Annotated in this window: 55 protein-coding genes (1 of these 55 running past the window's edge); 33 read left to right on the top strand and 22 right to left on the bottom strand. The window is 63.4% G+C overall.

Annotation, left to right across the window (positions count from 1 at the left end):
• Together CIT31_RS04870 and CIT31_RS04865 are read left to right on the top strand one after the other, a co-directional pair.
• Positions 1-795, top strand: the 3' portion of a protein-coding gene (locus CIT31_RS04870) for a threonine/serine dehydratase family protein (protein ID WP_065006550.1). Its footprint begins 183 nt before the window's first position; 795 of the gene's 978 nt are visible here — the last part of the coding sequence; its start codon lies off the left edge, out of view; the stop codon is at positions 793-795.
• Between the two features lie 87 nt (positions 796-882).
• Positions 883-1,551, top strand: a complete 669-nt coding sequence (locus CIT31_RS04865) for a glutathione S-transferase family protein (protein WP_095517645.1) — start codon at positions 883-885, stop codon at positions 1,549-1,551.
• An 89-nt stretch (positions 1,552-1,640) separates the two neighbouring features.
• Here CIT31_RS04865 and CIT31_RS04860 read toward each other — a convergent pair whose 3' ends face one another.
• From CIT31_RS04860 to CIT31_RS04845, 4 genes are read right to left on the bottom strand one after another with little or no spacing between them, the layout of a single operon-like run.
• Positions 1,641-2,777 (bottom strand): ABC transporter permease, encoded by a 1,137-nt coding sequence (locus CIT31_RS04860; protein ID WP_095517738.1) that lies wholly within the window; start codon positions 2,775-2,777, stop codon positions 1,641-1,643.
• Positions 2,778-2,785: 8 nt separating this feature from the next.
• Entirely contained in the window at positions 2,786-3,706 is a 921-nt protein-coding gene (locus CIT31_RS04855; RefSeq protein ID WP_065006443.1) for an ABC transporter ATP-binding protein, read from the bottom strand.
• Complete coding sequence (locus CIT31_RS04850; RefSeq protein ID WP_095517644.1) at positions 3,703-4,656, bottom strand: HlyD family secretion protein; 954 nt, start codon at positions 4,654-4,656, stop codon at positions 3,703-3,705. Before CIT31_RS04850 ends, CIT31_RS04855 begins: the two co-directional genes overlap by 4 nt.
• Positions 4,653-5,351 carry a CerR family C-terminal domain-containing protein gene (locus CIT31_RS04845; protein ID WP_095517643.1) on the bottom strand — a complete coding sequence of 233 codons (699 nt, stop codon included), beginning with the start codon at positions 5,349-5,351 and terminating at the stop codon, positions 4,653-4,655. Before CIT31_RS04845 ends, CIT31_RS04850 begins: the two co-directional genes overlap by 4 nt.
• A 91-nt stretch (positions 5,352-5,442) precedes the next feature.
• Between CIT31_RS04845 and CIT31_RS04840 the strand changes: the two genes are divergently transcribed.
• Together CIT31_RS04840 and CIT31_RS04835 are read left to right on the top strand one after the other, a co-directional pair.
• Entirely contained in the window at positions 5,443-5,916 is a 474-nt protein-coding gene (locus CIT31_RS04840) for a CYTH domain-containing protein (RefSeq protein WP_095517642.1), read from the top strand.
• Positions 5,913-6,854, top strand: coding sequence for a CHAD domain-containing protein (locus tag CIT31_RS04835; RefSeq protein WP_095517641.1), 942 nt, complete (start codon positions 5,913-5,915; stop codon positions 6,852-6,854). Before CIT31_RS04840 ends, CIT31_RS04835 begins: the two co-directional genes overlap by 4 nt.
• Positions 6,855-7,186: 332 nt before the next feature.
• Here CIT31_RS04835 and CIT31_RS04830 read toward each other — a convergent pair whose 3' ends face one another.
• The 5 genes from CIT31_RS04830 to CIT31_RS04810 all read right to left on the bottom strand — a co-directional run bounded on the left by CIT31_RS04830 (position 7,187) and on the right by CIT31_RS04810 (position 12,752).
• Positions 7,187-9,205 (bottom strand): ABC transporter ATP-binding protein/permease, encoded by a 2,019-nt coding sequence (locus tag CIT31_RS04830; RefSeq protein ID WP_095517640.1) that lies wholly within the window; start codon positions 9,203-9,205, stop codon positions 7,187-7,189.
• Between the two features lie 206 nt (positions 9,206-9,411).
• Positions 9,412-11,115: a SulP family inorganic anion transporter gene (locus tag CIT31_RS04825; RefSeq protein ID WP_095517639.1), complete on the bottom strand. Its 1,704-nt coding sequence runs from the start codon at positions 11,113-11,115 to the stop codon at positions 9,412-9,414.
• Between the two features lie 119 nt (positions 11,116-11,234).
• Positions 11,235-11,504 carry a helix-turn-helix domain-containing protein gene (locus CIT31_RS04820; protein ID WP_095517638.1) on the bottom strand — a complete coding sequence of 90 codons (270 nt, stop codon included), beginning with the start codon at positions 11,502-11,504 and terminating at the stop codon, positions 11,235-11,237.
• 195 nt (positions 11,505-11,699) lie between these two features.
• Positions 11,700-12,401, bottom strand: coding sequence for a phosphatase PAP2 family protein (locus CIT31_RS04815; protein ID WP_095517637.1), 702 nt, complete (start codon positions 12,399-12,401; stop codon positions 11,700-11,702).
• Positions 12,402-12,413: 12 nt separating this feature from the next.
• Positions 12,414-12,752 (bottom strand): hypothetical protein, encoded by a 339-nt coding sequence (locus CIT31_RS04810; protein WP_095517737.1) that lies wholly within the window; start codon positions 12,750-12,752, stop codon positions 12,414-12,416.
• Positions 12,753-12,955: 203 nt separating this feature from the next.
• Between CIT31_RS04810 and CIT31_RS04805 the strand changes: the two genes are divergently transcribed.
• Positions 12,956-14,947: a PhoX family protein gene (locus CIT31_RS04805; protein ID WP_095517636.1), complete on the top strand. Its 1,992-nt coding sequence runs from the start codon at positions 12,956-12,958 to the stop codon at positions 14,945-14,947.
• Positions 14,948-15,141: 194 nt separating this feature from the next.
• Positions 15,142-15,369 carry a hypothetical protein gene (locus CIT31_RS04800; RefSeq protein WP_101918680.1) on the top strand — a complete coding sequence of 76 codons (228 nt, stop codon included), beginning with the start codon at positions 15,142-15,144 and terminating at the stop codon, positions 15,367-15,369.
• Here the strand turns inward: CIT31_RS04800 and CIT31_RS04795 are convergent.
• Together CIT31_RS04795 and CIT31_RS04790 are read right to left on the bottom strand one after the other, a co-directional pair.
• Positions 15,341-16,102 carry an ABC transporter permease gene (locus CIT31_RS04795; protein ID WP_065006435.1) on the bottom strand — a complete coding sequence of 254 codons (762 nt, stop codon included), beginning with the start codon at positions 16,100-16,102 and terminating at the stop codon, positions 15,341-15,343. The genes CIT31_RS04800 and CIT31_RS04795 overlap by 29 nt on opposite strands.
• Positions 16,099-17,025, bottom strand: coding sequence for an ABC transporter ATP-binding protein (locus tag CIT31_RS04790; RefSeq protein WP_029347888.1), 927 nt, complete (start codon positions 17,023-17,025; stop codon positions 16,099-16,101). The genes CIT31_RS04795 and CIT31_RS04790 overlap by 4 nt, the downstream gene beginning before the upstream one ends.
• Before the next feature lie 232 nt (positions 17,026-17,257).
• Between CIT31_RS04790 and CIT31_RS04785 the strand changes: the two genes are divergently transcribed.
• The 6 genes from CIT31_RS04785 to CIT31_RS04760 all read left to right on the top strand — a co-directional run bounded on the left by CIT31_RS04785 (position 17,258) and on the right by CIT31_RS04760 (position 22,791).
• Complete coding sequence (locus CIT31_RS04785; RefSeq protein WP_095517635.1) at positions 17,258-18,616, top strand: cytochrome ubiquinol oxidase subunit I; 1,359 nt, start codon at positions 17,258-17,260, stop codon at positions 18,614-18,616.
• An 11-nt stretch (positions 18,617-18,627) separates the two neighbouring features.
• Positions 18,628-19,632: a cytochrome d ubiquinol oxidase subunit II gene (locus tag CIT31_RS04780; protein ID WP_095517634.1), complete on the top strand. Its 1,005-nt coding sequence runs from the start codon at positions 18,628-18,630 to the stop codon at positions 19,630-19,632.
• Between the two features lie 180 nt (positions 19,633-19,812).
• Entirely contained in the window at positions 19,813-20,604 is a 792-nt protein-coding gene (locus CIT31_RS04775) for a transporter substrate-binding domain-containing protein (RefSeq protein ID WP_425350561.1), read from the top strand.
• A 142-nt stretch (positions 20,605-20,746) separates the two neighbouring features.
• The gene (locus CIT31_RS04770) at positions 20,747-21,418 is read left to right on the top strand and encodes an amino acid ABC transporter permease (RefSeq protein ID WP_095517633.1); all 672 of its coding nucleotides are present in this window, start codon (positions 20,747-20,749) and stop codon (positions 21,416-21,418) included.
• 10 nt (positions 21,419-21,428) lie between these two features.
• The gene (locus CIT31_RS04765) at positions 21,429-22,088 is read left to right on the top strand and encodes an amino acid ABC transporter permease (protein WP_095517632.1); all 660 of its coding nucleotides are present in this window, start codon (positions 21,429-21,431) and stop codon (positions 22,086-22,088) included.
• Positions 22,066-22,791, top strand: coding sequence for an amino acid ABC transporter ATP-binding protein (locus tag CIT31_RS04760; RefSeq protein ID WP_095517631.1), 726 nt, complete (start codon positions 22,066-22,068; stop codon positions 22,789-22,791). Before CIT31_RS04765 ends, CIT31_RS04760 begins: the two co-directional genes overlap by 23 nt.
• 46 nt (positions 22,792-22,837) lie before the next feature.
• Here CIT31_RS04760 and msrA read toward each other — a convergent pair whose 3' ends face one another.
• A complete protein-coding gene (msrA, locus tag CIT31_RS04755; protein ID WP_095517630.1) occupies positions 22,838-23,578 on the bottom strand; it encodes a peptide-methionine (S)-S-oxide reductase MsrA in 741 nt (246 codons plus the stop codon).
• A 106-nt stretch (positions 23,579-23,684) separates the two neighbouring features.
• Entirely contained in the window at positions 23,685-23,957 is a 273-nt protein-coding gene (locus tag CIT31_RS04750) for a hypothetical protein (protein WP_095517629.1), read from the bottom strand.
• Between CIT31_RS04750 and CIT31_RS04745 the strand changes: the two genes are divergently transcribed.
• Complete coding sequence (locus CIT31_RS04745; protein WP_095517628.1) at positions 23,956-24,168, top strand: hypothetical protein; 213 nt, start codon at positions 23,956-23,958, stop codon at positions 24,166-24,168. The two genes, CIT31_RS04750 and CIT31_RS04745, sit on opposite strands and share 2 nt — an antisense overlap.
• Before the next feature lie 44 nt (positions 24,169-24,212).
• Here the strand turns inward: CIT31_RS04745 and CIT31_RS04740 are convergent, their stop codons facing one another.
• On the bottom strand, positions 24,213-25,301 hold the full coding sequence (locus tag CIT31_RS04740; RefSeq protein WP_425350560.1) for a TadE/TadG family type IV pilus assembly protein: 1,089 nt from the start codon (positions 25,299-25,301) through the stop codon (positions 24,213-24,215).
• Between the two features lie 143 nt (positions 25,302-25,444).
• Between CIT31_RS04740 and lepA the strand changes: the two genes are divergently transcribed.
• The 8 genes from lepA to CIT31_RS04700 all read left to right on the top strand — a co-directional run bounded on the left by lepA (position 25,445) and on the right by CIT31_RS04700 (position 35,707).
• Positions 25,445-27,250, top strand: coding sequence for a translation elongation factor 4 (gene lepA / locus CIT31_RS04735; protein ID WP_095517626.1), 1,806 nt, complete (start codon positions 25,445-25,447; stop codon positions 27,248-27,250).
• A gap of 349 nt (positions 27,251-27,599) precedes the next feature.
• Complete coding sequence (locus tag CIT31_RS34085) at positions 27,600-28,088, top strand: hypothetical protein (protein ID WP_165778344.1); 489 nt, start codon at positions 27,600-27,602, stop codon at positions 28,086-28,088.
• 10 nt (positions 28,089-28,098) lie between these two features.
• A complete protein-coding gene (locus CIT31_RS04725; RefSeq protein ID WP_095517625.1) occupies positions 28,099-28,611 on the top strand; it encodes a hypothetical protein in 513 nt (170 codons plus the stop codon).
• Between the two features lie 281 nt (positions 28,612-28,892).
• Positions 28,893-29,516, top strand: a complete 624-nt coding sequence (locus CIT31_RS04720) for a CDGSH iron-sulfur domain-containing protein (RefSeq protein WP_095517624.1) — start codon at positions 28,893-28,895, stop codon at positions 29,514-29,516.
• 210 nt (positions 29,517-29,726) lie between these two features.
• Positions 29,727-30,101, top strand: a complete 375-nt coding sequence (locus CIT31_RS04715; protein ID WP_095517623.1) for an endonuclease domain-containing protein — start codon at positions 29,727-29,729, stop codon at positions 30,099-30,101.
• Positions 30,102-30,295: 194 nt separating this feature from the next.
• Positions 30,296-32,323, top strand: coding sequence for a hydantoinase/oxoprolinase family protein (locus CIT31_RS04710; RefSeq protein ID WP_095517622.1), 2,028 nt, complete (start codon positions 30,296-30,298; stop codon positions 32,321-32,323).
• Between the two features lie 362 nt (positions 32,324-32,685).
• Positions 32,686-34,860 (top strand): malate synthase G, encoded by a 2,175-nt coding sequence (locus tag CIT31_RS04705; RefSeq protein WP_095517621.1) that lies wholly within the window; start codon positions 32,686-32,688, stop codon positions 34,858-34,860.
• Between the two features lie 304 nt (positions 34,861-35,164).
• Positions 35,165-35,707, top strand: coding sequence for a hypothetical protein (locus CIT31_RS04700; protein ID WP_095517734.1), 543 nt, complete (start codon positions 35,165-35,167; stop codon positions 35,705-35,707).
• Positions 35,708-36,071: 364 nt separating this feature from the next.
• Here CIT31_RS04700 and CIT31_RS04695 read toward each other — a convergent pair whose 3' ends face one another.
• The gene (locus tag CIT31_RS04695) at positions 36,072-37,604 is read right to left on the bottom strand and encodes a YifB family Mg chelatase-like AAA ATPase (RefSeq protein WP_095517620.1); all 1,533 of its coding nucleotides are present in this window, start codon (positions 37,602-37,604) and stop codon (positions 36,072-36,074) included.
• A gap of 178 nt (positions 37,605-37,782) precedes the next feature.
• Complete coding sequence (gene gshB / locus CIT31_RS04690) at positions 37,783-38,724, bottom strand: glutathione synthase (protein ID WP_095517619.1); 942 nt, start codon at positions 38,722-38,724, stop codon at positions 37,783-37,785.
• Between the two features lie 396 nt (positions 38,725-39,120).
• Between gshB and CIT31_RS04685 the strand changes: the two genes are divergently transcribed.
• The 12 genes from CIT31_RS04685 (at position 39,121) to CIT31_RS04630 (ending at position 50,075) form a co-directional block, all read left to right on the top strand.
• Positions 39,121-39,888: an SDR family NAD(P)-dependent oxidoreductase gene (locus tag CIT31_RS04685; protein ID WP_095517733.1), complete on the top strand. Its 768-nt coding sequence runs from the start codon at positions 39,121-39,123 to the stop codon at positions 39,886-39,888.
• The gene (locus CIT31_RS04680) at positions 39,885-40,841 is read left to right on the top strand and encodes a 2-dehydro-3-deoxygalactonokinase (RefSeq protein WP_245316103.1); all 957 of its coding nucleotides are present in this window, start codon (positions 39,885-39,887) and stop codon (positions 40,839-40,841) included. Before CIT31_RS04685 ends, CIT31_RS04680 begins: the two co-directional genes overlap by 4 nt.
• The gene (locus tag CIT31_RS04675) at positions 40,838-41,479 is read left to right on the top strand and encodes a 2-dehydro-3-deoxy-6-phosphogalactonate aldolase (protein ID WP_029347857.1); all 642 of its coding nucleotides are present in this window, start codon (positions 40,838-40,840) and stop codon (positions 41,477-41,479) included. The genes CIT31_RS04680 and CIT31_RS04675 overlap by 4 nt, the downstream gene beginning before the upstream one ends.
• Positions 41,476-42,357, top strand: a complete 882-nt coding sequence (locus CIT31_RS04670; RefSeq protein WP_095517617.1) for an SMP-30/gluconolactonase/LRE family protein — start codon at positions 41,476-41,478, stop codon at positions 42,355-42,357. The genes CIT31_RS04675 and CIT31_RS04670 overlap by 4 nt, the downstream gene beginning before the upstream one ends.
• A gap of 177 nt (positions 42,358-42,534) precedes the next feature.
• Positions 42,535-43,605, top strand: a complete 1,071-nt coding sequence (locus CIT31_RS04665) for a D-alanine--D-alanine ligase family protein (RefSeq protein WP_095517616.1) — start codon at positions 42,535-42,537, stop codon at positions 43,603-43,605.
• 113 nt (positions 43,606-43,718) lie between these two features.
• Positions 43,719-44,387 carry a helix-turn-helix domain-containing protein gene (locus CIT31_RS04660; protein ID WP_095517615.1) on the top strand — a complete coding sequence of 223 codons (669 nt, stop codon included), beginning with the start codon at positions 43,719-43,721 and terminating at the stop codon, positions 44,385-44,387.
• 30 nt (positions 44,388-44,417) lie between these two features.
• Positions 44,418-45,488: an extracellular solute-binding protein gene (locus CIT31_RS04655; RefSeq protein WP_095517614.1), complete on the top strand. Its 1,071-nt coding sequence runs from the start codon at positions 44,418-44,420 to the stop codon at positions 45,486-45,488.
• Positions 45,489-45,504: 16 nt separating this feature from the next.
• A complete protein-coding gene (locus CIT31_RS04650; protein ID WP_095517613.1) occupies positions 45,505-46,389 on the top strand; it encodes an ABC transporter permease in 885 nt (294 codons plus the stop codon).
• On the top strand, positions 46,389-47,174 hold the full coding sequence (locus CIT31_RS04645; RefSeq protein ID WP_095517612.1) for an ABC transporter permease: 786 nt from the start codon (positions 46,389-46,391) through the stop codon (positions 47,172-47,174). Before CIT31_RS04650 ends, CIT31_RS04645 begins: the two co-directional genes overlap by 1 nt.
• 1 nt (position 47,175) lies before the next feature.
• Positions 47,176-48,285, top strand: a complete 1,110-nt coding sequence (locus CIT31_RS04640; protein WP_095517611.1) for an ABC transporter ATP-binding protein — start codon at positions 47,176-47,178, stop codon at positions 48,283-48,285.
• 24 nt (positions 48,286-48,309) lie between these two features.
• Positions 48,310-49,695 (top strand): NAD(P)/FAD-dependent oxidoreductase, encoded by a 1,386-nt coding sequence (locus tag CIT31_RS04635; RefSeq protein WP_095517610.1) that lies wholly within the window; start codon positions 48,310-48,312, stop codon positions 49,693-49,695.
• A gap of 26 nt (positions 49,696-49,721) precedes the next feature.
• Positions 49,722-50,075 (top strand): cupin domain-containing protein, encoded by a 354-nt coding sequence (locus CIT31_RS04630; RefSeq protein WP_095517609.1) that lies wholly within the window; start codon positions 49,722-49,724, stop codon positions 50,073-50,075.
• A gap of 61 nt (positions 50,076-50,136) precedes the next feature.
• Here CIT31_RS04630 and CIT31_RS04625 read toward each other — a convergent pair whose 3' ends face one another.
• From CIT31_RS04625 to dnaK, 6 genes are all read right to left on the bottom strand, one after another.
• Complete coding sequence (locus tag CIT31_RS04625; RefSeq protein WP_029347841.1) at positions 50,137-50,424, bottom strand: DUF1330 domain-containing protein; 288 nt, start codon at positions 50,422-50,424, stop codon at positions 50,137-50,139.
• A gap of 17 nt (positions 50,425-50,441) precedes the next feature.
• Positions 50,442-51,125 carry an orotidine-5'-phosphate decarboxylase gene (gene pyrF / locus CIT31_RS04620; RefSeq protein ID WP_095517732.1) on the bottom strand — a complete coding sequence of 228 codons (684 nt, stop codon included), beginning with the start codon at positions 51,123-51,125 and terminating at the stop codon, positions 50,442-50,444.
• A gap of 20 nt (positions 51,126-51,145) precedes the next feature.
• Complete coding sequence (locus tag CIT31_RS04615) at positions 51,146-51,742, bottom strand: NADPH-dependent FMN reductase (RefSeq protein WP_029347838.1); 597 nt, start codon at positions 51,740-51,742, stop codon at positions 51,146-51,148.
• 59 nt (positions 51,743-51,801) lie between these two features.
• Positions 51,802-52,407: a phospholipid N-methyltransferase PmtA gene (gene pmtA / locus CIT31_RS04610; RefSeq protein WP_095517608.1), complete on the bottom strand. Its 606-nt coding sequence runs from the start codon at positions 52,405-52,407 to the stop codon at positions 51,802-51,804.
• Positions 52,408-52,549: 142 nt separating this feature from the next.
• Complete coding sequence (gene dnaJ, locus CIT31_RS04605; RefSeq protein WP_095517607.1) at positions 52,550-53,680, bottom strand: molecular chaperone DnaJ; 1,131 nt, start codon at positions 53,678-53,680, stop codon at positions 52,550-52,552.
• A gap of 210 nt (positions 53,681-53,890) precedes the next feature.
• Complete coding sequence (gene dnaK, locus CIT31_RS04600; protein WP_065006542.1) at positions 53,891-55,807, bottom strand: molecular chaperone DnaK; 1,917 nt, start codon at positions 55,805-55,807, stop codon at positions 53,891-53,893.
• Positions 55,808-56,070 lie beyond the last annotated feature (263 nt).

Raw genomic sequence — 56,070 nt, 5'->3', positions numbered from 1 at the left:
CTGTCGTCGCTGAGCGACGAGGAGCGCAGCCGTGGCGTCGTGGCCTTTTCGTCGGGCAATCACGCGCAAGGCGTCGCCGCGTCGGCGGCGATGTTCGGCGTCAAGGCGGTCATCGCCATGCCCACCGATGCGCCGGCGATGAAGGTCGGCAATGTCAGGAAAATGGGTGCGGTAGTGGTGCCGTTCGATCGTTTCCGCGATGACCGCATGACGGTGGTTCGCCCGTACGTGGAGAGGGGCATGGTCCTGGTCCCGCCATTCGACGATCCCGCCATCATCGCCGGCCAGGGCACGATCGGCCTCGAACTGATGGCGCAGGTGAAAGCGCTCGGCGTGAGCCTCGACGCCATTGTCATTCCCTGCGGCGGCGGCGGCCTGAGCAGCGGCATCTCGATTGCGGTCAAGGACGCATCGCCGGCCACCGCCATCTGGGCGGTGGAGCCCGAGCATTTCGACGACACCTGTCGCTCACTGGCCAAAGGTGCCCGGGTTTCGATCGAACCCGGCCACACTTCGATCTGCGACGCGCTCCTCACCACCGAGCCGGGCGCGATCACCTTCGAGATCAACCGCAGGAATCTCGCCGGCGGCATTGCCGTTTCCGACAGTGCCGCGGCACAGGCCATGCGCGACGCCATGGCCCATCTCAAGCTGGTGGTCGAGCCCGGCGGCAGCGTCGGGCTGGCCGCGTTGTCATCGGGCGAGATCGAGCTATCAGGCAAATGCGTCGCCGTGGTGCTGTCCGGCGGCAATGTCGATTTCAGCACCTATGCTGAGATCATGGCGGCGGCATAGGGTGGCAAGCGGTTCCGGCTTCGCTCCGATGCCAAGCGTCATAGCGCTCCTGCGCGTCCAGTCGAACCATTCAAGGACTGACATGCAATGAAGCTGTACTTCAGCCGCAATCCCAATCCCCGCCTTGCGGTCGCGGTAGCGCGCTATCTCAATGCGAAGGTCGAGTTTGAATTCGCCTCCCCCTTCGCTCCGGGGCAGGCTGAGCCATTTCGGCCGCTGAATCCAAATCTTTCATTGCCCATACTTGTGGGCTCGGGAAAGAGCCTCTGGGAGGCCGATGCCATAGCCTGCCGGCTTTCACGCGACGCGCATTCGGATCTCTGGCGCACCGGCGACGATGAACCCGAGATGATCCGATGGCTCAGTTGGGGTAAGGAGAACTTCGCGAGAGCTTGCGACGTCGTGCATTTCGAACGCGGGACCAAACAGCGGTTTGGGCTCGGCCCGATTGATCAGCACCGGGTTGAAGAGGGGCTGAGAGACTTCCGCACGGCCGCTGCAACACTTGAGGCCGAGCTTTCCGAGCGAGAATGGCTGGTCGAAAAGTCGGTTTCCTATGCCGACTTTCGAATGGCGACGTTTCTGCCCTTTAACGATGTCGCCAGATTGCCGCTCGACGATTATCCTTCTGTCAGCCGCTGGTATCGTCAGTTTGAAGAAACCGACGCCTGGCGCAATCCTTTCCAAGGACTGGACGCGCCTGAATTGCCGCCGGTCCCGGTTAGGCCAGACCCGCATAAATCTCGACCCGAATGATCATGCATCCAAGTGAGCTGAGCTGCTGTTCGCGTTGGAACTCCGCACTCCACCCATCTCGGCCATTTGCGTAGGCTGCTTGAGCTGGACTAGTCCAGAGTGCGGCGGAACCGCACCAGCGCCACGCCGGCAAATAGCGCCACGAACACGACGAGCCAGCCGATTTCGGTTGCGACCGCCGGCAGGTCGGCGCCTTTCAGCATCACCGCGCGGATGATGCGAAGGAAATGCGTCAGCGGCAGAATCTCGCCGAAGATCTGCGCCCAGCCAGGCATGCCGCGATAGGGGAACATGAAGCCCGACAACAGGATCGAGGGCAGGAAGAAGAAGAAGGTGAGCTGGAGTGCCTGCATCTGCGTGCGCGCCATCGTTGAGATGGTGTAGCCGAGCAGCACCAGCGCCAGCACGAAGACCAGAACCGCCGATAGCAGCAGTGACAACGACCCGGTGAAGGGAACGCCAAACAGCAGCTTGGCCGCCGCCAGCACCACCACCACTTGAACGGCGCCGACCACCAGATAGGGCAGCACCTTGCCCAGCATGATCTCGAGCGGGCTGGAGGGCATCGCCAGAAGATTCTCCATCGTGCCGCGCTCGGTCTCGCGTGTCAGCGCGATCGAGGTCATCATCACCATCGTCATCTGCAGGATGACGCCGAGCAGGCCGGGCACGATGTTGTATTGCGAAATGCCTTCCGGATTGTAGCGTCGGTGGACAACGACCTCGAGCTGGCCTCGGGCGGTCTCGGCGGCCGTTTCCTGCATGCCGCGCGCCCGGAGCAGCGCGTGGTTGGCCACGGTGCCGAGCGTCGAGATGGCGCCGCTGGCGACCGCCGGGTCGGTCGCATCAGCCTCGATCAGGATTTGCGGCTGGTCGCCGCGCTCGACGCGCCGGGCAAAATCGGTGGGAATGGTGACGACGAAGGCGACGTCGCCACGCGCCATCAGGAATTCGGCCTCGGCGGCACTTTGCACGACATGGTCGAACCTGTAATAGCCGGTGGTCTGCAGCGCCGAGACCATGGCCCGCGTGTAGGGATCGCTGCTCATCGCCACCAAGGCTGCCGGCAGGCTCTTCGGATCGTTGTTGATGGCGTAGCCGAACAGCACGAGCTGCATCAGCGGCACGCCCAGCATCATGGCGAAGGTGATGCGGTCGCGCCGCATCTGGATGAACTCCTTGATCAGCAGCGCGCCGAGCCTGGCGAAGGAAAAGACGCTGTTTATCCCGCTTCTCATCCCATGTTGTCCTTCGAGTCGGACATGAACTGGATGAACACATCCTCAAGGCTGGTTTCGCCCGGCGAAACCGTGACGCCTTTGTGATGTTTCTCGACATCGGCAAGTGCTGCCTTAAGCGCTTTCCTGTCGGAGCCGACGACATGCAGCGTCGCGCCGAACGGCGCCACCTGGTCGACGCCGGAGCGGCCGCTGAGTGCGGCAGCAACCCGATCGAGCTGCGGGCCCTGCACGACGAAGGTCGTCAGGCCGGCATTCCTGACCACCTCGTCGACCGTGCCGGTGGCCAGCATCTTGCCGTAGGAGATATAGCTGATGCGGTGGCAGCGCTCGGCCTCGTCCATGTAATGCGTGGAGACCAGAACGGTCAGTCCGCCGCTGGCCAGCCTATGGATCTCGTCCCAGAATTCGCGCCGCGCCTTCGGGTCGACGCCCGCCGTCGGCTCATCGAGCAACAGCAATCTGGGCTTGTGCATGATGCATGCGGCCAGTGCCAGCCGCTGCTTCCAGCCACCGGACAGCGTACCGGCCAACTGGTCCTTGCGCGAGGTGAGGCCAAGATCTTCCAGCGTCCTGCCGACATGCTCGTTAAGCGGCTTCAACCCATAGAGCCGCGCCACGAATTCAAGGTTCTCGGCGATGGTCAGATCCTCGTAGAACGAGAATTTCTGCGTCATATAGCCGACTTCACGCTTGATTCTCAGACTGTCGCTGCGGATGTCGAAGCCGAGCACCGTGCCTTCGCCCTCGTCCGGCGTCAGCAGGCCGCACATGATGCGGATGGTCGTCGTCTTGCCCGAGCCGTTCGGGCCGAGGAAGCCGACGATCTCGCCTTCGGCCACCGTCATCGTCACATGGTCTACGACGGTCTTGTCACCAAAACGCTTGACCAGGCCATGGACATCGATGGCGTTCATTTGCCGATATCCGCCAGATCGACATCGACGATCTGCCCCGGTTGCAGCGCGCTGGAGTCGCCCTCCGGCCGCGCCTCGACCAGATAGACCAGCTTCTGCCGGGTCTCGAGCGAGTAGATCACCGGTGGGGTGAACTCCGGGTCCGGCGACACATAGCTGATGCGCGCCTTCACGTCCGGCCCGCAGCCGTCGCAATGAACATTAAGCAGCGTGCCGACTTTCACCGACGAGAACGCACTTTCCGGCACATAGACGCTGAGCTTCACAGCGCCGTCCGGCAGCATCGAAATGACCGGCGCGGTCGGGCCGGCCGTGTCGCCCGGATTGCGGATCACATCGTTGACGCGGCCGGGCGACGGCGCCGCCAGCACGCGCTTCGACAGCCGCCATCGCGCTTGCTCCAGCGCTGATTGCGCTTGGCTGACCTGATTCTCGGCCGCCTTGATCGTTTCGGGCCGTGCCGGCAGGCCGCCGACGGCGAGATTGGCTTCCGCCTGGCCGACCTGCGCATTGGCTGTCTCCAGAGTGGCCGAGGCGGTGTCAAAATCGGCCTGCGTGCCGGTGCCGCGTTTGAACAGGTCGCTGGCGCGGGTGTATCTGCGTTTGGCGTCGGCGGCCTGCGCCTTGGCCATGTCGACCTGCGCCTTGAGCACCTCAATCTCTTCCGGCCGTTTGCCGACCTGCAGGTCGGCAAGTTGCGCCTGCGCCTGGGCAAGGGCCGCCTCGGCTTGCACGACGGCTATTCTTGCATCGGCGCTTTCCAGCGTCACCATCGGCGTGCCCGGCACGACGCGGTCGCCGCGCTTGACCGAAATCGTCTCCACCTGCGCCACCTCGATCGGCGCGAGCAGCACATAGTCGCCCTCGACATAGCCGACGGCGAGTGGTGCCGCTGGTGCGCAGGCGCTGAAAAGCAGAGCGGCGAGCGGCAGAGAGCAGAGGAAACTCATGACCTACGATCCTTCCGGGCGGCCAATATGGCCCCAAGGTTATCCGTCACCGTCGCCGCAATCTTGACAGCCTCGGCGTCGCCGATCGCGCGCCAGCCCATGCGGCGCATCACCGCCTCGCGACCGATGCGGAAATAGACGACTTGGCCGATCAGCGTGAACACGGTGAGTCGGGTAGCCTCGCTTTCGGCCGGCTCGCCCGTCGCCTGCTCCCAGACCAGGCAGAGCCGGCGATGCGTCGGCTCGAACACGCCGTCATAGATGCGGTCGAGTGCAGCCGTCGGATGCGAAAGTTCACGCAGGACGAACTGCACGATCTCACCGGCCTCCGGCCTAGCCACGACGAAGGCCACCATCCGCTCCAAAGCGGTGAACAGTTGTGCCCGCGCCGCTTCGGGGTCGCCCGCCTCTGAATCGCTCGGCGCCTGCAGGTTGCCGATCGCCTGGCCGGCAATGGTCTGGATGGTGTCGACGATATAATCGGCCGCTGCCGCGCGAAGCCCTTCCTTGCCGCCGAAATGATAGGCGATCGAGCCGATATTGGCCTTGGCTTCAGCCGCGATCTCTCGCGTCGAGGTCCCGTCGAAGCCTTGTCGTCCGAACAGCTTCAGCGCCGCGCGGACAAGTGCCGCGCGCGTCATGTCGGCGGGAGACGTCTCGCGACGTGGAATTTTGGCGTTCGTTAGTTTGGCCATGATCAGCAATTTAATCAATCGAATGATTAAGGTCAACCCTAAGCCGTGTCCACCTTGCCATCTCCAGCCGCAGGCGCTTTAGTGCGAAACCATGGTCAAGGAAATCGAGCGCAAGTTCCTGGTCTCCGGCAATGAGTGGCGGGATTTGGTCGAAGGGGACATCCGCATTCGCCAGTTCTATCTCGCCGCCACACCGGACCGCTCGGTGCGCGTGCGCGTCAGCAACGGCGCCTCGGCAAAGCTGACGCTCAAATTCGGCAGCAAGGTCCGCGAACGCGACGAATTCGAATATCCGATCCCTCTGGCGGAGGCGGAAGAGATGCAGGCCTTCGCGATCGGACATGTCATCGAGAAGACACGCCACCATGTTAGGCATCGCGGCCATCTCTATGAAGTCGATGTCTTCGGCGGGATGCTTGCGGGGCTGGTGGTTGCCGAGCTTGAGACGCCCGAGGACGTGCCGGACGAACTGCTGCCAGACTGGCTCGGCCGCGAAGTTACCGGCGAGCAGAGGTTTTATAACGCGTCGCTCGCCCTCGGGGGGATTCCGGAGATCGCCGCATGAGTTATCGCATCGATCCGCGCCTGCCGTTGACCGGGGAGGTCAGGCGCATCCTCGCCGAGGAGATCGGCAAGGCGCTGGTCCACCTGGACGCGGCGCATGACAGGCCGGAGCAGGCGCTGCACAAATGCCGCAAGCGGCTGAAGAACGCGCGTGCCTTGCTGCGCCTGGTCCGTTCCGGCGACGAAACGTTCTGCCTGACCGAGAACCAGTGCTACCGACAGGTGGCAGCCCTGCTTGCCGGTCCGCGCGAGGCGACCGCGCTGGTTGAAACCATCGACCGGCTGGCAGCAAGCTTTCCCGAACAGAGCGCCGGCGGCGGTCTCGATGCGGTGCGCGAGACGCTCGTCGCGCGTCAGCACGAATTGCATGGCGGTGTCGGCCTCGACGCTGCAATAACTGCCGCGATTGCCGCTTGCGAGGAGGGCATCAGCCGGATCGATATGCTGGCCTTGCCCGACCAGCCCGAACAGGCCGCCGATGTGCTTGCCGAAGGCGCCCGCATCACTCTGCGTCGCGCCAGAAAGGCGCTGGACAAGGCAAGCTCCCGCGGCGGGGCCGACGATTTCCACGATCTGCGCAAGGCAGCAAAGACCCACGGCATGCATCTCTCGTTGCTCGGAAGGCTGTGGCCGATGCCGATCAAGGCCCGGCGCAAGGCGGTCGACGAACTCGGCGAAACACTGGGCGAACTGCATGATGTGTTCGTCCTGCGTACGCTTCTCGATGCCGCCGACCGGCCGCTCGGCTCTCCTCAAGAAACGCGGCTCCTGAGCAAGCTGTTGAAGCGCTCGGAGAAAAGCCTGAAAAAGACCTGTCTCGCCGCCGCCGCCGATCTGTTCGGCGACAGCCCCAGGCGCTCGACAAGGAAACTCGCGCGCAAGGCGCGCGACGATCTGGCCGCTGCGTCGCAGGAGGACGCTGCCGCGCCCGGCGGCTGATTGGCGCTATTGCATTTAGCGAATAGCCTCTCACCCGGATTGCCAACCGAATTGCGAAGGGCAATTCGGGACAGTCAGACCGACCTGCCGCCCTTTTCCGCATAGTCAAGCCGACGCTGGAATACGGGTTCGACCACTGGGCCGTGACTGTGGGGCGGCAAGGCCGCCGAATAGCGGGGTTTTGCCTGGCCGCTGGCGCCGGCTTACGGACGCCCGCTCGATGCCTGATTGCTTAAGTGGTGCGTACGACGCGACGGCTTCCCTCCCACAGCGTATACTTGACCCGTCCCCCGGGGAGACCGGGTGGATTTCAGTTTTGGCATGGCGCCGCCTTACTCCAACTCATGCGGCTTTTCGATCGGAGCGCCGGTGCCCCACAAGGCGCGCGCGAGCAAGTTCCGTCTGCCCTTGCGCGAAACAAGGTCGATGTCGCTGACAAGAATCGCGCCGCCCTCGCGCCGCTCCAGGGTGATCTTGCGGCTGTGGTAGGCTTCCAGCTCGGCGCGGTGCGCCACGCTGATGATGGTGACATCAGGCAATTCGTGGATCACCGTCTCCATCATCTTGTCCTGGCTCTTCTCGTCGAGCGCCGACGTCGCTTCGTCCAGCACGATGATATCGGGACTGTGCAAGAGCAGACGTGCGAAGGCGAGCCGCTGCTTTTCGCCGCCCGACAAGATCTGGTCCCAGGGCGCGTCTTCCTCGATCTTGCCCTTCAGATAATCGAGGCCCACCTTCTCGAGGGCGACGTTGATCTCGGCAATCGTCCAGTTGTCGGCGGGGGCGGGATAGGCGACCGCGCGGCGAAGCGTCCCTATCGGGACATAGGGGCGTTGGGGCAACATGAACAGCCGGCTGTCGGCATGGAAATCGACGCTGCCGCCGCCCCACGGCCACAGACCCGCGACGGCCCGCACCAGCGTGCTCTTGCCTGTGCCGGATTCGCCTGAAACCAGTACCCGCTCGCCCGGCTCGATCTCGACCTCGGTCTCCTTGACCACGCCGGTGCCGTCGTCGAGCGACACGGAGAGATTGTTCAGGCTGAGCATCGCACCGTCTTCGGTTTCGCCGTGCTGGATGCGGCCCAGGGTGTCGCTCTGTTCCGCGCGCTCGAGCCCGTCGAGCGACATCATCAGCGAGGCTATGCGCCGCGCGGAGGCGTTCCAACCGGCAAGACGGGGGTAGTTGTCGACCAGCCATCCGAACGCGCCCTGCACGATGGCGAAGGCGGAGGCAGCCTGCATGACCTGCCCGAGGGTCATGCTGCCTTCGAGAAATTTTGGCGCGCAAAGCAAGATCGGCACGACCGGCGCAAACAGGCTCGACCCCTGCGACACCAGCGCCGTGCGCATGTGCTGGCCTGTAAGCAGCGCCCATTGCCCGAGCACATAGGCGAACGTTTTGTCGATGCCGCTGCGCTCCTCCTCCTCGCCGCCGAGCAATGCGATGCTCTCGCCGTTTTCCCGCACGCGCGTCAGCGTGTAGCGGAACTCGGCTTCCGCCTGATTTTTCTCCTCGGAGAGATGGACGAAATGGCGGCCAATGACCACCATCGAGGTGGAGGTGATGGCGGCATAGATCACCGCGGTGACGACGAGAAAGCCGGGAATGGTGACGCTCGAACCTCCGATCGGCAGGGTCAGCGCGCCGCCGATCGTCCACAGCACCACGATGAAGGTCGAGGCCGACAGAAACGCGTTGAGGACACCGGCGATGAAATCGACGGGCGATTCGGTAGCAATCCGCAGATCCTCCGAGATGCGGGCTTCGGGGTTCGTGTGGTCGCCGGCGACGAGGTTCAGCTGATAATACCGGCCGTTGGCGAGCCAGCGCGCTATGACTGATGTGGTGAGCCACGAACGCCAGCGGCGCTGGATCGTCATGCGAAGATAGACCTGTGCTACGACAAGGCTTCCGCTTCCGAGTACGAGCGGCACGAACACGGCGCTCAGGAAATAAATGGTGCGGGCGTTGCGTTGCTCGATGGCGTCGAAAATCGCGCGGTTCCAGACATTGATCCCATACTGGAAACCGACATTGACGCATATCAGGATCAACAGCCCGATCGTGAGCGGCCAGGCGAAACTGTCGCCTCGCCGGCTCCAGTAACCGCGCGCGCTGATCCAGAAACGCCTTAGCAGATATTTCTTGCGCGCCCGCTCGGCCTCTTCGGGGGTCAGCTGTGGATCGGGTTCGACGGCTTCCGGCGGCGGCGCGGCTTCGCCGACGACCTCGGACGCGGCTTCGGCAGTCGATGCCTTCTCTTCGCTCGATTTCTCCTGACGCGGTGTCTGGGCCTCGCGCGATCTGGCGCCGTCGACCGATCTCGGTTTGGATTTCGCCTCGGACATACGGCCGACAACGGCCCAAAAATCAAAAGGTTTCATGATGCCCGCTCGATCCAGCAGCCAGCAGCGCCAAGGCTCTCCCGGTGTTCCAATACTCGCAACAGTCGCGCCTATGGTCGTTCTCGAATGACAGCCTTTGACCTGTCGAGTGTCGGCCATGGATCAAAGTGACATTCAGCAATGGGATACCGGCCGGCAAATCCTGGTTGCTAATCCGTCTCTGGTTTGCCCTTCAGTTGCGCCCGCGCATCCCTGATCGAGGCGGCGTATGTCACCAGCGGCCGCTTGACGCCGTGGTTGATCAGCATGCGACGTGTCTGCGGCGAAGCGCCTGATATGATGAAGCGCACGCCGGCGCGCCTGGCCTTGTGCGCGGCGCCCTCGATGACATTGGCCGCCGTCGAATCGAAGAACGGCACCGCCGAGCAGTCGAGGATGAAGTTCCGGCGCTGGTCGGCGATGCGGTCGAGCACCGCACCGACAGTCGAGGCGGCGCCGAAGAAGAAGGCGCCCGAAATCCTGTAAACGACGGTGTCGGCATCGCTGGCCTCGCTGGCATCGTAGGCGCTGGCCTGGTCGGCGACATCCTCCTGCACAAGTGACGGATCGGCCTCGACGGCGATGCTCTTGGCCATGCGGTCGATGAACAGGATCGAGCCCAGGGTGAAACCGACGACGATGCCTTCGGTGAGGTCACGGAAGATGACGATCAGGAAGGTCGCCAGCAGCACCAGCGCGTCGCCACGCGAAGCCCGCAGCAATGTGAGGAAGGCCTGCTTTTCGAACATGTTCCAGCACACCACCGCCAGCACGCCGGCCAGTGCCGCCAGCGGGATGTAGCTGGCCAGCGGTGCCGCCACCAGTATCAGAGAAAGCAGGATGGCCGAGTGGATCATGCCCGAAACCGATCCATGCGCGCCGGCCCGCACATTGGTCGCCGTGCGGGCGATGGTGCCGGTGGTGCAGATGCCGCCGAACAGGGCGGACGCGATGTTGGCAAAGCCCTGCGCCACGAGTTCGCAATTGGAGCGGTGCCGCCTTCCTGTCATGCCGTCGGCGACAACGGCCGACAACAGCGATTCGATCGCGCCGAGCAGCGCAAAGGCTATGGCGTCCGGCAGGACGTCGATCACCCTGGCGAAGCTGATTGGCGGAAAGGCCGGCATTTGCAGGCTGCGCGGGATGCCGCCGAAGCGCGTGCCGATCGTTTCGGCAGGCAGGGAAAACAGCGCTACGACAAGCGAAGCCAGACCTATGGCGATCAGCATGGCTGGCCATTTCGGCCGCCACCGCTTCATCAGGGCAATGGCGAGGATGGTCAGTACGGCCACGAAGGTGGCGGCGAGATTGATCGTGCCGGCCGCCTCGCCGATCGCCATCAGCTTCGGCACCAGCGGTCCAGGTTCCTTGCCGGCAAGCTTCAGCCCGAACAGCTCGACGATCTGGCCGGAGAAGATGATGATGGCGATGCCGGCGGTGAAGCCGACGGTCACCGGATAGGGAATGAACTTGATGTAGGTGCCAAGCCTGAGATAGCCGATGGCGAGCAGGAAGATGCCGGCCATCATCGTCGCCAGCAGCAACCCGTCGACACCGACCCGCGCCACCGTTGCCGCCACCAGCACGATGAAGGCGCCGGCCGGCCCGCCGATCTGGAAGCGGCTGCCGCCGAGCGCCGAGACGAGGAAGCCGCCGATGATGGAGGTGTAGAGCCCGCGCTCCGGCGTCACGCCCGACGCGATTGCGATCGCCATCGACAGCGGCAGCGCCACGATGGCCACGGTCAGTCCGGCGATGGCATCGGCCTTGAAATGCTCTGATGTGTAGCCCTCGCGGAGCACCGTCACCAGTTTCGGCGTGAACAGTTCGGAAAATGTTGGCCGCGCCGGTTGATGAATTGCCCGCCGATCCATGGACTGCCTTCCGCTCCTGATGCAGGTCGCTCAAAGTGGGGCAACGACATGCATAACAACCAAGGCGGCGAGATCGTCGGCAGGACTGTCGGCGGTCGCCGTCGCGACTTTTTATCGACTCAGCCTGGCGGGTTCTTCGGCACGATCGGCTTGAGGCGCACGCCCCTGCCGCCGCGCTCGCTGGCCTGGTTCTCGCCGATCAGTTCCACGCCAGCCTCATCGAGGGCCTGGATGACCTTCATCAGCGTGTCGACTACGCCCCTGACCACGCCGTCGCTCGCTTCCATGCGCTGGATGGTTGGAAGCGAAACCCCGGCGCGCTCGGCGAGCGCCTTCTGATCGATGCCGGCCAGCGCCCTTGCGGCGCGCATTTGCGCGGCAGTGATCATTGGCTAAAACCCCGTCTGAGTCTGCAGGTCCATATATAATACCATCATTGTGATGGTTCAAGCATCATGATGCACATGTCAGACATGCACACCAGACCGTTTGCGTCCTGCAAAGCCTGCGCGCCAGCTGGGACAGCAGGCCCCAGCGCCGCAACTTCGAGGAGAATTAGCACAGCGTCGTTCTGAACGGCCGGTTCAGGCGCCGTCGGTCCGCCCACGCCATCGCTGTAGCGCCCATGCGGCCAGCCAGCACAGCATCGCCCAGGCGAAGCCGGCGCACCAGCCGGCCAGCACGTCGGATGGCCAATGAACGCCGAGATAGACGCGGCTGATGCCGACCAGCAGGGTCGTCAGCACCGCCAATGCCAGCACATAGATCTTGGTCGTTCGCCCAGGCAGGAAGCGCGACGCCATGCTGCCCAGCGTCAAATATGTCACTGCCGACAGCATCGCATGGCCGCTCGGAAACGAAAGCGATGCCACGTCGGCGAGATGCGAGACCAGATCGGGGCGCGGCCGGTCGATTCCGAGCTTCAGCGTGCTCGACAGGGCCTGCCCGCCCGCCACTGCGACGAGGACGAGAAACGCTGGTCCCGGCCTGTGGATCAGCAGCAGATAGACGATCACGGCGGCCGTGATCAATAGGAGCACGCTGGCGCTGCCGAGGCTGGTGATGTCGCGCATCGCCCCTTCCAGCCATAGCGGTCCGATCGGATTGTCGGGCTGGCCCGCTTCACGGAAGGCGAGCAGGATTTCCGTATCGAAGGCGTGCGGCGTGGTGTCTCGCGCCACCTCCATCAGTTCCTCAAACCCCCACAGTCCGCAGGCGATGACCAGTCCGGCCAGCAGCACCGGGAATTCGATTCTGTTGAGCAGCTTGCTTGCGGTATTCTTCATCGGCCCTCGCTGTTACGGCCTTTGCAGATAGGGACCGAGCGTGATCAGCGCCACCGCTGCGATGGCGAGCACGATGCCGGTCGCCTGCAACGCATTGACGCGCTCGCCGAAGAACACCAGTGCCACCACGTTCACCGACACCAGCTGGATCACCGCCGACAGGCTGAACGACACCGACATGCCGAATTCACGGATCAGCCTCAGCATGATCAGATTGCCCAGCGAGTAGAGCGCCAGAGTCAGGACGATCTTGCCGAGGCTGGGCGCCAGCCCCCATTGCTTGGCCGCCGTCGCTGCCAGCAGGAAGATCACCGTCGAAATGCCGAGCTGCCCCAGTCCCCAGAAACTCACTTTTTGTCCCTCTCGACGCGGTCCTTCCGCGCCTGCCGCAGATCTTGTTTCCGAAGCGCCGGTCGCGGTCAAGCGAGGCTGATCATGGACACGAAATCGGGGCTGGAATTGGCCGGCAACGTCATCAAACTGTGATCTGCCGGCGATACGCGGTCAGTCAAGCAGCACGCTCAAGCCATCCCAAAGAAGCCAGAGGCAAGCCCATGACAGAACATCGCTCCCCCGACACCCATTTCCGCACCAGCCTGCTCGAGGAAAACGATGGGCCAGGAACCAATCCCACCGACAACCAGACGATGGGCGAGATCATCGCCGCACGTTTCTCGCGCCGTGGTTTCCTGCAGGGATCGCTTGCGGCAACCGCCATCGCCGCCACGGTCAGCCCGCTGGCGCTGATCCTCGCCGACGATGCCCGCGCCGCCGGCGGCTCGGCCTTCAGCTTCGACGAGGTCGAGGCGGGCGTCGATGACAAGCATCATGTCGCCGCCGGCTACGACGCCGACGTGCTGCTGCGCTGGGGCGATCCGCTGTTCGCCGATTCGCCGGACTTTGATCCGGCAAAACAGTCGGCCCAAGCCCAGGAAAGACAATTCGGCTACAACAACGACTATGTCGGCTATATCCCGATCGACGGCTCGGCCGAGCATGGTCTGCTGGTGGTCAACCACGAATACACCAATCCGCATCTGATGTTCCCGGGCCTCGTCACCATCGTCGAGGGCGAGGCCAAGCAGGCGCCGCTGAGCAAGGAACAGGTCGATATCGAGATGGCCGCGCATGGCGGCACCATCGTCGAGATCCGCAAGGTATCAGGCAAATGGCAGGTGGTGCGCGACGGCAAGCTCAACCGCCGCATCACCTCCAACACCGAGATGGCACTGTCCGGCCCCGCCGCCGGCCACGACCGCGTCAAGACCAGTGCCGATCCGACCGGCACGAAGGTCTTCGGCACCGTCAACAACTGCGCCGGCGGCGTCACGCCCTGGGGCACCTACGTCATGGCCGAGGAAAACATACACGGCTATTTCTCGGGCGAGCTGCAGGAAGGCCACAAGGAAGCCGCCAACTACAAGCGCCTGGGGATTCCCGAAGGCGCCTATGAATGGGCTGCGCATTACGACCGCTTCGACATCGGCAAGGAGCCGAACGAGCCGAATCGCTTCGGCTGGATCGTTGAGGTCGACGTCAACGATCCGACCTCGGTGCCGCGGAAGCGCACTGCCATGGGCCGCTTCAAGCATGAGGGCGCTGAATCGATCGTCGCCAAGGATGGCCGCGTCGTCTTCTATCTCGGCGACGACGAACGCTTCGACTATGTCTACAAATTCGTCACGGCCGGCAAGTTCAACGCCGAGGACCGCGCCGCCAACATGGATCTCCTCGACGACGGCACGCTGTATGTCGCCAAATTCGCCGAGGACGGGGCGGTCGAATGGCTGCCCATCGTCTTCGGCCAGGGCCCGCTGACGGCGGAGAACGGCTTTGCCAGCCAGGCCGACGTGCTCATCGAAACGCGCCGTGCCGCCGATCTGCTCGGGGCCACCAAGATGGACCGCCCCGAGGATATCCAGCCGAATCCGACGACTGGCAAAGTCTACGTCATGTTGACCAACAATTCTAAACGCAAGACGGACCAGGTCGATGCCGCCAACCCACGCGCCGAAAACGCTTTCGGCCACATTATCGAGATCGTCGAGGATGGTGGCGATTTCACTGCCACCAAGGGCAAATGGGAAGTGCTGTTGAAATGCGGCGATCCCTCGGTGGCAGAAGTCGGCGCCACCTTCTCGACCGCAACCACCGCCAATGGCTGGTTCGGCATGCCGGACAATTGCGCCATCGATGCGGCCGGCCGGCTCTGGGTCTCGACCGACGGCCAGGGCCCGAAAGCCACCGGCCGCACCGACGGCCTGTGGGCGGTCGACACCGAAGGCGAGGCGCGGGCGACATCAAAGCTGTTCTTCCGCGTGCCGATCGGTGCTGAACTGTGTGGCCCGCTATTCACGCCCGACGACCAGACCGCCTTCGTCGCGGTCCAGCATCCGGCCGATGGCGGCGAAGACTGGGAGGCTTTTGGCCGTCCCTCTTACTACGAGGACCTGTCGACCCGCTGGCCCGACTTCAAGCCTGACATGCCGGTGCGGCCATCGGTCGTCGCCATCACCAAGCAGGGCGGCGGCAAGATCGCGGTCTAGAGATCATCGCGCTCCCTGGTAAATCGTGAAGGCGGGGTTTTGGCTCGACCGAAGCCCCTCCTTTTTTATGCCCCCTTGCCAATTTATTCCCAATTGCCAACGGCTTCCGTTCAATTCTCGCTGCCACCAATGATTCGAAGCCCGCGGGCTTGCGGGTATCCCAATTCCGAAGCGCGGCACGCGGAATCTCGACCATGCCCTCCTTGCGCAATCGTTTCGACCGCCTGCTCGAGGGCGCCGCGCCCAAGGTCACCCGGCAGGAGCTGACCCATGTCGAGCGCCTGGCGCTGGTCCGCCGGCATGGCGATTTCTCGCTCGCCTATTCGACCGCCGTCCAGGGCAATCTTTCAGGCGATGCCGGCCTAGCCCACGGCTCCGCGTGCTGTAAGCCGGTCAGTTCCGCAACCGGTAGCCGGTCCTGAAGATCCACGCGACGATCGCTATGCAGATAAGCAGGAAAACGACGGTCATGCCGAGGCTGATGCCGATCGAGACGTCGGATTTGCCGTAGAAACTCCAGCGAAAACCGCTGACCAGATAGAGGACGGGGTTGAACAGCGTCACCGTGCGCCAGATGCCGGGCAGCATGTCGATCGAATAGAAGCTGCCGCCAAGGAAGGTCAGCGGCGTGATGATCAGCAACGGCACCAGCTGCAGCTGCTCGAAGCTCTTCGCCCAGATGCCGATGATGAACCCGAACAGGCTGAAGGTCACCGACGTCAGCACCAGGAAGGAGAGCATCCAGAACGGATGCTCGATAGTCAGCGGCACGAACAGCGACGCGGTCGCCAGGATGATCAGGCCGAGTATGATCGACTTGGTCGCCGCACCGCCGACATACGCAATGATGATCTCCAGATAGGACACCGGCGCCGACAGCAATTCGTAGATCGAGCCGACGAATTTCGGGAAATAGATGGCGAAGGAGGCGTTGGAGATCGACTGCGTCAGCAGCGACAGCATGATCAGCCCCGGCACGATGAAGGCGCCGTAGCTGATACCGTCGATCTCGGTGATGCGCGAGCCGATGGCCGAGCCGAAGACGACGAAATAGAGCGAGGTCGAGATGACAGGCGAGACGATGCTCTGCAGCACGGTCCGAAAGGCGCGCGCCATCTCCATCTTGTAGATCGCCCAGACTGCTCGCAGGTTCATGCGTCCTTCCTCACCAGATTGACGAAGATCTCCTCGAGCGAGCTGTTTTGCGTGTCGATATCGCGGAACTGGATGCCGGCTGTCTCAAGGTCGCGGAGCAGCGAGGCGACGCCCGGCCGTTCGCTCTGGTTGTCATAGGTGTACGTCAATCGATCACCGTCCGGCGAAAGCTCCAGCGCGTAGCGCGAAAACGTCTCGGGTATGGTGGCGAGCGGACTGCGCAATTCCAGCAACAGCCTTTTGCGGCCGAGCGTGCGCATCAGTTCGGCCTTGTCCTCGACCAGCACGATTTCGCCGCGATTGATGACGCCGACGCGGTCGGCCATCGCCTCGGCCTCCTCGATATAGTGTGTGGTCAGGATGATGGTGACGCCATCCTCGCGCAGCCGGCGCACCATCGCCCACATGTCCTGGCGCAGCTCGACGTCGACCCCGGCTGTCGGCTCGTCGAGGAACAGCACTCTCGGTTCGTGCGACAACGCCTTGGCGATCATCAGCCGCCGCTTCATGCCGCCGGACAGGGTGATCGCCTTGGCGTCCTTCTTGTCCCACAACGACAGGTCGCGCAGCACTTTCTCGACGAAGGCGGGGTTGGCTGGCTTGCCGAATAGGCCGCGGCTGTAACTGACAGTCGCCCATACGGTCTCGAACGCGTCGATGGTCAGTTCCTGCGGCACCAGCCCGATGAGGCTGCGCGCGGCGCGATAATCCCGGCCGATATCGTAGCCGTCCACGGTGACCGTGCCCGACGAGCGGTTGACGATACCGCAGACGATCGAGATCAGCGTCGTCTTGCCGGCGCCGTTCGGCCCGAGCAGCGCAAAGATCTCGCCACGCTCGATGTCGAGGTTGATCTCCTTCAGCGCCTTGAAACCGGTGGCGTAGGTCTTGGTGACCCCGGAAATGGAAATGATCGATGGCATGGCTGAAAAAAACGGCTGCTTGAAAGGAGAACTGTTGGTTCAATCCGCTGAATGTCGGTGCGCGCAGCCGGAAGTCAATGGCACTCCTGACAGTTCTGGACATCGGCATGCGAGAACGCATCCACCGCTGCCGCAGTCCTGCGGCGTCCCGCCTCGCGTGACGCCACGCCGCTTTGACCGTTTAGCGCATCCGGCCTATCTTCTGCGACACAAGCAGCAGCCGGAGCCCACCATGGACCCGCTCATCCTTTCGCGCATTCAATTCGGCGCGAACATCTCGTTCCATATCCTGTTTCCAGCTATCACCATCGCGCTTGGCTGGATGCTGCTGTTCTTCAAGCTTCGCTACAACGCCACAGGCGATACCGCCTGGATGCGCGCCTATTTCACCTGGGTGAAGGTGTTCGCGCTGTCCTTTGCCATGGGCGTAGTTTCGGGCGTCACCATGAGCTTCCAGTTCGGCACCAACTGGCCGGGTTACATGGAGACCGTCGGCAACATAGCCGGCCCGCTGCTCGCCTATGAGATACTCACCGCCTTCTTCCTCGAGGCGGCGTTCCTCGGCATCATGCTGTTCGGCTTCCGCCGCGTCTCCAACGGCACCCACACGCTGGCAACCGTGCTGGTGGCCGGCGGCACCACCCTGTCGGCCTTCTGGATCATCGCGCTTAATTCCTGGATGCAGACGCCGGTCGGCTTTGAGATGCGCAACGGCGTAGCGCACGCAACCGACTGGTGGGCGATCGTCTTCAACCCGTCGATGCCCTACCGGCTCGTCCACATGCTGCTTGCCTCCGGCCTGACGGTTTCGTTCCTGATCGCTGGCCTGTCGGCGCTGCGCTATCTCTATGGCGACCGCTCGGAATCGATGTGGAAGGCCTTGCGCACCGGTGTCTTCACCGCGGCGATCCTGATCCCCATCCAGATCTTCGCCGGCGACCAGCATGGCCTCAACACGCTCGAGCATCAGCCGCAGAAGATCGCCGCCATGGAGGCCAACTGGAACACCGGCCCCAATGTGCCGCTGGTCCTTTTCGCGCTTCCCGACGAGGCGGCAAGGGAGAACAAATTCGAAGTCGCCATCCCCGACGGCGCCAGCCTCATCCTCAGGCACAGCGCCAGTGGCGTCGTGCCGGGGCTGAACGACTTTGCCGGCAATCATCCGCCGGTCTTCCCGGTGTTCTGGGCTTTTCGCATCATGGTCGGCACCGGCGTCCTGATGCTCGTCGTCTCCTGGTCGGCCGCCTTTTTCCTTAAGCGCCGCCACACCCTGCCGAAACCGCTGGCCCTGGTTATGGTGCCGATGGCGCTGTCCGGCTGGCTGGCGACGCTGGCCGGCTGGTACACCACCGAGATCGGCCGCCAGCCCTGGCTGGTCACCGGTGTGCTCAAGACCGTCGATGCGGTCGGCCCGGTCGCCGGCAGCCAGGTCGCGCTCTCGCTTGCGGTCTATCTCATCCTCTACGCGCTGCTTCTGATCGCCTATCTCGGCGTGCTGGTCTATCTGGCGCTGAAGGCGGCGAAGGACGGCGATACCTCGCCGCTGCCGGGCGTTCTCGATGCGGCGCTGTCGCAACCGGCGGCAAAATAGGGAGAACGGTGATGACCCTCGACTGGCCGACATTGCTCCCCCTCATCTTCGCCGGCCTGATGGGCCTTGCCATCCTGATCTACGTTATCCTCGACGGCTTCGATCTCGGCATCGGCATCCTGTTCGCGGCCGCTGAAGACGCCGAGCAGGACACGATGATTGCGGCAATAGGCCCGTTCTGGGACGCCAACGAGACCTGGCTGGTGCTGGCGGTCGGCCTGCTGCTGGTTGCCTTCCCGCTGGCGCACGGCACCATCCTCACCGCGCTCTACATTCCGGTCTTCCTGCTCCTTGTCGGCCTGATCCTGCGCGGCGTTGCCTTCGATTTCCGTGCCAAGGTACCGGCCGGCCGGAAGCATCGCTGGAACCGCATCTTCTTCCTGGGCTCGGTCATCGCCTCGCTGGCGCAGGGCTACATGCTGGGGATTTATGTGCTGGGCCTGGATGTCGGCCTCAGCGGCATGGCCTTCGGCGCTCTGGTGGCGCTCTGCCTTGCCGCCGCCTATGCGGCGATGGGCGCGGCCTGGGTCATCTACAAGACGGAAGGCGAATTGCAGAAGAAGGCGGTGCTATGGCTGCGCCGGGCGCTGGTGCTGACCGCGCTCGGCATGGTCGCCGTCTCGCTGGCCACGCCGCTCGCCAGTCCGCGCATCTTCGACAAATGGTTCGTCTGGCCCGCCATGCTCTATTTGTCGCCGCTGCCGATCCTGTCGGCGGTGCTGTTCGCCTGGCTGTGGCGGCAGACCTTCCACCTGCCTAAAGCAGACGACCGCCACGCGCTGACGCCGTTCTTGACACTGGCCGCCATCTTCACGCTGGGCTTTGCCGGGCTCGCCTGGTCGTTCTATCCCTTCGTCGTGCCCGACAGGCTGACCATCTGGCAGGCGGCGTCCGCGCCTGAAAGCCTCGCCATAATCCTGGCCGGCACGGTGGTCGTGCTGCCGGTCATCATTTTCTATTCGTTTTATGCCTACCGCGTGTTCGGCGGCAAGGCGACGGATCTGACCTACGACTGACAGGCAACCGCCGCACTGCACAATATTTAGGCGGCCTGCCAGTCGAGCGGCATTGGGTCGTGAAGAAAGCCTTCCCCGATCCCATTGAGAAAGCCCGATTCAAGCCGATTTCGATGGTTTGGCATGCCTGTTGCTTTGCCCTGACGACCAAGTGGTTTTGCTCAGTCAAAGGGGAAAATAATGAACCGTCGCAATATGTGCATGCTGGCCTTCGCCGCCGTGGCTGGAATCGCCATGGCTCCGTCTCCGCAGGCGCGGGCTGACGCCTTGAGCGACATTGGGGGGCGGGGCACCATCCGCATCGCGGTGCCACAGGATTTCCCGCCCTTCGGCAGTGTCGGTGCCGACATGACGCCGCAAGGCTACGACATCGATATCGCCAATCTCATTGGCGAAAAGCTCGGCGCCAAGGTCGAGATCGTCCCGGTCACCAGCGCCAACCGCATTCCCTATCTTCAGACCAACAAGGTCGACCTGGTCATTTCCAGCCTCGGCAAGAATCCCGATCGCGAGAAGGTCATCGACTTTTCCGAAGCCTACGCCCCCTTCTACAATGGCGTGTTCGCTCCGGCGGATGTCGCGGTCGCGAAGGCGGAAGACCTCGCCGGCAAGACCGTTGGCGTCACCCGCGGCGCGATCGAAGATCTCGAACTGACCAAGGTCGTGCCCGCGAGCGTCGAGATCAAGCGCTACGAGGATAATAACGGCACTATTTCCGCTTTCCTTTCGGGCCAGGTCGAGGTGATCGCGACCGGGAATGTCGTCGCCGCCGCCATCCTCGAAAAGAACCCGCCCAAGCGGCCGGAGCTCAAATTCCTGATCAAGAATTCGCCTTGCTACATCGGCATGAACAAGGAAGAGCCGGCGTTGATGGCCAAGATCAACGGCATCATCGCCGCTGCCAGGTCCGATGGCGCCCTCAACGCAATTTCGCAAAAATGGCTGAAGGTCGACCTGCCGGCCGACCTGTGATCGCCGCCCGCCGCGTGTGGCTTAGAGCATTTTGCAGCCAAATGGAACCATTTGGCGTCCGCATAAATGCGGCAAAACAAACAGTTAGAGCGAGTTACCGGTTCCAAGAGAACCGGAACCGCTCTAGGTCAGATAGCAAGCCATGACCTATCAGTTCGATTTCGGCTGGCTGATCGGTTCTCTGCCGGTGCTGCTGAAGGGCATCCGGATCACCGTGCAGCTCATCGTGATCGGCGCGGTGTTCGGCGTGGCCTTTGGCATTGCCTGCGCCTGGGTGCGGGCGCTGGGGCCGAAATGGCTAAAACCCGTCGTCGCGACCTATGTCGAGCTGATCCGCAACACGCCCTTCCTCATCCAGCTGTTCTTCATCTTCTTCGGGCTGCCGTCGCTTGGCATCAGGATGTCGGAACTGACCGCCGCCAACCTCGCCATGATCGTCAATCTCGGCGCCTACAGCTGCGAAATCGTCCGCGCCGGCATCCAGGCCACGCCACGCGGCCAGTTCGAAGCCGGCGCGAGCCTCGCCATGACGCCGTTCCAAAGCTTCCGGTATGTGGTTCTGGTCCCGGCGCTGCAGCGCATCTGGCCTGCGCTGTCATCGCAGATCGTCATCGTCATGCTGGGTTCGGCCGTCGTTTCGCAGATTGCCGCCGAGGACCTGACCTTTGCAGCCAACTTTATCCAGTCGCGCAATTTCAGGGCCTTCGAAACCTACATCGTCTCGACCCTGATCTACCTGGCCCTCGCCATCCTGCTGCGCCAGCTGCTGGCCGGCCTAGGCTGGATGCTGTTTCCAAGGAAGGCGTCGCGATGAGACAGGCGCCATGACCGAGTTCAGCTTCTGGGACATCCTGCGCAACCTGCTTCTGGCCGCCCGCTGGACCGTTGTCCTCTCGCTGGTTTCCTTCGTCGGTGGCGGCATCGTCGGTGCGGCCCTGCTTTTCCTGCGCATCGGCGGGCGGCAGTGGCTGCGGCTGCTGTCACGCGGCTACATCCAGCTGTTCCAGGGCACGCCGCTCCTGATGCAGCTTTTTCTCGCTTTTTTCGGCCTTGGCCTGTTCGGCATCGACGTTCCCGCCTGGCTTGCCGCCTGTGTCGCGCTCATCCTGTGGACCGCCGCCTTCCTCGCCGAAATCTGGCGCGGCTGCGTCGAGAGCATCGCCAAGGGTCAATGGGAGGCGTCCGCCAGCCTCGGCATGGGTTATCTCCAGCAGATGCGCTACGTCATCCTGCCGCAGGCGCTGAAAGTGGCGGTGCCGCCGACGGTCGGCTTCTCGGTGCAGGTGGTGAAAGGCACCGCGCTCACCTCTATCATCGGCTTCGTCGAATTGTCGAAGGCCGGTTCGATCGTCACCAACGCGACGTTCCAGCCGTTCACCGTATATGGTCTGGTCGCGCTCATCTACTTCGCTTTGTGCTGGCCGCTGTCGAAATCGAGCCAGCTCCTGGAAAGGAAGCTCAATGTCGCTCATCGCAATCACTGAGGTGAAGAAGCGCTTTGGCGACAACGAGGTGCTGAAGGGGATTTCCATCGACATCGCGCCGGGCGAGGTCGTCGCCATCATCGGCAAGAGCGGTTCGGGCAAGTCGACGCTGCTGCGCTGCATCAACGGGCTGGAGACCATCGACGAAGGCTCGATCGTCGTCGCCGGCGCCCAGTTCCTGCCCGACGAGGTGCATCTCAAGGCGCTGCGCCTGAAGGTCGGCATGATTTTTCAGCAGTTCAATCTGTTCCCGCACCTCACCGCTGGCGGCAACGTCATGCTGTCGCAGATGGTGGTGAAGAAGACGCCGAAAAAGAACGCCGAAGCGGTCGCGCGAAAAATGCTCGACCGCGTCGGTCTCGCCCACAAGTTCGACGCCTTGCCGGACGAATTGTCCGGCGGCCAGCAGCAGCGCGTGGCCATCGCCCGGGCGCTCGCCATGCAGCCCATCGCGCTGCTATGCGACGAGATCACCTCGGCGCTTGACCCCGAACTCGTTGCCGAAGTGCTGGCTGTCGTCAGGGAATTGGCCGCGGAAGGGATGACGCTGGTGATGGTCACCCATGAGATGCGCTTCGCCCGCGACGTCTGCTCGCGCGTCGTGTTCATGCATCAGGGCCGCGTCCACGAGATCGGCGCCCCCGAGGACGTCTTCGCCAATCCCAGGACGCCTGAGCTCAGGCAGTTTCTAGGCGTGCAGTAGGCGGGCATTGCTGGCCCGCTCGCTGCTCTAAGCGCGTCGCAGAAGATCAGCTCTTGTTGGCGGCCAGCACCAGCACCGGTTTTTCGCTGTAAAGGTCTGGGAATAGCGTCTTCAAATTCTCGATTTTGGGCAGGTCGTTGTAGACGATATAGGGGTAGGTCGGGTTCAGCGTCAAAAAGTCCTGGTGATAGTCTTCGGCCGGAAAGAAGGTTTTCCCGGTCTCCAGCGTGGTCACGATCGGCTCCGGAAACACCTTGGCCTTGTCGAGCTGGGCGATGTAGCTCTCGGCGATCTTCTTCTGGGCGTCGCTTTCGGCAAAGATCGTCGAACGGTATTGGGGGCCGCGGTCCGGACCCTGATAGTTCAGCTGCGTCGGGTTGTGCGCGACCGAGAAATAGACTTGCAGCAACTGGCCGTAGGTCACTTCTGACGGCTCGTAGGTGATCTCGACGGCTTCGGCGTGCCCGGTGCGGCCGGTGCCGACCGTCTCGTAGACGGCGGTGTCCTTGTCGCCTCCGGCATAGCCGGACACGGCGCTGGTCACGCCCTTGACGTGCTGGAACACGCCCTGCACACCCCAGAAACAGCCGCCGGCGAAGATCGCCTTGGCGGTGCCGGCGGCGGGTTTTTCGTCCATCGCCGGCGGTGGGATCACCACCGCCTTCTCGGCCGAGATTGCCGGCGTCTGCCACAAGGCGGCGCCGGCCGCCGCAAGCATCAGCGCCGCGAGCGCGCCCCTGGCGAAGTTCGTCAATCGTTTCGCGGCGGGTTTTTCAATGCCGGTCATCTCTGATCTCCCATGCATGAGTTTAAGACTATACGACAGATAGGTCCGTCGCGGTTTCACATTGCCGTGCGGCGCGTGCATCGGCCGCGCCCCGTTCGGACGCGGCCTACTTGGCCGTCCCCATTTCGTTGCAGGTCTTGGTCGCCGGGTCCTTTTTCATCGCGTCGGTTTCCACGGCAGCCTTGTCCATGCAGTCCTTCATCTTTTCGGCCGCCATCGGATCCGCGGGCTTCATCGTTTCGGTCGCTGGTTTCATGGCGTCAGTCGCCATCGCATCGGCCGGCTTCATCGCATCTTCGGCGCGGGCAATGCCGGCGGCAAAAAGCGCCGTCGAGCAAAGCGCGAAGGCAAGTGCCGGCAAGGTCAGGCGGTTGGCCATGGTCGTCTCCCAGGGTTGGTGGCGCGCCGGAATGGCGATCACATCGGTTCTTCGCCGCCGCCTGGGCCTTCGTTACAGCCATCACCGCTTCGTGATCGTTCTTGCCTTCACCCACAAGGGAGAAGGCAAGTGTCACCTCCGCCGCTTCGAACTCGCCACCGTCGCCCGCAACAAAAACGCCGCCCGTGGCGACCGGACGGCGTTGAAATGAGATGTATGCGAATGCGCGTCCTCTCTGGACGCGACCTGTCCAGCCTATTGCGTAAGCACTGTTTGCGAAGGCCGCTGGTTGAAGTCGCATTTGCCTGTCACGGTGTAGAAGAAGTCGGCGTTGGACACCGGAGCCGGTACGGGATTGCCGCCATCTTCCCAGGCCTGCTGGCTGGGTTGGCCGCACGGCACGGCGGTGAAGATGTCCACCAGTTTGCCGTTCGCGACTTCAACGCCGTCGATGTACAACCGGTTCGATGTGTTCGCGTCGTTCGACTTGAGCTTGGTTAATTGGGCCGATGGCACATCCATCTGCAGATACAGCACATCCATCAGGCTGACGTCGATCACCGCGCCGGCGCCGTTCGAGGGGTACATGGTGTTGGTGCAGGTGGTCAGGTATTTTTTGGTGCCGCTCGTCTGGGTGATCGCCCCGGTAGGCAGGTTGTTGAAGTTGAGCACCGTCTTAGTCGTGCATTTTTGTTCCTGGACCTTCGTGCTCGTCGATCCATTCACCGTATACACTGTCGACGTGCCGTAGCCTTTCGGATCACCAAAGTTGTTGTAGACATAGGTGATCTTCATCAACGGGTTGACCGCCGTCTCGCCAAATTTCGTGCCGTAGAGCGTCATCGTCTTGTTCCAATGGCCCGATACCTTGTTGACCTTGAACGTGGTCTGCACCAGCGCCGGCCTCTTGCGCACCGCCGACGCGACGCCGATCTGCACTGTGTCGACGTGGGCGATCTGCATGAAGTTCGTCGGCATGGCAAAGCTGGCCGAAGCATTGATGCTGGCGGTGCCGTCGGCAGCAACGACGAAGCTGTCGAGCTTGGCGGTGCCTTGCCCGCTATTGGCCGTAAACGACTCCTGCAGTTTCACCTGACGGTCCGCCAGTGACGTGCTGGTTGGCAGCGTCGTGATCGACAGGGTCGCGGCATCGAGCGCATTCTGCATCGATCCCTTGGTCGCAACGGCTGAGTTGTAGTCGATTGAAAAGCCCAGAGCGGCACACATCGGAATAAGCATGATGGCGAGTATCGGCGCGAGGGAGCCGCTCTCGGAATTGAGAAAATGATGTCCAGATTGTGGCATTGCTTGGCCCCCAAACGGTGACAGGTCGTTGCCTGTCACGCAGGGCGCGAACTATGCACTAATCCGGTGGATCAAAGCTTAACGGTGTTGCGCCCCCCCGGCAGCGCAAACCTCAGCGATTGCTTTGGCCGCACGCCCGGCCGCTTGCCCGGGCAAGCTGCCCCTGCTAAAGCCGCCCCATCATGACCACGCCGATCAAGAACATCCGCAATTTCTCCATCGTCGCCCATATCGACCATGGCAAATCCACGCTTGCCGACCGGCTGATCCAGCTGACCGGCGGACTGGAACTGCGCGACATGAAGGAGCAGGTGCTCGACTCGATGGATATCGAGCGTGAGCGCGGCATCACAATCAAGGCGCAGACCGTGCGGCTGAAATACCACGCCAACAATGGCGAGGACTATATCCTCAACCTGATCGATACGCCCGGCCATGTCGACTTCGCCTACGAAGTGTCGCGGTCGCTCGCCGCCTGCGAAGGCTCGCTGCTGGTCGTCGATGCCAGCCAGGGCGTCGAGGCGCAGACGCTGGCCAACGTCTACCAGGCCATCGACAACAACCACGAGATCGTCGTGGTGCTGAACAAGGTCGACCTGCCGGCCGCCGAGCCCGAGCGCATCCGCGAGCAGGTCGAGGAGGTGATCGGCATCGATGCCTCCAACGCGGTGCTGATCTCGGCCAAAACCGGGCTCGGCATTCCCGATGTGCTGGAGGCGATCGTCAACGATTTGCCGCCGCCGCGCGAGGGCGACATCGCTGCCCCGCTGAAGGCGATGCTGGTCGACAGCTGGTACGACGCCTATCTCGGCGTCATCGTCCTGGTCCGCGTCATCGACGGCGTGCTGAAGAAGGGCCAGACCATTCGCATGATGGGCACCGGCGCAAAATACCTGGTCGAGCGCACTGGCGTCTTCACCCCGGCCCGCATCAATGTCGACGAGCTCGGCCCCGGCGAGTTCGGCTTCTTCACCGGCTCGATCAAGGAAGTCGCCGACACTCGCGTCGGCGACACCATCACCGAGGACAAGCGCCAGACGGCGCACGCTTTGCCCGGCTTCAAGCCCGCGCAGCCGGTGGTGTTCTGCGGCCTGTTCCCGGTCGACGCCGCCGATTTCGAGGACCTGCGCGCCGCAGTCGGCAAGCTGCGCCTCAACGACGCTTCTTTCTCCTTTGAAATGGAAACAAGTGCGGCCCTCGGTTTCGGCTATCGCTGCGGCTTCCTTGGCCTTTTGCACCTCGAAATCATCCAGGAGCGGCTGGAGCGCGAGTTCAATCTCGACCTCATCGCCACGGCGCCGTCGGTCGTCTACCGGCTGCTGTTGAGCGACGGCACGACCAAGGAATTGCACAACCCCGCCGACATGCCCGATGTGGTCAAGATATCGGCCATCGAGGAGCCGTGGATCCGCGCCACCATCCTGACGCCGGACGAGTATCTCGGCGGCATCCTAAAACTCTGCCAGGACCGGCGCGGCATCCAGGCCGACCTGTCCTATGTCGGCAAGCGCGCCATGCTGACCTACGACCTGCCGCTCAACGAGGTCGTCTTCGACTTCTATGACCGCCTGAAGTCGATCTCCAAGGGCTATGCCTCCTTCGACTATCATTTGACCGACTATCGCGAGGGCGACCTGGTTAAAATGTCGATCCTGGTCAATGAGGAGCCGGTCGACGCGCTGTCCATGCTGGTCCACCGTACGGCGGCGGAAAAGCGCGGCCGGCAGATGTGCGAGAAGCTGAAGGAGCTGATCCCGCACCATTTGTTCAAGATCCCGATCCAGGCTGCGATCGGCGGCAAGGTCATCGCCCGCGAGACGATCTCGGCGCTGCGCAAGGACGTCACCGCCAAATGCTACGGCGGCGACGTCTCACGTAAGCGCAAGCTGCTCGACAAGCAGAAAGAGGGCAAGAAGCGGATGCGCCAATTCGGCAAGGTGGATATCCCGCAGGAGGCGTTTATCCAGGCGCTGAAGATGGGCGATTGAGGGTGCTACCTAACCGACATCACCAGAGCCTTGGAACTCATCCTATGACGCTGACTGGATGGCCTCGGTGTCGCGGGCTCCCCGGGAACATACAATAGCATATTCGCACGTTGGAGCTGCTTGGTCTTCGGGGCCCATTAGACGCTTTCCATGCTGAAAAACACAGTCCCATCGCCGCCCGTGGCAAAGCCGCTGTAGCCATTCTGAATAAAATTTGTGCTGCCGTCGGGCTCCGTCGCTCAAAATTCGCAATGGCGCCATCGGAAGCATTTAACTGCGCAGCGCCCATTGCTTATCCGTTGGAGGACGCCCCGCCCTGCGCTATCCTCTCGGCTTGGGGAGACATGACATGCGCTCCACTCCGGATTTCGCCATCGGCGGCGCTTTTGGCCTTGCTGGCACCTTCGTGGCGAGCGATGCGCTGCGCCAAACACTGTGGACGATCGACGGCGTGGCGCTCGTGGTGGCGACGGCGCTTTTGACGATGAAGTATCAGCGGCTGGGCAATGACTGCGTGGCGGCCGGCTTCCTGACCTTCCTCGCCGGCGAGAGCCTGCTGCTCGCCGGCAATGCGGCGGGGCTTGAGGCTAGCGTCCCCTCCTATGTCGGCGGCATCTCGCTCTGGGCGGCGGCGCTCGTCAGCGCGCCGAACACTTTTGCTCTGTGGATGCGGCTCACCGCTGTCGTGGCCGCTGTGCTGTTCACCGTGTCGGCTTGCATGATCCTCTGGGGCGCGCCTCTGCTGCCGACCTCGTCGCCTTTGCCCGCCGCCGGCTATCCCTTCCTGGTCCTCACCTTCGTCGGCTGGATCTGGACCTTGCTGAAGCCCGAACGGTGAGCGGGAAAAAATGTCTACGCCGCTCGAAATCCGCAACAGCGCGACCGGCAAGATCTTCCCGGCCATCGGGCCGTTCCTGATCGGCGCGATCTTCGCTTTCGGCGCGCTGCAGGGGCTGGCGGCGGGCGCGGCTGGCGGGTGGGTGCTGGTGATCGTGCTTCTGGCGCTCGGTTGCTTGGCGCTCGGCTTCTTCATCGCGCGCGGCGCGTTCGACACATCGGTCAAGGTCGTGCTCGACGACAAGGGTTTTCGCGACCGCCGCGCCGGCGACGTGCTGGTGCCCTGGCGCAACGTGCTGAGCGTGCGGCTCGCCTCCGGCGGCAAGGGTGCGGCGATGCTCAATTTCGAGCTGACCGGGGAATCGCCCGACGAAATCAAATACGCACCGGCCAATGCGCTCGGCCGGATGCTGCCCTTCGGCAAAAACATCGTGCACATGGAAATCTCCTCGCTCGACGTCCAGGGGCAGGACATGATCGCGGCGATCCGGCGGCTGGCGCCGCATGTGGCGATCGACGGTTGACGCGCTTTTATCCCCCTTTGAGGGGAAGATGTCGCCGGAGGCGACAGGGCCTCGCGTGAAGCACCAACCTCCATCTGCAGTAGCAAGCCGAACCCGGTCGGACCAACCCCCTCTGGCCTGCCGGCCATCTCCCCCTCAAGGGGGGAGATTACTCGCTCGGCCGCCTGCACCAATTTCCACGTGGCTATCTCCCCACCCAAAAAGGGGAGATAGGGCGCACCCTTCACGGCTTGACGCCGTCCGCACGGCCGCCCTAGCCTGACACGAACAGGAGACACCGCATGGCAGTGGTCGAGGGCGAAAAAATCAATGTCGGCTTTGCCGGCCGGCGCTGCATCCATTCGCGCAACTGCGTGCTGGGCGATCCGCATGTCTTCGAACCCAACGCGAAGGGCCAGTGGATCCATCCCGAGGCGGCCAGCGTCGAGAAGATCGTGGCGATCGCCGAGAGCTGCCCGTCGGGCGCCATCACCTATATCAGAAAGGATGGCGGGCCGCAGGAACAGCCCCCGGTGGTGAACACCGTGCGGCTCAGGGAAAACGGCCCGCTGGCGCTGCATGCCGAGATCGTGCTGGGCGGCGAGACGTCTTTTCGCGCCACGCTCTGCCGCTGCGGCGCTTCGGAAAACAAGCCGTTCTGCGACGGCAGCCATAGCAAGGCGGGCTTTACCGCCACCGGCGAGCCGGCGCTGAAGGACACGCCGGCGCTGGAGGTGCGGGACGGGCCGCTGACGGTGACGCCGACGAAGAACGGTCCGCTCAAGCTCGAGGGCAATGTCGAAATCGTCACCGGCACCGGTCACACGGTCGACCGCACTCAACGCACCTTCCTCTGCCGCTGCGGCCACTCGGCCAACAAGCCGTTTTGTGATGGCACGCATAAGAAGGTGGGGTTTGTGGGGTAGTCGCCGAGGTTGGCGTTCCTTCGCGCCCCCCTCTGCCCTGCCGGGCATCTCCCCCACGAGGGGAGGAGATTGGCGGTTTCGCCGTTGGCGTTCTCTTTTGCAGCGTTGAAAATTTGCGAAAGCATGCGCGACATTCGATCTCCCCCCTCGTGGGGGAGATGTCCGGCAGGACAGAGGGGGGCGCCGTGGAGCGCTAATTTCACAAGCACAATGCCTCACACGCCACTGCCTCCAAAACATCGCGCAAATGCCAGATCGATGCGCAAGGTCATGACATCAGCTGAATTGAAGCTCTGGAACGAACTTCGCGCGCATCGGCTGATGGGGCTTGGCTTCCGCCGACATTTTCCCATCGCCGGCTATATCGTCGACTTCGCTTGCCCGGAGAAGAAACTGATCGTCGAGGTTGACGGCTCCCAGCATGGGCAACGCGATGCTGTTGCCGGCGACGCGGCAAGGACATTGCGTCTGGAACAGGATGGCTGGACCGTCCTGCGCTTCTGGAATGACGACATTATCCGCGACATCGACAATGTCTGCCAGCATATTGTGATTGTGGCTGGCCTAGGGCGTGCGTCTGAATGACGGCCGGAGCGGATGTGACCACGGCGAGGCCGGCGGGACAGCGCCCCCCTCTGTCCTGCCGGACATCTCCCCCACTTGGGGGGAGATTGGCCGTCACCACGGTCATCGCCTGTTGGCCCACCTCTCCCGCCTTTATCCGCCGGCCCGTATCGGCTAAGGGGCGGGGACGAAATTCGCCGGACCGCTGCCAGAATATGACCGCCAAGACTAAATCCTCCCCCCTGTTCCTCGGCATCGATACCGGTGGCACCTATACCGATGCCGTGCTGTGGTCGGAAGCCGGCGGCCCTAACGGCAAAGTGCTGGCCAAGGCCAAGGCGCTGACCACCCGCCATGATCTGGCGGTCGGCATTTCAGGCGCGGTCGACGCGGTGTTGCAAAAAGCCGGCACCGATCCCGCAGCCATAAAACTGGTGTCGATGTCGACGACGCTGGCCACCAACGCGCTGGTCGAGGGCCAGGGCGGCCGCGTGGCGTTGGTGATGATCGGCTTTTCCGAAGGCGATCTTGCCCGCGACGGGCTGAAGGCGGCACTCGCCAGCGACCCGGTCGTGTTCTGCCCCGGCGGCCATGATGTCCACGGCAATGCGGCAAAGCTCGACCTGTCCGGGCTGGAGGCGGTGCTGCCGGAACTCGGCGCCTCGGTGTCCGGCTTTGCCGTCTGCGCCTATTTCGCCACCCGCAATCCGGCGCATGAGCTCGCCGCTCGCGACCTCATCCGCGAAAAAACCGGCCTGCCGGTCACCGCCAGCCACGAGCTTTCGGCCAAGCTCGGCGGCCCGCGCCGGGCGCTGACGACGCTGCTCAACGCCAGGCTGATCTCGATGATCGACAGGCTGGTCGCGGCGACCGAAGGTTTTCTTGGCCACCGTGGCATCGCGGCGCCGCTGATGGTGGTGCGTGGCGATGGCGCCCTGGTCTCGGCCGCCTTTGCCCGCCAGCGGCCGATCGAGACGATCCTTTCCGGGCCGGCCGCCAGCCTGGTCGGCGCCCGCCACATGACCGGCCTCGACGATGCCGTGGTATCGGACATCGGCGGCACCACCACCGACGTCGCCGTGCTCGACAAGGGCCGTCCCAGGCTCGATCCGGAAGGGGCCACCGTCGGCGGCTTCCGCACCATGGTCGAGGCGGTCGCCATGCGCACTTTTGGGCTTGGCGGCGATTCCGAAGTGGCGCTGGAGGACGGCGTGCTCAGCCCGAAAATCCTGCTCGGGCCGCGCCGCCTGGTGCCGCTAGCGCTGGCCGGCATGGTGCATGGCGAAGCCGTCACCTCAGAATTGGAGCGCCAACTGCGGGCGCCGAACCCCGGCCGCATGGATGGCCGCTTCGCCGTGCGCACCGGCGTGCCGGAGAGGCTCGCCGCCGGCCTCACCGCTCCGGAAGCGAGGCTGTACGAGGCGATCGGCAGCGTGCCGCTCGCCCTCGACAGGCTGCTCACCTCGAACGCCCAGAACGCCACCTTGAACCGGCTGGTGTCGCGCGGCCTGGTCCATATTTCGGGTTTCACGCCGTCGGACGCCGCCCATGTGCTGGGCAAGCAGGCCAACTGGGATGCCGCCACCGCGAGGCTCGGCGCCGAACTGTTCACCCGCAAGCGCGACGGCCGCGGGCAGTTCGTCGCCGCGACGCCAGAGGCGATCTCCGAGCGGGTGCTGCTGACGCTGACGCGCTGGTCGGCGGAATACATCCTCGAAACCGCCTTTGCCGAGGACGGGCTGGACGGCGCCGCGACCGTGGCGCACGCGCTGGTGCAGCGCGCCGTCGACGCGCATCCCGGCATCGCACGGCTCAGCGTCGCGCTCGACCGTCCGGTGATCGGCCTCGGCGCCTCGGCGCCGCTGCACTATGCCGGCCTGGCCGAGCTGGTCGGCAATGGCTGCGTGGTGCCCGAGGATACCGACGTCGCCAACGCGCTCGGCGCCGTAGTCGGCCAGGTCAGGGTTTCGGCGGAAGCGCGGGTCAGCCAGCCCAAGGAGGGGCTGTTTCGCGTCGCGTCAGGCGAAACCGTGCGCGATTTTGTCGACGAGGCGGCGGCGATCGCCGCGGCGGAGACCGATGTGCGGGCGATAGCCGCCGGGCGGGCCAGGGACGCCGGCACCGACAGCGCCGAGATCGAAATCGCCAGCGAATTCCGCGTCTCCACCGTCGAGGGTCAGCGCATGTTCATCGAGGCGCTTGTCGTGGCGGTGGCGTCCGGCAGGCCAAGGATTGCGGTGTAATTCCTTGCGCCTTCGTCATCCTAGGGCGGAGCGAACGCGAAGCGGAGCGCAGACCCTAGGATCCATGCCGTGCCATTAGCCGAAGAATGCGGCGGTTCGGAATGGCGTTCGTATCCGCAACAGAGCAGGGGACACCGCGTTGCCCGCCGCTGCGAAGAAGCACTCGATTCTGGTCCGCCGGAGCACTGCCGCCAGAGAACGGCATGGATCCCAGGGTCTCCGCGACGTCGCTTCGCTCCTGCTCCGCCCTGGGATGACGAAGGGAAATGCCCTACGTTCACCTTAAGCGGAATTGACCCTGCAGACCTAGCATGTCAAAGGCCCGGGGCCGGCAACCCGGCCAAAGCTCTGGAGAACCTCCGATGACCGATCGCGTCGAAATCGCCGGATTGAGGATTGCCCGCGAGCTTTATGATTTCGTCGTGAACGAGGCGCTGCGGGGCACCGGCATTGCAGCCAACGCGTTCTGGACCGGCTTTGCGGCCATCGTGCACGATCTTTCGCCGAAGAACCGGGCGCTGCTCGAAAAGCGCGAAGCCCTGCAGGACCAGATCGACCGCTGGTATCGCGACAATGGCGCGCCCAGCGACATGGAAGCCTATAAGGGGTTCCTGAGGGAGATCGGCTATCTCATGCCGGAAGGGCCGGCCTTCTCCGTCGCGACCGAAAATGTCGACCCGGAGATTTCGGTGGTCGCCGGGCCGCAATTGGTGGTCCCGGTGATGAATGCGCGCTACGCGCTGAATGCCGCCAATGCGCGCTGGGGCTCGCTCTACGATGCGCTCTACGGCACCGATGCCATTCCCGAGACCGGTGGCGCCGAGAAGGGCGGGCGGTTTAATCCCGCACGGGGCGCAAAAGTCATCGCCTGGGCGAAAAGTTTCCTCGACGAGTCGGTGCCGCTGACGACAGGCAAATGGGCTGGGGTGAACGGGCTTTCGGTTGCCAACGGCATGTTGCGGCTGGGCGAGGGCGCCGGCGCCACCACGCTCGCCGACCCCAAACAGTTTGCCGGCTATCGCGGCGACGCGGCCAATCCCGAGGCCGTCCTGCTCACCAGGAATGGCTTGCATATCGAGATATCAATCGACCGCAGCAACCAGATCGGCAAGACTGATCCGGCCGGCATTGCCGACGTCGTGCTGGAATCGGCGCTGACCACCATCCAGGACTGCGAGGATTCGGTCGCCGCGGTCGATGCGCAGGACAAGGTCGTGGTCTACCGCAACTGGCTCGGCCTGATGAAGGGCGACCTTGCCGAGGAGATCACCAAGGTCGGCGAGACCTTTACGCGAAAACTCAATCCCGACCGCTCGTATACCGCGCCTGATGGCGCCACGCTGACCCTGCCCGGCCGCTCGCTGATGCTGGTCAGGAATGTCGGTCATCTCATGACCAATCCGGCGATCTCTGACCGCGACGGCAACGAGGTGCCGGAAGGCATCATGGATGCGGCGATGACGGCGCTGATCGCGCTGCACGATGTCGGGCCGAACGGACGCCGCGCCAATTCCCGCGCGGGCTCGATGTATATCGTAAAGCCCAAGATGCACGGGCCGGAGGAGGTCGCCTTCGCCGTCGAGATCTTTGGCCGCGTCGAAGCCCTGCTCGGCATGGCGGAAAATACCATCAAGATGGGCATCATGGACGAGGAGCGCCGCACCACGGTCAACCTCAAGGAGGCGATCCGCGCCGCCAAAGACCGCGTCGTCTTCATCAACACCGGCTTCCTCGACCGCACCGGCGACGAGATCCACACCTCGATGGAAGCCGGCCCAATGATCCGCAAGGGCGACATGAAGCAGGCCGCCTGGATTGCCGCCTACGAAGCCTGGAACGTCGACACCGGGCTGGAATGCGGGCTGGCCGGCCACGCCCAGATCGGCAAGGGCATGTGGGCGATGCCCGATCTTATGGCGGCGATGCTGGCGGAAAAGATCGCCCACCCCAAGGCCGGCGCCAGCACCGCCTGGGTGCCGTCGCCGACGGCGGCGACGCTGCACGCCACCCACTACCACAAGGTCGATGTCCCTGCCGTCCAAGTGGCGCTGAAAAGTCGGCCCAAGGCAAAGCTCGACGACATCCTGTCGGTGCCGGTCGCGGCGCGGCCGAACTGGTCTCAAGAAGAAATCCAGAAGGAGCTCGACAACAACGCGCAAGGCATTCTGGGCTATGTCGTTCGTTGGATCGACCAAGGCGTCGGCTGCTCGAAAGTGCCTGACATCAATGACGTTGGCCTGATGGAGGATCGCGCCACGCTGCGTATCTCCTCGCAGCATATCGCCAACTGGCTGCACCATGGCGTGTGCACCTCAGACCAGGTGATGGAGACGATGAAGCGCATGGCTGGCGTCGTCGACCGCCAGAACGCAGGCGATCCGCTCTACCGGCCGATGGCGCCCGACTTCGACAGGTCCATCGCCTTCCTCGCCGCCTGCGACCTCGTTTTCAAGGGCCGGGTCCAGCCCAACGGCTACACCGAGCCGGTGCTGCACGCACGACGGCTGGAGCTGAAGGCGAAGGAAAGAGCTGGATAGCAAGCCGCCGTTACAAAGGCGCAGTCTCACAATACCAGGCGCGAAATAGAAGATCGTCCCGTGCTGCATGTTTGAGATGCGCCACTGCGGTTAACCTCATTCGGATGTTTCCAGGTGGGGCAGAAATTGTGCGCCTATCCGTGCTCAGGCCGAAGGCACGTTGTAGACATATATTAGTAGACGCTAAGGCGCCGTTGTCCCGGTGCCTGCGATCTGCTACGATTTAACCACCGACAAACGGCTCTGGGAGGCCGTGCGTCCGACATCATGCACAAGATCAACTCAAAAAAACCGGAGAATGGCCATGAAACGGCTTCTGACGGTCGCCGCCCTTTTGGCGGCGGGCAGTTTGTTTGCGATGCAAGGCGCAGCCGCCGACGACGCTGCGATGATCAAGAGCGCTGAATCCGCCGCACCCCCGGCTGTAGCAAGCGGCGCTACGATCCACGCCATGGATGAGAAGGGCGTAATGCGCAAGCTGCGCGAGGGCACAAACGGCTTCTGGTGCATGCCGGACAACCCGGCCACGCCTGGCCCGGATCCAATGTGTGGCGATGCCAACTCGATGGAATGGGCGATGGCGTGGATGGGAAAAAAGGAACCGCCCAAGGGCAAAGTCGGCTTCATGTATATGCTGGCCGGTGGCACCGACGGCAGCAACACCGATCCTTATGCGACGAAGCCTGAGGAAGGCAACAATTGGGTGGAGACTGGACCGCACGTGATGATCGTCAACGCAACGGACATGATGCAGGGCTATCCGGCTGACCCCAAACCTGACACGTCCAGGCCGTATGTGATGTGGGCGGGCACTCCCTACGCACATCTCATGATCCCGGTTAAGTAGCCGCCGCGGAAATGGGTGGCGATTGCGGTCAGGCTGCATAGCGCCGGAATGTCGAATACCTTGCCGGCGCGGGCCGCTTCCGGCCCGCAGGCTGACCGACGCCGATCCGCGCGTATTGTGGGTCAGCTGGTTCCAGGCCCGCTTCGAGCGGCGGCACCTCGCAACCGATGGCGACATGCGCCACGCAAATCGTCAGGCTGGCGGCCGACGGCGTCTGGTTGGCCGACCTGGCGACGATGGTTCTTCCCGACAGGTAGCAACTCCGCGTCGAGCTCCTTCAGATGACTCGGCAGCCCAGCAGAACCGGTGCATAGCCTTGTTGACTGCTCGGCGGTCAAGCTTTCCGGCGCCCGAACGTTGCGCTCTACGCCGCCTGCGCCATTCGCTCCGAGCTCATACGGTAGGAAATCGCCTCGGCCAGATGGATGCGGCCGACCGTCTCGCTGGCCTCGAGATCGGCCAGCGTTCGCGCCACTTTCAGCACCCGGTGGTAGGCGCGCGCGGAAAAGCCGAGTTTTTCGCTGGCGTCCCTGAGCAGCGACAGGCCTGATGCATCCGGCATCGCGATCTCCTCGATGACCGAGGGCGAGCAATGCGCGTTGGTGGTGGCAGTGGTCGCGCCGAGCCGCTCGAAACGCTCGCGCTGGATTGTCCGGGCGCGCGCGACGCGCAGCGCCACCGCGGCACTTTTCTCCGCCCGGTCCGGCCGGATCAGATCGCTGGCCGAGACCGCCGGCACCTCGATCCGGAGATCGATGCGGTCGAGCAGCGGGCCGGAAATGCGCGCCTGGTAGTCGGTGCGGCAACGGTCGCCGCGCAGGCAGCGATAGCCCGGCTCGCCGGCCATGCCGCAGCGGCACGGGTTCATCGCCGCAACCAGCTGGATGCGCGCCGGATAGGTGACGCGATGGTTGGCGCGGGCGATCATGCAGTCGCCGGTCTCCAGCGGCTGGCGCAGCGCGTCGAGCGCCTGCGGCGAGAATTCGGGAAACTCGTCGAGGAACAGCACGCCGTGATGGGCAAGCGACGCCTCGCCCGGCCGCACCCGCAGGCCGCCGCCGACCATGGCCGCCATCGAGGCCGAATGGTGCGGGGCGCGGAACGGCCGCCGGTCGGTCAGCTTGCCTTCGCCGAGTTCGCCGGCCACCGACGCGATCATCGAGACTTCGAGCAATTCCCTCGGCGCCAGCGGCGGCAGGATCGACGGCAGCCGCTGCGCCAGCATCGATTTTCCCGATCCCGGCGGTCCGACCATCAGCAGATTGTGGCCGCCGGCCGCCGCCACTTCGAGTGCCCGCTTGGCGGTCTCCTGGCCCTTGATGTCGGCCAGATCCGGCAGGTCACGCGCCGCGGCATGGATGCCGGCCTCCGGCCGCGACAGGACCTGCGTGCCGCGAAAATGATTGGCGATAGCGATCAGGCTGCGCGGCGCCAGAATGTCGAAATCCTTGCCGGCCCACGCCGCTTCCGGCCCGCAGGCGAAAGGACAGATCAACCCCTTGCCTTCGGCATTGGCGCCGATCGCCGCCGGCAGCGCGCCGGCCACCGCGGCGATGGTGCCGTCAAGCGACAGCTCGCCAAGCACGACATAGCCGGCCAGCATGTCGCCCGGAATGGCCCCCAATGCCGCCATCAGGCCGAGCGCGATCGGCAAATCGTAATGGCTGCCTTCCTTGGGCAGGTCGGCCGGCGCCAGATTGACCGTGACCTTCTTCGACGGCATCGACAGGCCCGACGCATGCAGCGCCGCCTGCACCCGCTCCCGGCTCTCGGCCACCGCCTTGTCGCCGAGACCGACGATGTGCATGTTGACCTTGCCCGGTGCGATCATCACCTGCACGTCGACCGGCACGGCCTCGATGCCCTGGAAAGCGACCGTACGGACCCGCGCAACCATTTTTCAGCCCCCGGACATGGGCTCGCCCGAAGCCCATGCGATCATGCCGCGAACGGCGTCACCGGAGACAACCACAGATTTTGGGCAAAGGCAAGAACATTACGGGAACAATTGAACGCTACATCTGATGGCGTCGCGGCGCTCTGGGTCGGAAAAACGCTGTTCCGCCAAGCGTGCGCTACTTGCGTTTGTCCTCGACCGCATCCCAGAACAGGCTCGCAATATCGGCGCCACCAAAACGCTCCACCTCGCGCACGCCGGTCGGCGACGTCACGTTGATCTCGGTCATGTAGTCGCCGATAACGTCGATGCCGACAAGGATAAAGCCGCGCTCTTTCAGCGATGGGCCGATGCGGGCGCAGATCTCGCGTTCGCGCGCCGTCAGTTCGGTTTTTTCGGCGCGGCCGCCGACATGCATGTTGGAGCGTGAATCATGCTCGGCCGGCACCCGGTTGATGGCGCCGACCGGCTCACCGTCGATCAGGATGATGCGTTTGTCGCCGGCGCGCACCTCCTTCAGATAACGCTGCACGATGTAGGGCTCGCGGAACAACTGGCCGAACATTTCGAGCAGTGAAGCAAGGTTGCGGTCGGCCTCGTGCAGGTGGAAGATGCCGGCGCCGCCATTGCCGTAGAGCGGCTTGACGATGATGTCGCCGAACTCCTTGCGGAAGGCGGCGACCTCCAGCGGGTCCTTGGTGATCAGCGTTTCCGGCATCAGGTCGGGAAATTCGGTGACGAAGATCTTTTCCGGGCTGTTGCGCACCCACGCCGGGTCGTTGACCACCAGTGTCTTGGGATGGATGCGCTCGAGTATGTGCGTCGTGGTGATGTAGTTCATGTCGAACGGCGGATCCTGCCTGAGCAGGACGACGTCCATCTCCGACAGGTCGGTGCGGACTTCTTCACCGAGCGAATAGTGATTGCCCTTCTCATCGCGGACCTGCATTTCCTCGATGCGGGCAAACACCTTGCCGCCGCGCAGCGACAACCGGTCGGGCGTGTAGTGGAACAACTGATGGCCGCGCCGCTGCGCTTCCAGCGACAGCGCAAAAGACGTGTCGCCGGCAATCGAAACGGTGGAGATGTGGTCCATCTGGACGGCGATTTTCAGAGGCATGGCGGATCTCCGGCGGATCGGATGGGCATTTGTGCTTGCCCTTACAACCTCGCCGGTGATCTGCCAATCGCGACATTTTGAGGATTGCCTGCTGCATGCGGGGCGTCTGTCGGCCAGTTGCAGACAAAGCGAGGCTGTGCGTGCGCTCGATGCCTCGAGGGGTTGGCCGCCGCAGCAAGGACGCGTAGTGGGACGTGATCGTCTTTTTGTCTGACATAAGCCTCGGGAATCGGTTTTTCTCCTTTGCTCCCCCGACCGGGCTGGCTAGGATGCGCGCCGACTGAGCCTACAGCGCCGCGCGTCCTTTGGAAGCGCAAAGGACGCTGTAGCACTTTTTGCGCATGATCCTTTCCGAAAATCGAAACCGATTCCGGGGTCATGCGCAGGGAGAAAAAAATGATGCCATCGGCACGCTTTGCCGACCTTCAAGGTGCCTCGGTGCTGATCACCGGCGGCGGCTCCGGCATCGGCGCGGCGCTGACCGACGGCTTTGCCCGCCAGGGAGCGAAGGTCGCCTTCATCGACATCGCCGATGGCCCGAGCCTTGCGCTGGCCGACCGCATCGAGAAGGATCTCGGCCGCCGGCCTCTCTATCTCAAGACAGACATACGCGATGTCGAGGCGCTGCGGGCTTCAGCCGCCAAGGCGGCCGAAGCGCATGGCGACGTCACCGTGCTGGTCAACAATGCAGCACTTGATGATCGCCACGCAGTGGAAGATGTCACCGTGGAATTCTGGGACAACAACCAGGCGGTCAACCTGCGTCCGCATTTCTTCTCTGCACAGGCGGTAGCGCCGGGCATGAAGCGCGCCGGCGGCGGCTCGATCATCAACTTCACGTCGACGTCGTTTCTGATCAACCACCCCGACATGCCGGCCTATACCGCCGCCAAGGCCGGCATCGTCGGCCTGACCAAGGGGCTTGCCGGCAAGCTCGGCGCCGACGGCATTCGTGTCAATGCGATCGCACCCGGCTGGGTGATCACCGAGCGGCAGAAGGAACTCTGGGTCACCGAACAGGCGCTCGCCGCCCACGTTGCCAAGCAATGCATCAAGCAGGTGATGCAGCCGGAAGACATTGTCGGCACAGTGCTGTTCCTGGCGTCGGACGCCTCGCGGATGCTGACCGCACAGATGTTGATCGTCGATGGGGGCTTCCTGTGAGCCCAGGATTTCCGAACAAGGTGCCGGCCGTTGCCGCCGTCGATTGGGGCACAACCCGTCTCCGGGTCTGGCTGATCGATGAGGCCGGAAACGTCCTTGCCGAGCGCCGCGGCGACGACGGGCTGATCACTGCGCAGGCCGCCGGGTTTTCGACCATCCTCGAAGGACATCTGGTGGCGATGGGCGCGCCGGAAGCGATGCCCGTCATCATCTGCGGCATGGCCGGCTCGCGCCAGGGCTGGCTGGAGGCGCCCTATGTCACCGTGCCGGCGCCGATCGGCGCCATCCTTGCCGGCGCTGCGCGCATCCCCGGCCAGCGCCGCGACATCCGTATCGTGCCGGGGCTTGCCCAGCGCCAGGCCGATGCGCCCGACGTCATGCGCGGCGAGGAAACGCAACTGGCGGGCGCTGGTTTGCCGGCAAAGGGCCGTCATCTCGTCTGCATGCCCGGGACCCATTCGAAATGGGTTTTGGTCGAGGACGGCGCTGTTGCCGCTTTCGGCACGTGGCCGACCGGCGAGCTGTTTTCGGTGCTGGCGGCGCACTCGATCCTGCGCCATTCGCTGGGCGAGCAGCCCCAGCCGGTTGCACCAGGCAATCCGTTTTTCCGGCGCTGGTGCGAGCAAGCGCTTGCCGACGGCGGCGATGTCACGTCGAGACTGTTCTCGATCCGCGCCGCTGGCCTGCTTCAGGACCTGAAGCCCGACGATGCCGCTGCTTGCCTGTCCGGCCTGCTGATCGGCGGCGAGATCGCCTCGGCCAGCCGGCGCTATGGGAAAGGCGGGTCGGTCGTGCTGGTCGCTTCCGGCGCGCTCGGCGCGCTGTACACGGAGGCGCTCGGCCTCGCTGGACTCGCGGTTCGGACCGTCGATGCCGACGAGGCGGTGCGTGCGGGCCTGATCGAGGCGGCGCGCGAAAATGGCATGATTGCTGGAAGCGGAGTTACCGCATGACCGAGACCGCACCATTTCCGAAGCTCGAGCGCGGCCTTGTCGCCATCTTGCGCGGCCTCAAGCCGGACGAGGCGGTGGCCATTGGCCGGGCGATCTTCGAGGCCGGCATCGAAGCGATCGAAGTTCCGCTCAATTCGCCGGAGCCCTTCGCCTCGATCGCAAGGATCGCGGAGGCGCTGCCGGCGACGGCACTGGTCGGCGCCGGCACTGTGCTGACCGCGGCCGATGTCGACGGATTGCAAAAGGCCGGCGGGCGGCTGCTGGTCAGCCCCAACATCGATGCCGAGGTCATGGGTCGCGCGATGAATTACGGCATGGTGACGATGCCCGGCGTGTTCACCCCGACCGAGGCATTTCAGGCCATCCGGCTCGGCGCCTCGGCGCTGAAATTCTTCCCGGCCAGCGTGCTCGGCGCAGCCGGCATCGCGGCGATGCGCGCGGTTTTGCCTTCCGATATGCTGGTCGGCGCGGTCGGTGGTGTGTCGGAAAAGGACTTTGCCGGCTACAAAGCTGCTGGCGTCAGCGTCTTCGGCCTCGGCTCCAGCTTGTTCAAGCCTGGTATGAACGTGGATGAGGTGGCAACGCGAGCACAGGCCGCAGTCGTCGCCTGGGATGCGGCGTTTGGAGCAGTGCGATGAACGAAGCCATCGTTTCTGTTCTTTCCGACCATGTCTGCCAGCTCGGCGAAGGCCCGAGCTATGACCCCGCCACTGATACGCTCTACTGGTTCGACATCGTCAACGGCCAGCTTCTGGAAAAGCACCTTTCCGGCGGTGCGGTCAAAATCCACGAGCTTGGCCAGATGGCCAGCGCCATCGCCGTCATCGATGACAACAGACAATTGATCGCTACCGAAACCGGCCTGCATGTCCGCGATGTCGCGACCGGCAAGATGACGCTGCACACGGCGATCGAGGCCGACAATCCGGTGACGCGCTCGAATGATTCGCGCGTCCATCCCTGCGGCGCCTTCTGGGTCGGCACGATGGGCAAGGGCGAGGAAAAGGCCGCCGGCTCGATCTACTGGTTCTTCAAGGGGGAGCTGCGTCGGCTCTATTCGGACATCACCGTGTCGAACTCGATCTGCTTTTCCGAGGACGGAACGGTCGCCTGTTACACCGATACCAGCACCGGCCTGTTGATGCGCGTCGCCTGCAATCCAGCGACCGGCCTGCCAGTCGGCGAACCGAAGATCTTCGTCGATCATCGCAAGGCCAAGGGCTATATCGACGGTTCGGTGCTCGATCGCGACGGTGTTCTTTGGAACGCCTGCTGGGGCGGCAGCGTCATCGAAGCCTACGGGCCTGACGGCAAGCTCATCCGTTCGGTCGCGATGCCGGTGACGCAACCGTCTTGCCCGGCCTTTGTCGGCAGGAATGCCGACCGGCTGGCGGTGACTTCAGCCTGGTCGGGCAAGAATGAGAAGCAGCGCCTGCTGGACCCGCAAGCCGGCATGACATTTCTGCTCGACATTCCAGTCAACGGCCGCTTCGAGCCGCGCGTGCTGATCGCCTAGACCATGATCCCGAACCTTTGGTTCGGAAAAGATCATGGTCAAACAAGAAGATCGCCCAGCACTGTCGTGCAGGCGTCCGGCTGACGTCGGTTTTCCGCGAAGGCCTGATACATTCGCCGTGCGATGGTAGGCAATCGCGCTGCCAGGACCCGTTCATCCCCGGGAATCGTTCATCCCATGTCAAGCCGCAAGCCGAAGCTGGTCCTTGTCTACGAGCCCGAAAAGGCTTGCTTCGACCGGCTGGTCGCCGATGGCCACGTGGCGGCGCGCGCCGCCGAAATCGCCTCCTATCTGGCGCAATCGACCGACATCGCCTCTGAGTTCGATGCGCTGGCCGCAGCCTGCCTGACACGCGGCCTGTCCTTTGTTCCAGTGGCGCTCGACGATGCCGCGAGCGCTCTCGCCGGCGAGGGCCCAAAGTCCACGCTTGTCTGGACGCTGACCGACGGCATCGCCTATTTCCGCGGTGGCGCCGCACCTGCTTTGGCACGGCTGAATGGCCTGAAGGTGATCGGTGCCGATGACGCGCTGTTTGCGCTGTGCCAGGACAAGTTCCGTGCTGGCGCCGTGCTTGGCGCACTCGGCCTGCCGGTGCCGCAATCAGGTTTGGCCCGCGACGGTCATTGGCTGGTCGAGCCGCCAGCCTCGTCGGCTGGCTGGTTCGTCAAGCCAAACCGGCTCGGCGCCAAGATCGGCATCTGGCGGGACTCGCGCTGTGCCGATCTCGGCCATGCGCTGGAACTTAGCCGGCGTGTGTTCGCCGCCTATCGCGACGACGTCGTTGTGCAGCCCTATTTAGCCGGGCGCAATGTGCGCGCGAGCTATCTCGGCCTCAAGCCGGACACCGGCGTCGAGGCGCTCGGCGTCGCCTTTGTCGATTCGGGCGGTGATTTCCAGACCATGGCAGACAGCCTGGCGCTCTATGGCGCCACCGGCGAGGCTGCCAGGGAGGCGGGGACATACGCCGAGCCCGAGCTGCTGCCGGTCGCCGCCAGCCAGCCGCGAGCCGATGCAAAGATCCGACGGATCGCGCAAAGCCTGATGACCGGGCTCGGCCTGCGAGATGTATTTTCCATCGATTTCCGGGTCGAAGCCGACGACAGCGTCCATCTCATCGAATTCGAGGTCTGCCCCGGCCTGCCCTGCTTCGATTTCCGCGCCTATTGCCGCACGCAATGGGAGATGGGCCTCGCCGATGCGATGGCCGAGACCGCGGCGAGCCGTTTTAACCGAATGGCCGCGTCCTGAGCAGAAATCCTGCGTGAAGCTGCCCTCGGCGACCCAGGATCGTATCGTATCTCGACAAATCGCTTGCGTTCCGGCACCTCACTTAATAGGGTGTTAAGTGAAGGAGGCCCGCGGTGAAAGTCGACCATGCGACATCCCCGGACGTGGCCGCGCTGGCAGCGGCGGACGCGGACAAGGCGAAGCATGTCGGTGGGCGGATCAAGGCCATTCGCACGGCCCGACGCATTTCGCTTCGCCAGCTGGCCGACATGGTCGGCACGACGGCGAGCTTCATCAGCCAGCTCGAGCGCAATCTGAGCGGCGCCAGCGCCAGCACCCTGATGCGGATCGCGGCTGCGTTGGATCTCGGCATCAACGACCTGTTCGAGCAGACCGAAGGTGGGTTCCACAAGGTGCTCGCCAGAGGCGACCGCCCACTGCTGCCGATCAGCCACGGCTGTCGAAAGACGTTGCTGTCGCGGCGGCCGATCCATGAGTTCGAGGTTTATTCGGGGGATTTCGACGTCGGCGGTTCGACCGGTAACGATGCTTACACGCATGGCGGCAAGCACGAGATGTTCGTCGTTCTGAAGGGAACAGTCGAGCTGACGCTGGCAGACGAGCGCTTCGTCATGAACGAGGGCGACAGCATCGAATACGCAACCTCGACGCCGCATCGCACTGCAAACATCGGCAAGACGCCAGCGCAGGTGCTCTGGATCATCGCGCCACCGACCAGCGGCGCGGCGGAACTCAATCGATACACGCCCGGACAAGGCTCGCAGCCGGGCGAACCGAACTAATGCGGGTGCACATAAATGGGAGATAAAACTATGAAGACCAAGATCGGACACGTGGCCGCACTCGGGCTGTTGATGATCACCACCGCAGCGCTTGCACAGAGCAAGCCCGTGGCGGGCGAGGTGGCCGAGGGCTCGCTAAAGGGCAAGACGCTTACCTTCGTCTCGTATGGAGGCATTTACCAGGATGGTCAGATCGCCGCGCTGAAGGAGTTCGTCGACAAGTCCGGAGTGACGCTGCTCAGCGACGGGCCAACCGAAATCTCGAAACTGCAGGCGCAGGTCGAGTCCGGCAATGTCACCTGGGACGTTGTCGATACCGGCGATTTCCCGCCCTACGTCTATTGCGGCAAGCTGTTCCAGAAGCTGGACTTCTCGAAGATCGATACGTCTAACATTCCGGAGGGCCAGATCAGCGAATGCAGTGTGCCGGCCATGAACTATGGCGTGGTGCTGATGTACAACACCGAAAAGTACAAGGATAACCCGCCCAAGAGCTGGAAGGATTTCTTCGACATCGAGAAGTTCCCGGGCTCGCGCGCTCTGGAGGGCAGCGGCGATCTCTCCGGCGGCATGATCGAGCAGGCATTGCTCGCCGCCGGCGGATCGGTGGAAAACATGACGGTTGCCGATATCGACAAGGCGATCGAGAAGGTGAGGTCGCTCGGTCCGGACACGATCTTCTGGAAGACCGGAGCCGATTCCCAGCAGCTCGCCGAGTCCGGCGAAGCCGACATGATCGCGATGTGGACCGGACGTGCCATGACTGCGGTGAAGAACGGCGCGAAGTACACGCCGGCGTGGCAGGACTGGCTGGTCGTGATGGACCAGATGACCATTCCGATGGGCGTCAAGGACCCCGACGCGGCGCATGCGCTGATCAACGCCTATGTCGGCAAGAGCGCCCAGGAGACGCTTGCAAAAACCACCTCGTATACCCCGATCCACAAGGACGCGAAGCCCGAAGTGGACGAGATCACAGCGGCGTTCATGACCAACACGCCGGACAAGCTGAAGCTCGGTTACCAGCAGAACATCAAGTTCTGGGTGGAGAACTTCGAGGTGGCGAACGAAAAGTGGAACGCGTTGATGGCGGGCAACTAGGTCCGCCACCGTGGCAATGAGAGCAATCGACAGCCGGAACACTGTTCCGGCTGTCGCCGCAGACGACCGGCGGCGCTGGTTTCGTGGACAGGCTTTCTGGCTCGTCGCGCCGGCGCTGCTGCTGCTCGTCATCTGCCTGGGTCTGCCGCTCGCCATCGTTACCTTGCGCAGCTTTTCCGAGCCGCAATGGGGATGGCAGAACTATGCCTGGTTCTTCGGCACACCGGTCAACCTGACCGTACTTCAGCGCACCTTCGCGATCTCCGCCTGGGTGACGCTGGTATGTCTTATTGCCGGCTATCCCTATGCCTATGTGATGACCGCAGTCGGACCCAAGATGCGGCTCGTCCTCATCCTGTGCGTGCTGGTGCCGTTCTGGGTGAGCGGTGTGGTGCGCACCCTGGCATGGGTTATCCTTTTGCAGGATTCCGGCGTGATCAACTCCGTCATCCGGGCAGTCGGCCTTGGTCCGGTCAAGCTGATCCGCACGCAGACAGGCGTGGTGATCGGCATGGCGCAGGTGCTGCTGCCGTTCATGATCCTGCCGCTCTATTCGGTGATGAAAACGATCGACCTGCGGCTCATGCAGGCGGCACGGAGCCTTGGCGCGAGCCCGGCGCGCGCCTTTGCCCAGGTTTATCTGCCGCTCTCGCTTCCTGGCGTCTACGCAGGCGCCATCATCGTGTTCATTCTTGCGCTCGGGTTCTACATCACCCCCGCGCTGCTCGGCGGTCCGCGTTCGACCATGCTCTCGACCCTGATCCAGAACCAGGTGCTCAGCCTGCTAAACTGGGGCCGCGGCGGTGCGATGGGTGTGGTGCTGTTGATCGCGACCTTCGTCCTGCTCGCGCTCGCAGCACCGCTGTCGAGGCAACCGCACAAGACGGGCTCGAGACGCTGATGAAACAGCCCGGTCGAATCCTGCTCGGTCTGTACTGCCTGCTCGTCGCGGTCTGGCTGGTCGCACCGACAATCGTCGTCGTGCCGATGTCGTTCAACGACAAGAAGTCGCTGGCCTTTCCGCCATCGGGCTTTTCCTGGCAGTGGTACCAGAACTTTTTCACCAACCCCGAATGGTCGGCGAGCCTGATCGGTTCGCTCAAGGTCGCCGTTGTCACGGCGGTGTTCGCCACCGTCATCGGCACGCTGGCGGCATTCGGCCTCGATCGCATGAAAAGCCGCGTCAGCGGCGTGCTGCGCGCGCTGCTGATCACGCCAATGGTCGTGCCGGGGGTGGTGCTCGCCGTTGGAATCTATGCGGTCTATCTCGATACGCGGTTGGTCGGCACCATGACCGGCTTCGTGCTTGCCCACACCATGCTCGCCGTTCCTTTCGTCATCATCGCCGTCTCCGCCAGCCTGGAAGTCTTCGACAAACGGCTGGAAACTGCTGCGGCCAGCCTCGGCGCAACCCGGCTGACGGCGTTCAGGACGGTGACGTTGCCGCTGATCGCGCCGGGCATCCTGTCGGGCCTGCTGTTTGCGTTCGTCACCTCATTCGACGAGATCATCGTCGCGCTGTTCATCACCAGCCCTTATCTGAAGACACTGCCGGTCCAGATATTCTCGAGCATTACCCGGGACGCCGATCCTACCGTTGCGGCGGTGGGCACGCTGCTCTTCATCACTACGTCGCTGGTGATCGGGGCGGGGCTGTTGATCTGTTCGAGACAGGGAAGACGTTGACATGGCCTCACCATCGACTCGCGGCGCAGCCATCGATCTCAAATCCGTCAGCAAACACTATGGCAGCTTCATCGCTCTCGATAAAGTCTCGCTAGGCATCAAGCCGGGGGAGTTCATGACGCTGCTTGGGCCCAGCGGTTCGGGCAAGACGACCACGCTCAACGTCATCGCCGGCTTCACCGAGGTCAGTTCGGGTTCGCTTGATGTCGGCGGCAAGAGCGTCATCGGCGTACCGGCGCATAAACGCAACATTGGCGTGGTCTTCCAGCACTACGCGCTGTTTCCTCACATGACGGTCAGCAGGAACGTCGCATATCCCCTGACCTTGCGCGGCATCGCCAATCCCGATCGCGAGGCCCGGGTGCGCAAGGCGCTGGACATGGTGAAGATGGCGGATTTCGGCCACCGCTTCCCCAGCGAGCTCTCCGGCGGTCAGCAGCAGCGCGTCGCACTGGCGCGTGCCATCGTATTCGACCCACCGCTGCTTCTGATGGACGAGCCGCTCGGCGCGCTCGACAAGAAGCTGCGTGAATGGCTGCAGCTCGAAATCAAACGGATCCACCGCGAATTGGGCACCACCTTCGTTTATGTCACGCACGACCAGGAGGAGGCCCTGGTCCTCTCGGACCGCATCGCCGTGTTCAACCAGGGACGCATCGAGCAGATCGGCACCGGTCGCCAGCTCTACGACGAGCCCGAGACCTTGTTCGTCGGAAAATTCGTCGGCGACTCGACGATACTGCGCGGCGCAGCCTCCACCTCCGGGAACGAGACCGCCATTGACATAGAAGGGCGGAAAGTGGCTGCCGCCAAACGCCTTGCCGACGGCGCCAAACCCGTGATGCTGCTGCGGCCGGAGAAGCTGAGCCTCGCCAGACGGGGGAAGGGCGGACAGGGTCGAAACACCCTGCCCGGGCGCATCGGCGAGGCCATCTATCTCGGATCGGGCTCCAAATACGAGGTCGTGCTGGCCGACACCTCCAAGGCGATCGTGCGCTCTTCGCTGGACGCCGAGACCTTCGCCATCGGCGACGAGGTTGATCTCGTATTCGCGGGCAGCGACGTGAAGCTGTTGGCGGACGACGAAAACGCCGATTTCACGCTGACCTGAATCCTATCTGGGAAAATCTCGACAATGGACGTGAAGAAGAACGGCGACGTTTCATTCTGGTATGCCGATATCGGCGGCGTGCCCGGCTATCGGCCGCCGCTGCAGGGCGATATCATGGCCGACGTCTGCATCGTCGGCGCCGGCTATACCGGCCTTTGGACCGCCTATTATCTGAAGCAGGCAGCGCCCCACCTCAATATTGTCATCGTCGAGAAGGAGTTCGCCGGCTTCGGTGCTTCGGGACGCAATGGCGGCTGGCTGTCCGGCGGGTTCTCATGGTCGCGCGAAAAATATGAGAAGGCATCGTCGCGCGCTGGAGTCGTTGCCATGCAGGCGGCAATGATTGGCACGGTCGACGAGGTCATATCGGTCGCGCAAACCGAAGGCATCGACGCCGACATTCGCCGCACCGACGAACTGCTGGTCGCAACCAACGAGGCGCAGGAGCAGCGCGCCAAGGCGATGTATGCCCATGCCAGGTCCTGGGAGCTGACTGACGAACGTGTGGGGTATATCGATGCAGCCGAGATGCGTCGGCGCATAGCGGTGCACAACGCGCGCGGCGCCTTCGTCATCAAGAAGGTTGCGCGGGTTCAGCCCGCAAAGCTGGTGCAGGGGCTCGCCAAGGCAGTGGAGCGCCTCGGTGTGCAGATCTATGAACAGACAACCGTGCTGTCGATCGAAAAAGGCAAGGTCACAACCAGCCGAGGCTTGGTGCGCACGGAAAAGATCGTGCGGGCGACCGAGGGTTTCACTGCGGGAATTGCCGGCCACGAGAGACTTTGGTTGGCGCTCAACAGCGCTATCGTGGTCACCGAGCCGTTGTCCGACAAGCTGTGGAGCGAAATCGGCTGGGATGGCTACGAGGTTCTCGGCGACGCCGCACACACATACTGCTACGCGCAGCGCACCCGGGAAGGACGCATTGCCATGGGCGGGCGCGGGGTGCCTTATCGCTTCGGCTCGAAAACCGACCTTCGAGGCGTCACCCAGCAGGCGACGATCGACAAGCTGCACAAGATCCTGACGACGCTTCTGCCGCAGACCAAGGGGCTCAAGCTCGACCATGCGTGGTGTGGAACGCTCGGCGTGCCGCGGGACTGGTGCACGACAGTGGGCTTTGACAAGCAGACCGGAATAGGCTGGGCAGGCGGCTATGTCGGCCTCGGCGTTTCCACCTCGAACCTCTCGGGACGCACATTGAGGGATCTTCTGCTGGACAACGACACCGAGCTGACCCGGCTTCCCTGGGTCAATCGAACCGTGCGCAAGTGGGAGCCAGAGCCGCTGCGCTGGCTGGGCGTCCATTCGATGTATCAGCTCTATCGGATTGCCGACGAGCGGGAAGCAAAGGGGCTGCCGCGCACATCGCGGCTAGCGGCCCTGGCAGACCGCATCACCGGGCATTGAACCGCATCACCTCGAGGAAATACAGCATGATCGACTTCAAGACCTTCGCCCACCTTGCGCATATCGACCTCGGTGAGCCCCAGCCGAAACCCACCTCGGTGGAAGGCGATCAGCTGGAAGCAGCCAACACCCTCTGGGCTTCGGACGATGGCAAGATCGAAGTCGGTGTCTGGGAATGTTCGCAGGGCCGGTTCACCGCGCGCCGCGACACGAATTCCGAGATCTGCCACATCGTCTCGGGCCGCGTGACGCTGCACGGTCCCGAGGGCGCGGCCAAAAATGTCGGACCCGGCGAATTGCTTGTTCTGCCGCTTGGCTGGCAGGGCGAATGGACCATCCACGAGAAAACGCGCAAGCTTTACATCCTGCATTCGGTTTGATCGCTGCAGGTGCATGCTCGCCTGCATTTCCGATGAGACCACGCGCGCCACGGCGGTCGAACTAAACCCCTTCGACCAGCACGATCTCGCCGTCGGCTACTTTCTGGCGGATCGTCACGGCGCGTTGATACTCCGGCGAGTGATAGCAATCGTGCGCCGCAGCCAAAGACGGAAACTCGATGATTACGTTGCGGTCGCGGCCCGGCCCTTCCGCCTTTTCATGCGCACCGCCTCGTGCCAGGAAAACGGCGCCGAAGCGATCGAAAGCCGGTTTGGCGGCAGTGACATAGTCCTTGTAGCCTTCCGCATCGCGCACATCGACGCGGGCGATCCAGTATCCCTTGGGCATGCTTCTTCTCCGAATTGTTAGGCCGAGCGCATTTCGTCAAGGATCGCTTCCGCGACCGCTCGCCTGTCGGCGGCGCCGACGATCGGCCGGCCGACGACGAGATGGCTGGAGCCGTTGCGGATCGCCTGCGCCGGCGTCACCACGCGCTTCTGGTCGCCATGGTCGCTGCCCTTGGGCCGTATTCCCGGCGTGACGACGGCCATGTTGGGCCCGACGATCCGGCGCACCGCTTCCGCTTCCTCGGCCGAGCAGACGATGCCGCCCATGCCGGCATGCAGCGCCTGTTCGGAGCGCCTCAGCACCAGCGTATGCGGGTCATGTTCATAGCCGGCATCGATCACGTCCTGCTCGTCCATCGAGGTCAGCACGGTGACGCCAAGCAGGCAAAGATCGCTGCCCCTGGCGGCCTCGACCGCTGCCTTCATCGTCTTCGGATAGGCGTGCAGCGTCAGCATGGTCATGCCCATCCTGGCAATGGCCTCGACACCCTTGGCTACCGTGTTGTCGATGTCGAGCAGCTTCATGTCGAGGAAGATCCTGGTGCCGCCGCTGGCGAGCTCGCGGGCGAAATCGAGGCCACCGGCGAAGGCGAGCTGGTAGCCGATCTTGTAGAAGGAGACGATCCCGTCGAGCTCACGCACCGCCTTCTCGGCGTCCTTCAGCGTCGGCACGTCGAGGCCGACGATCAGCCTGTCTTGCATGGTGCTGGCGCGCTCCTGGATCAGGCCTCGATCCGCGTCGACAGCATGCGCGAGGTTTCGATCAGCGTGCGGCATAGGTGCTCCATCGATCTGTGCAGTCTCTCGTCCCTGAAATTTCCGTCCTCGTCGAAGGCGTTGCCGCCCTCCGGCACCGAGCATTCCGGCGTCACCACCTCCATCTTGCAGCGCACCAGCACGGCGCGCAGATGGTTGATGCAGCGTACCCCGGCGAAATGTCCTTTGGAAGACGAACAAAGGCCGGCGGGCTTGCCGGTGAACGGCCTGAACGACCGCCCGCCATCCATTCGCACGCGGCTCACCCAATCGATGGCGTTCTTGAGCAGCGGCGGGATCGAGCCGTTATATTCGGGCGTCGCGATCAGCAGCCCGTCATGGGCGGCGATCTGCCGGGCAAGCTTGATGGCGTTTTCAGGAATGCCTTTCTCCTTTTCCAAATCCTCGTCGAGAATCGGCAGCGGATAGTCGGCAAGCGAGATGCGGGTTACCTCGGCACCCTGCAGAGCGAGTTCCTTCTGCGCCACATCGGCGGTCCTGCCGCTGTAGGCGCCAGCGCGAATCGAGCCGGCGAAGACGAGAATTTTCGGGATCACTGCCATTGGCCCCCATTGTCAGCCGACAGGTATAGGCCAGGCACGTCCCAAATACCAAATACTGATCAATGCGCCGCGCGCCGGTAGATCCACAGCTGCGTTGGCGGGATGTTGCGGATGACGAAATGAAAATGCTCGACCGTGTAGTCGCCGCGGCCAGGCGGGATCGGCGACAGCGGGCCGTAGGTCAGCTGCACGATCGGGCGGCCTGTCGGGATGCGGTCCAGAAGGCTTTCGACATAGGCGATGCGCTGGGCGACCGGGAAATTGAGCAATGGCACGCCGGAGACGACCGAATCGAAGGTCAGGCCGCTCTTGTCGCCGAGTGTCGCATCGAGATTGAAGGCGTCGCCCTCGATGACGTTGACGCCGGGATAGAGCTGGCGCAGATGGCGCACGAAATCGGGCGAGTATTCGACTGCGTAGAGATTTTCAGGCTTTACGCCCTGGGCGAGGATGGCTCGGGTGATGACGCCGGTGCCAGGCCCGACTTCGAGCACCGGCAGGCCCGAGTTCGGGTTGACGACGGAGGCCATCTTGCGGGCCGTGGTGGAACTGGTCGGCACGATCGAACCGACCGCCTTCGGCTTGTCGATCCAGCCTTTGAAAAACGTCAGTTCGTCGTCGAACTTTTCCGCCAGCGCCTTTCGCAGTCCGGGACCATGTGCCATGCAAGTTCTCCTGAACGCTCCCCCGAGAGGCTACTTAGCAGCTACGGGGTTCAAGGCAAGGCGGACGCCGGTATAAGATGTTGATGACGCTAGGGAAGCCTCGCCTTGATTGCACTCTACACCGGATTGGCGAGAATAGGAATCAGCGCTCGCCGAAGGTTTCGAAAAAGTCCTTCATGCGGGCGAAAAAGCCGCTCGACTGCGGCGAATTATCCTTCGAGGAAACCTGCTCGAACTCCTCCAGCAACTCGCGCTGGCGGCGGGAAAGGTTTTGCGGCGTCTCGACTGCGGTCTGGATATAGAGGTCGCCGATATTGTGCTGGCGCAGCACCGGCATGCCTTTGCCCTTGAGGCGGAACTGGCGGCCGTTCTGGGTGCCTTCCGGCACTTTCACTTTCGTCTGGGTGCCGTCCAGCGTCGCCACCTCGAAGGAGCCGCCAAGTGCTGCCGTCGTCATCGAGATCGGCACCTTGCAGTAGAGATCGGCGCCGTCGCGCTGGAAGAATTCGTGCGGCTTGACCGCCAGGAAAATATAGAGGTCGCCCGACGGGCCGCCGCGCAGGCCGGCCTCGCCCTCATTGGCAAGGCGGATGCGGGTGCCGTCCTCGATACCGGCCGGGATGTTGACCGACAGCGAGCGCTCCTCGGTGACGCGGCCCTGGCCGGCGCATTTCGGGCACGGCTCCTTGATGGTCTGGCCACGCCCCTGACATTGCGGGCAGGTGCGCTCGATCGAGAAGAACCCTTGCGTGGCGCGTACCTTGCCGTGGCCATTGCACATCGAGCAGGTGACGGGCTGGGTGCCGGGCTTGGCGCCGCTGCCGGAGCATTCCGTGCAGGAGATCGAGGCCGGCACGTGAATCTGTGCGGTCTTGCCGGTAAACGCCTCCTCCAGCGTGATTTCCATATTGTAGCGCAGGTCGGCGCCGCGCTCGCGGCCACCTGAGGAGCGGCGCTGGCGCCCGCCCATCATGTCGCCGAAAATATCCTCGAAGATGTCGGCGAAGCCGCCGGCGCCGAAGCCGTGTGCGCCGCCGTTCATGCCGCCCTGTTCAAAGGCGGCGTGGCCGAAACGGTCGTAGGCCGCGCGTTTCTGCGGGTCCTTCAGCGTCTCGTAGGCTTCGTTGATTTCCTTGAACTTGTGCTCGCAGGAATGGTCGCCGGGATTGCGATCGGGATGGAACTGCATGGCGAGCTTGCGGAAAGCGCTCTTGAGCTCCTTCTCGTCGGCCCCCTTTTGCACACCCAACGTTTCGTAGAAATCAGCTTTCATCTTTTCCTGCAGTCCGGATATTCAACGTCTTGAAGCCTTGTTGCGTCGTTGCCGGCACGCTGTTCCGATTTAGGTGCGATGGCGCCTGGATGCCAGTGTCGACGCGAGCTTGCTCGCATTTTTCCGATCAAGCCCGCACTTTTTCGGCCAGAGTTGCAAAAAAGCCCGGCTTTGCGCCGGGCCTCCTGCGATAATCTGCCGTCAGGCCGCTCAGGCCGACTTCTTCTTGTCGTCGTCCTCGTTGATTTCCTCGAAATCGGCATCCACCACGTCGCTGTCCTTGGCGGCATCCGCCTTGGCGTCAGCCTCCGCGGCTTCCTTCTGCGAAGCTTCGTACATGGCCTGGCCGAGCTTCATCGAGGTTTCGGCGAGCGCCTGCGTCTTGGCTTCGATCTCGGTCGCGTCGTCGCCTTCGGCAGCGGTCTTCAGCGCCGCGATCGCATCGGCGATCGCCGTGCGGTCGGCCTCGGAAACCTTCTCGCCATACTCCTTCAGCGACTTCTCCGAGGAATGCACCAGCGCCTCGGCCTGGTTGCGGGCCTCGACCAGCGCGCGCCGCTTCTTATCGGCCTCGGCATTGGCTTCGGCGTCCTTCACCATCTTCTCGATGTCGGCGTCCGAAAGGCCGCCAGACGCCTGGATGCGGATCTGGTGCTCCTTGCCGGTGCCCTTGTCCTTGGCCGAGACATTGACGATGCCGTTGGCGTCGATGTCGAAAGTGACCTCGATCTGCGGCACGCCACGCGGCGCCGGCGGAATGCCGACCAGGTCGAACTGGCCGAGCGCCTTGTTGTCGGCGGCCATTTCACGCTCGCCCTGGAAGACGCGGATGGTCACGGCCGACTGTGAATCCTCGGCCGTCGAGAACACCTGGCTTTTCTTCGTCGGGATCGTCGTGTTGCGTTCAATCAGCCGCGTGAACACGCCACCCAGCGTCTCGATGCCAAGCGACAGCGGCGTCACGTCGAGCAGCAGCACGTCCTTGACGTCGCCCTGCAGCACGCCGGCCTGGATGGCGGCGCCCAATGCGACGACCTCATCCGGATTGACGCCCTTGTGCGGCTCCTTGCCGAAGAACTGCTTTACGATCTCCTGGATCTTGGGCATGCGGGTCATGCCGCCGACCAGGACGACCTCGTCGATTTCGCCGGCCTTGAGGCCGGCATCCTTGAGCGCCGCCTTGCAGGGATCGATCGTGCGCTGGACGAGATCCTCGACCAGGCTCTCGAACTTCGCACGCGTCAGCTTCAGCGTCAGGTGCTTGGGACCGGTGGCATCGGCAGTGATGAAGGGCAGGTTGATCTCGGTCTGCGTCGTCGACGACAGCTCGATCTTGGCCTTTTCGGCCGCTTCCTTGAGGCGCTGAAGGGCGAGCTTGTCGCTCCGCAGATCGATGCCCTGTTCCTTCTTGAACTCGGCCGCCAGATACTCGACCAGACGCATGTCGAAATCCTCGCCGCCGAGGAAGGTGTCGCCATTGGTCGACTTCACCTCGAAGACGCCGTCGCCGATTTCGAGCACCGAAATGTCGAACGTACCGCCGCCAAGGTCATAGACGGCAATAGTCTTGCCTTCCTTCTTGTCGAGGCCGTAGGCAAGTGCGGCCGCGGTTGGCTCGTTGATGATGCGCAGCACTTCCAGGCCGGCGATCTTGCCGGCATCCTTGGTGGCCTGGCGCTGGGCATCGTTGAAATAGGCCGGAACGGTGATGACCGCCTTCTCGACCTTCTCGCCGAGATAGGCTTCCGCCGTTTCCTTCATCTTCTGCAGGATCATTGCCGAGATCTGGCTGGGCGACTGCTTCTTGCCGCCGGCCTCGACCCAGGCGTCGCCATTGTCGCCCTTGACGATCTTGTAGGGGACAAGCTTCTTGTCCTTTTCCGTCACCGGATCGTCATAGCGACGGCCGATCAGTCGCTTGACCGCGAAGATTGTGTTTTCGGGATTGGTGACCGCCTGGCGCTTGGCCGGCTGGCCGACGAGGCGCTCGCCGTCGCTGTTGATGGCGACGATGGAAGGGGTCGTGCGCGCGCCTTCCGCATTCTCGATGACCTTCGATTCCTTGCCGTCCATGATGGCGACGCAGGAGTTGGTGGTCCCCAGATCGATACCGATTACTTTTGCCATTTTTCTAATCTCTCCGCTAAGCAGGCTCTCAGGACCCGTACAGGCGTTCCGACGAAAGCCCCTGTTCACAAGAAATTCCGCTTCGGCAACCGGCATTCCGGCGCGCCGAACGGCTTGGCGCGTATATAAGAACAGGCTGCGCGGCGCGCAAGCATTCTGCGCAAGGCATCCAACATCCTTTTCTTGGCCCGGCCGGGGTTCTCCGGCCATGGCTCCCATGAACCTTTCCGCGTCGGTTCGCGACTGACACCCAGATGCGCCGC

It is taken from the genome of Mesorhizobium wenxiniae (assembly GCF_002284535.1).
GTDB lineage: Bacteria > Pseudomonadota > Alphaproteobacteria > Rhizobiales > Rhizobiaceae > Mesorhizobium > Mesorhizobium wenxiniae.
This window is presented reverse-complemented; position numbering and strand designations above follow the sequence as displayed.

Bases quoted from the DNA above. Each gene is read 5' to 3' on its own strand.
- dnaJ (WP_095517607.1), bottom strand. From the start codon at position 53,680: ATGAAAGCTGATTTCTACGAAACGTTGGGTGTGCAAAAGGGGGCCGAC.
- CIT31_RS04670 (WP_095517617.1), top strand. From the start codon at position 41,476: ATGAACGAAGCCATCGTTTCTGTTCTTTCCGACCATGTCTGCCAGCTC.
- CIT31_RS04640 (WP_095517611.1), top strand. From the start codon at position 47,176: ATGGCCTCACCATCGACTCGCGGCGCAGCCATCGATCTCAAATCCGTC.
- CIT31_RS04830 (WP_095517640.1), bottom strand. From the start codon at position 9,205: ATGTCCGAGGCGAAATCCAAACCGAGATCGGTCGACGGCGCCAGATCG.
- CIT31_RS04835 (WP_095517641.1), top strand. From the start codon at position 5,913: ATGAGTTATCGCATCGATCCGCGCCTGCCGTTGACCGGGGAGGTCAGG.
- CIT31_RS04625 (WP_029347841.1), bottom strand. From the start codon at position 50,424: ATGCCCAAGGGATACTGGATCGCCCGCGTCGATGTGCGCGATGCGGAA.
- CIT31_RS04850 (WP_095517644.1), bottom strand. From the start codon at position 4,656: ATGAGTTTCCTCTGCTCTCTGCCGCTCGCCGCTCTGCTTTTCAGCGCC.
- gshB (WP_095517619.1), bottom strand. From the start codon at position 38,724: ATGCCTCTGAAAATCGCCGTCCAGATGGACCACATCTCCACCGTTTCG.
- lepA (WP_095517626.1), top strand. From the start codon at position 25,445: ATGACCACGCCGATCAAGAACATCCGCAATTTCTCCATCGTCGCCCAT.
- CIT31_RS04855 (WP_065006443.1), bottom strand. From the start codon at position 3,706: ATGAACGCCATCGATGTCCATGGCCTGGTCAAGCGTTTTGGTGACAAG.
- CIT31_RS04815 (WP_095517637.1), bottom strand. From the start codon at position 12,401: ATGAAGAATACCGCAAGCAAGCTGCTCAACAGAATCGAATTCCCGGTG.
- CIT31_RS04790 (WP_029347888.1), bottom strand. From the start codon at position 17,025: ATGCCATCGATCATTTCCATTTCCGGGGTCACCAAGACCTACGCCACC.
- CIT31_RS04770 (WP_095517633.1), top strand. From the start codon at position 20,747: ATGACCTATCAGTTCGATTTCGGCTGGCTGATCGGTTCTCTGCCGGTG.
- CIT31_RS04645 (WP_095517612.1), top strand. From the start codon at position 46,389: ATGAAACAGCCCGGTCGAATCCTGCTCGGTCTGTACTGCCTGCTCGTC.
- CIT31_RS04630 (WP_095517609.1), top strand. From the start codon at position 49,722: ATGATCGACTTCAAGACCTTCGCCCACCTTGCGCATATCGACCTCGGT.
- CIT31_RS04775 (WP_425350561.1), top strand. From the start codon at position 19,813: ATGAACCGTCGCAATATGTGCATGCTGGCCTTCGCCGCCGTGGCTGGA.
- CIT31_RS04725 (WP_095517625.1), top strand. From the start codon at position 28,099: ATGTCTACGCCGCTCGAAATCCGCAACAGCGCGACCGGCAAGATCTTC.
- CIT31_RS04615 (WP_029347838.1), bottom strand. From the start codon at position 51,742: ATGGCAGTGATCCCGAAAATTCTCGTCTTCGCCGGCTCGATTCGCGCT.
- CIT31_RS04705 (WP_095517621.1), top strand. From the start codon at position 32,686: ATGACCGATCGCGTCGAAATCGCCGGATTGAGGATTGCCCGCGAGCTT.
- CIT31_RS04675 (WP_029347857.1), top strand. From the start codon at position 40,838: ATGACCGAGACCGCACCATTTCCGAAGCTCGAGCGCGGCCTTGTCGCC.
- CIT31_RS04800 (WP_101918680.1), top strand. From the start codon at position 15,142: ATGCCCTCCTTGCGCAATCGTTTCGACCGCCTGCTCGAGGGCGCCGCG.
- CIT31_RS04760 (WP_095517631.1), top strand. From the start codon at position 22,066: ATGTCGCTCATCGCAATCACTGAGGTGAAGAAGCGCTTTGGCGACAAC.
- CIT31_RS04865 (WP_095517645.1), top strand. From the start codon at position 883: ATGAAGCTGTACTTCAGCCGCAATCCCAATCCCCGCCTTGCGGTCGCG.
- CIT31_RS04820 (WP_095517638.1), bottom strand. From the start codon at position 11,504: ATGATCACTGCCGCGCAAATGCGCGCCGCAAGGGCGCTGGCCGGCATC.
- CIT31_RS04840 (WP_095517642.1), top strand. From the start codon at position 5,443: ATGGTCAAGGAAATCGAGCGCAAGTTCCTGGTCTCCGGCAATGAGTGG.
- CIT31_RS04780 (WP_095517634.1), top strand. From the start codon at position 18,628: ATGACCCTCGACTGGCCGACATTGCTCCCCCTCATCTTCGCCGGCCTG.
- CIT31_RS04785 (WP_095517635.1), top strand. From the start codon at position 17,258: ATGGACCCGCTCATCCTTTCGCGCATTCAATTCGGCGCGAACATCTCG.
- CIT31_RS04710 (WP_095517622.1), top strand. From the start codon at position 30,296: ATGACCGCCAAGACTAAATCCTCCCCCCTGTTCCTCGGCATCGATACC.
- pmtA (WP_095517608.1), bottom strand. From the start codon at position 52,407: ATGGCACATGGTCCCGGACTGCGAAAGGCGCTGGCGGAAAAGTTCGAC.
- CIT31_RS04720 (WP_095517624.1), top strand. From the start codon at position 28,893: ATGGCAGTGGTCGAGGGCGAAAAAATCAATGTCGGCTTTGCCGGCCGG.
- CIT31_RS04695 (WP_095517620.1), bottom strand. From the start codon at position 37,604: ATGGTTGCGCGGGTCCGTACGGTCGCTTTCCAGGGCATCGAGGCCGTG.
- CIT31_RS04765 (WP_095517632.1), top strand. From the start codon at position 21,429: ATGACCGAGTTCAGCTTCTGGGACATCCTGCGCAACCTGCTTCTGGCC.
- CIT31_RS34085 (WP_165778344.1), top strand. From the start codon at position 27,600: ATGCGCTCCACTCCGGATTTCGCCATCGGCGGCGCTTTTGGCCTTGCT.
- CIT31_RS04715 (WP_095517623.1), top strand. From the start codon at position 29,727: ATGCCTCACACGCCACTGCCTCCAAAACATCGCGCAAATGCCAGATCG.
- CIT31_RS04685 (WP_095517733.1), top strand. From the start codon at position 39,121: ATGATGCCATCGGCACGCTTTGCCGACCTTCAAGGTGCCTCGGTGCTG.
- CIT31_RS04700 (WP_095517734.1), top strand. From the start codon at position 35,165: ATGAAACGGCTTCTGACGGTCGCCGCCCTTTTGGCGGCGGGCAGTTTG.
- CIT31_RS04635 (WP_095517610.1), top strand. From the start codon at position 48,310: ATGGACGTGAAGAAGAACGGCGACGTTTCATTCTGGTATGCCGATATC.
- CIT31_RS04745 (WP_095517628.1), top strand. From the start codon at position 23,956: ATGGTCGTCTCCCAGGGTTGGTGGCGCGCCGGAATGGCGATCACATCG.
- msrA (WP_095517630.1), bottom strand. From the start codon at position 23,578: ATGACCGGCATTGAAAAACCCGCCGCGAAACGATTGACGAACTTCGCC.
- CIT31_RS04650 (WP_095517613.1), top strand. From the start codon at position 45,505: ATGAGAGCAATCGACAGCCGGAACACTGTTCCGGCTGTCGCCGCAGAC.
- CIT31_RS04750 (WP_095517629.1), bottom strand. From the start codon at position 23,957: ATGGCCAACCGCCTGACCTTGCCGGCACTTGCCTTCGCGCTTTGCTCG.
- pyrF (WP_095517732.1), bottom strand. From the start codon at position 51,125: ATGCAAGACAGGCTGATCGTCGGCCTCGACGTGCCGACGCTGAAGGAC.
- CIT31_RS04805 (WP_095517636.1), top strand. From the start codon at position 12,956: ATGACAGAACATCGCTCCCCCGACACCCATTTCCGCACCAGCCTGCTC.
- CIT31_RS04665 (WP_095517616.1), top strand. From the start codon at position 42,535: ATGTCAAGCCGCAAGCCGAAGCTGGTCCTTGTCTACGAGCCCGAAAAG.
- CIT31_RS04825 (WP_095517639.1), bottom strand. From the start codon at position 11,115: ATGGATCGGCGGGCAATTCATCAACCGGCGCGGCCAACATTTTCCGAA.
- dnaK (WP_065006542.1), bottom strand. From the start codon at position 55,807: ATGGCAAAAGTAATCGGTATCGATCTGGGGACCACCAACTCCTGCGTC.
- CIT31_RS04795 (WP_065006435.1), bottom strand. From the start codon at position 16,102: ATGAACCTGCGAGCAGTCTGGGCGATCTACAAGATGGAGATGGCGCGC.
- CIT31_RS04845 (WP_095517643.1), bottom strand. From the start codon at position 5,351: ATGGCCAAACTAACGAACGCCAAAATTCCACGTCGCGAGACGTCTCCC.
- CIT31_RS04655 (WP_095517614.1), top strand. From the start codon at position 44,418: ATGAAGACCAAGATCGGACACGTGGCCGCACTCGGGCTGTTGATGATC.